Raw genomic sequence first — 56,581 nt, 5'->3', positions numbered from 1 at the left:
TATCACCTTCTGAGTAACGCAGCGCATTTTCAATCATATTGGTTATTACACGCTTAATTGCCACTGCACTAATAGGTATATTGCCAATACTAGGATTACCTTTAAAGGTAATTACTCGCTGGTGTTTAAGCTCAGTGTGCACTACCTCTGCCACTAACGCGTTAATGTCCTCACAGCTTAGCTCTTCACGTTTGTGATGGCGTAAATATTCAATGAACTGGTCGATAATGCCGTTCATGTCTTCAATATCGTAAATAATGCCTTCACGCAAATAGTCATCTTCATCTGCCATCATTTCGGTGGCTAAACGAATGCGGGTTAGTGGAGTGCGTAAATCATGAGACACCCCTGCCATTAACAGCCGACGATCGTTTTCAAGCGCAGCAATACCCCGCGACATTTGATTAAATGCCCGTGTTACAGCAATAACTTCACTCGATCCTTGTTCGGCTAACTTAGTACTAAAATCGCCTTTACCTACCTTAACCGCCGCTTGTTGCAATGCTTTTAGCGGCCTATTTAAGTGCCTAGCAAATAACCAACCACCTAATACACTTAAAAAACCAATACTTGATAAGTAAAAGGTTAAAAACTCGAGGTTATTTTCTTTAAACCCACTAAGCGGCACTTTTACCCAATAACCTAATGCTTGCGGGGCTTCTACCCAGTATATGAGTGGATCGGTTTGGCTAATACGCACCCGCGCAGAACCATTTAGCTGCTCAGACATACTACGCGATAATACCGAATATTCGCGACTTTGCCCCAAACCACTGCGCATTGCTTCATGCTGAGTCATGACTTCAATACCGGTAATTTCAAAAAACTTATCCGATACTTCATTGGTTACTTCAACACCATCTTCCCAGTCAATAAATACGGTTTTAATTTGCTTAGCCAGCATTAAATTAACTTGCTCAATGGTAGGTTTTACTACGTATAAGCTCACCGTTACGTAAGATACTATTTGATTTATTAACAGCAAAGCCGCCACTAAAAAAACGGTTTGCCCAAATGCACTACGCGGAAATAGTCCCATATAAATTACTTTTCACCATCGGGAACAAATACATATCCTAAGCCCCAAACAGTTTGAATATAACGTGGGCTGGCGACATCTAACTCAATCATGCGGCGAAGTCGCGACACTTGCACATCAATACTGCGCTCCAGTGCGCTGTAATCTCGCCCGCGCGCTAGGTTCATCAATTTATCACGGCTCAGCGGCTCACGTGGATGCAAGACCAGCGCTTTAAGCACTGCAAATTCGCCACTGGTTAAGGAAATTGTTTTATCGCCTTCGCTCATTTCGCGAGTGGCTAAATTAAGCGAAAATCGCCCAAATTCAATCAAGTTTTCTTCTGCAGCAGGTGCGCCCGGCACTTCTTTGGCACGGCGTCGTAAAATAGCTTTTATTCGCGCTAACAGCTCTCGTGGATTAAATGGTTTTGGAATGTAGTCGTCTGCTCCCAATTCAAGGCCAATAATACGGTCAACCTCATCACCTTTAGCGGTAAGCATAACAATTGGAATGTCGTTTTCTTTTTGGCGTAAACGACGACAAATAGACAAACCATCTTCACCCGGCAGCATTAAATCGAGCACCATTAAATGAAAGTTTTCACGTTCGATAAGCCGATCCATTTGCTCTGAATTACCCGCTGTTCTTACAATAAAGCCTTGCTCTACTAAATAGCGCTCCAGTAAGCTGCGTAAACGCATGTCATCATCTACAACCAATACTTTTGTCGTTTCGTGTCCCATTGTGTTTCTTATTTTTATAATCTATTACCCATTAATATAAATGAAAAAACCTGTAAGCAACAATTTATTAGCCGCTTAGATTGTTACTGAACATTTCAAACTCATTTGTGCGCGTGTTTTATTAATAATACTCTCGACAAGTTTGGGTTATTTTAATACCTTGCTCTGTATGAGTATTAAAAAAGAACATGGCGTGAAAACAAACTTAATTACCCGCGAAGGCTACTTACAATTACAACAAGAACATACCCATTTATGGAATGTAAAACGCCCTGAAATCACCAAAATAGTAAGCTGGGCGGCCAGCCTAGGAGATAGATCTGAAAATGCAGATTGTGGATTATAACCCCACAAATAATACTATTTTTACTTTTAATAAATAAAAATTATTGATTATTCGCCTGTGCAAGATGGCAAAGTGTTTTTTGGTGCTTGGGTTGAAATTGAAAATGAGCAAGGCGAGACTAAAAAGTTTAAAATTGTCGGTCCCGATGAAATTTACGAGCGTAAAGACTATATTTCGATTGATTCACCAATGGCGCGAGCGTTGTTAAAAAAACAAGTAGATGACGAGTTTGACGTTATCACCCCTCAAGGCAAAAAACAGTGGTAAGTAAATAGCATTAGCTATCAAAAAAATAGTTAAGCTGCTTTGATTCAGATCATATTAACTTTTTATTGTGTAACTTAATGCAATGAGCTATAACTGATTTAACTCAAGTTACACAATTTTAATTTGAGACTCGTTAATTAAGGTCGTATTTATGTCAAACATAGTATCGCGCATATTAAGTAATGCCGTATTGTTTGCACTCTTCATGAGTGTAAGTTTGACCTTGCATGCTAGCCCTAAAAACACCCAACTAGACTCAAGTATAGTTACTCCCCACTTTATTGCTTGTGACACTCCTGATCAAACAAATCCCGACATAGACTTTGATTCTCATGCCTATGTTATTAGCCTTAGGGTACTGCAACCACTCCCTAAAGCACCCTACTCTTATTACCAGAGTACTATTTTAGACAAACCTTTTAGCTGCGCGCATCAGCGAGGCCCACCTAGCTATTTAATTTAATAACTTACTTTTCAAACTATTAAATTTTATAACTAAATAAGGTGACTAATATGTCTAACTTTAAAGAACTTCGTATTCAAGATATTTCTCATGGCGTTATTGCTAACACGTTTGCTGTTGAACAACCGCTTATTGATTTAACCTCTCCTGCTATTAAAATGATTAATAACTTTACGAATAAAATACCAGTGCGTGCATCATTCGATACAACCATTGAGCAAGCGCTAAAACAACTTAGTGTGCAACCTTCAAACTTTATTTTAGTCACCGACGAGCAGCATAAGCTAATAGGCATTGTTTCGAGTGCAGACTTACAAAGCTCAAAAACAATGATAATAGCCCAGCGTATAGGCTTGCCGCGCAGCGAAGTTAACTTACACCACTTAATGACCCCGTTAACTAATTTACTCGGTGTAAGCATGCAAAGCTTAAGCTACGCATGTATTGGCGATGCACTACAAACAATGGAGCACCGTGGCGCTATGTTTTTATTAGTGACTACTGCTAATAATGAAATATGTGGCTTAATTTCAGCTCGCGAAATTGCCAAAACACTGCAAATACCTGTGCACATAACCCCTATTGCTAACTCATTTAGTGAAGTACTAGAGAGCGTAGATCACCCCCATTAAAGCGCTTTACAACAATTAAAGTTATCGCTTTGATTGTTACATCTTAAAGCAAGCAAAATAGCTTGCTTTAAGACCTTTTTATTACCCCCCCCTGTGATATTATTCAAGCAATTGACCCGCCAGTTAAGTTAATTTAACTGGTCTTATTTTTGTTTTATAAGGTTTTTGCATGAGCGATATCTCTGCACGTTTAGCCAGTGAGTTAAACGCACAACAGCAACAAGTTGTTGCAGCAACAAAGTTACTTGATGAAGGCGCAACGGTTCCTTTTATTGCCCGTTACAGAAAAGAAGTAACCGGCGGACTAGACGACACGCAACTGCGGTTGTTAGAGCAAAGGTTGTCGTATTTACGAGAGCTTGAAGAGCGCCGTAGCTTTATTTTATCAACTATAGAGTCACAAAAAAAACTAACTGCAGCGCTAAGCGCCGATATTAATGCTGCACAAAGTAAAACTGAGCTTGAAGATTTATACCTGCCTTATAAAGCAAAGCGTCGTACCAAAGGGCAAATAGCAATAGAGGCGGGATTAGAGCCGCTTGCCAATGCACTATTTAATGATGCCAACCTAGATCCAGAGCAGCAAGCTGAGCAGTTTGTAAGTGCCGATAAAGGCATAGCAGATACAAAATCAGCCCTTGAAGGTGCTAAGTTTATTTTAATGGAGCGTTTTGCCGAAGACGCCAAGTTACTCGCGAAGTTCAGAAGCTACATTAGTCAAAATGGGGTTATTGAAAGCAGCTTAATTAAAGGCCAAGAACAAGCTGGCGCTAAATATCGTGACTACTTTGAGCATCAAGAGGCTCTTAAAAAAGTACCTTCGCACCGTGCGCTTGCTATGCTTAGAGCCCGTAATGAAGGCATTTTACAACTTAATATTAATCCTGAACCAAGCTCAGAAAATTCAGCGCAACTTTGTGCTCAAATGATAGCTGATCATTATCGCTTAGATATTAAAAACCAAGCAGCTAGCAGCTGGCTATTAACTGTGGTGCAGTGGGCGTGGAAAATTAAACTAGGCTTACACTTAGAAAATGAATTTTTAGCGGCTATGCGCGAAAAAGCCGAAACCGGTGCAATTGATGTATTTGCTAAAAACTTAAAAGACCTACTCATGGCCGCACCAGCTGGCCCGCGTACTACTCTAGGGCTCGATCCTGGTCTACGTACCGGTTGTAAAATTGCGATTGTAGATAGCACTGGCAAACTTTTAACCACACAAACTATTTTCCCACATGCGCCACAAAATCACTGGGAAAAATCTGTACGCACCTTAGAGCTACTTTGTCGTCAACATAAGGTTGAGCTTATTGCGATTGGTAATGGCACCGCGTCTCGCGAGTCTGATAAGTTAATTGCTGAACTAATGAAAGCTAATGCCGAGCTTAAACTTAATAAAATTATGGTTAGCGAAGCGGGTGCATCGGTCTATTCTGCCTCAGAACTTGCTGCTAATGAATTTCCTAATTTAGACGTTTCTCTAAGAGGCGCGGTTTCTATTGCCCGTCGTTTACAAGACCCTCTAGCTGAGCTGGTTAAAATTGAGCCTAAAGCCATAGGTGTAGGTCAATACCAGCACGATGTATCGCAAAGCCAATTAGGGCAAAGCCTGATCTCAGTAGTAGAAGACTGTGTAAACTCTGTAGGCGTAGATTTAAATATGGCCTCGGTGCCATTACTAACCCGCGTTTCTGGTTTAAACAAAACCTTAGCGCAAAATATTGTTAACTACCGCGATGCTAATGGTTCGTTTGCAAAACGCAGTGAGCTTAAAAAAGTAGAGCGTTTAGGGCCAAAAGCGTTTGAACAAGCCGCAGGGTTTTTACGTATTAACAACGGCAGCGATCCGCTAGATAACTCATCTGTTCACCCTGAGGCTTACCCTGTTGTTAAGCGTATTTGTGAGCACAATAGCATTGATGTAAATAGCTTAATGGGTCACAGCGACTTTTTAAATAAGTTAGCCGCTAACGACTACATTGACGATAAATTTGGTTTACCTACCGTTACCGATATTATTAGCGAGCTTGATAAGCCTGGGCGCGATCCTCGCCCTGAGTTTAAAACTGCTGAATTTAAAGCCGGCGTAGAAAAAATAAGCGATCTAAAACCAGGAATGATTTTAGAAGGTGTTGTATCTAACGTTGCTAATTTTGGTGCTTTTGTTGATGTAGGTGTACATCAAGATGGTTTAGTACATATTTCATCAATTACTAATAAGTTTATCTCTGATCCGCGTGAAGTTGTTAAAGCCGGTGATATTGTAAAAGTTAAAGTAGTTGAAGTTGATGCCGCACGTAAACGCATTAGCTTTACCATGCGCCTAGATGACGACATTGATACCAGTAATAAGCCAGCAGCTCCTGCTGCGCAAAAGCCACGCACTAACAACAACTCACAGCCAAGAGCTGCTAAGCCAAAGCGTGATAATGGTAATGCGCTAATGGGCAATGCGTTTGCTGATGCATTTGCTAACGCTAAACTGAAAAAGTAATACTTATATAGCTAAAAATAAAAAACCGCGTTAGCGGTTTTTTTATTTGGGTATTTTGATAAGAGCTTTAAGCTCAGTATTGCTTAAGCTACATAACTAACCTGATCTCCGGATAATAAACCTATCTCAAGCAGTTATTTTCAGCGCTAACTGCGTTGAATTTACTTGCAATAGCCCAGCTATTGACGCGTAAACTCGCCTTATTTTCACTGAAAATCTCTGGCTAGAGAAAATAAAGTTAAATATAATTATAATTCAATACGTTAGTAAATCTCTTAACCAGAGTTCAGGTTAACTATATTTGCGCTGAAAAACCGCTGTTGCTTGCGGGCGATGTCGCCATTTGATAAAAATTAGCAATGCGCCCAGCGCGTGCTTCAACTTGTGTATCGCGAGTTTGCTCTGCACTTTTTGCTGTTTTTTCTTCACTGCTATCATTACTTGAAAGTGAAGCGGCTGCTTTACTTGTTGTTTTTTCGTCTTCATTACTTTTTGGGCTTGCAAGTTCAGCCTGTGCGGTGGCTATTTTTTGCGTGGCATCGGCAGCAATTGCTCTATCTGCACCCGATGGTTGAGCTGGGGCAAGTGCTGCTGCACGTACTGTTTGCATTTTTTCTATGGTTGCTTGTGGATCGCCACTTATAGCCCCCACATCTATTTGCACTTCGCCACCCACAGCGTAATTAGTGCCATCTGGGCCACGCTGATACTCATAACTAGGCGAGCCCGCATGTTGCCCACCCACTGCTGCATGCGCTTGTTCGTGCACACGCACTTCGGTATCACACGCTTTAAGCTCTTTAATTTGTAGTTCTTGTTGCGCTAACTGCTGCTCTTCTTTTGCTGCTTCTTGTTCTGTTGTTTGGTTTTTTTCTTGCTCGTTTTCTTGCTCAGCATTATCTGAATTGCCTGAACTTTCGTCACGTGCCTCAACAGACTTTTCACCGGCCAGTTTTCCTTTCGCGTCGTAAGTAGCTGGGTCACTGTTACCCGGTAATTTAGCTTTTTCGGCATCACTTTGGGCTTTATTTTCGGTGCTACTAGCCGTACTTGATGCTGGCGGGGGAATAACTTCTCGCAACTGATTATCACGCCGTGCAGTTTCGGTATAAACATTTGCGGTGTTTATATTAATAGACGGGAATGGCGTGACAATATTCATAATATTTAAACGTTTATATCAATTAATGTGCCGAGCACATCATCGGCAGTTTGAATCGATTGCGTATTCGCTTTAGCGTTAAACTCTTCAACTTTTAAGTTTACCAAAGCTTCATCAATACGGGCAGGTTTTGCTACTGGCGCAGTAACCGCTTCTTCTGAGCGAGCAGCCGTAAGTTGGCGCTGCTGTGCTAGTTGCGCATCGTCTTGTTGTTCAATACTGGCACGGTTAATTTCTGCGCTGGCTCTTTCAATTCCTTGGCTAGCTCGGTTAAACCCTTCTAGGCCACTATTAAATGCAGATCCTATTGGCATATTAAATCTCCATTAAAATAAATATTGTTTAATTATCGCTCAACTAATGCGCAAAATAAAGCTTTAACCAGCGCTATTCGTCGCTCTATTTTAAAGCATTGATTTAACGGCAGATATAAATTCATTTTTATGAGAAATAAAAGGAGCATGTGACGCTTTATCTAATACTTCATACTCAAACTCAGTATTAAGTGCTGCCATTTGGGCAATTGCTCTATAAGGAACAAGTGCATCTAAACGACCAAATATAGCGCTTATAGGCACAGGGCAATGAGTAAATAGCGCTCGTAAATCTTCATTTTGTAAAATATCTAAACCCGCAGTCAAAGCCTCATTTTCAGGGGCTTTATATTGATTTAGCAATTGTTTAAGTTGTTTTACGTCATCACGAGCCGATTCGCTGCCCATTGCCTGAATAGCTAAAAATCGCTCTATGGTTTTTTCACCATGATTAACAAGCTGCTCTTTAAATTGCGTTAAAACCTGTGCTTTTATACCCGGCCACGGCGCTTGCTCTGCAAAAAAGGGGCTAGCAGCAACAAGTATCACTTTAGCTACTTTTTCGGGCCAATGTTTAGCAATATATAGTGCAAATAACCCACCTAAAGACCAACCCATTAAAATAGAGTGTGGTTTTAACTGCTCACTTAAAAGTGCTGCAGCGCTGTGTAAGGTATAAGGGTTTGGGCATGTTTTACTACTACCGTAGCCAGGTAAATCAATACTGCGTACGTTGTTATTATGAATAAATGCTAGCTCTGGCTGCACTAATTGCCATACACCTTTGTTCATACCCCAACCATGTAGTAACACTAATTCATTTTGCATATTTGCCAAACCTTAACCAAACTGAAGTTTATAATAGCGTTTAACTAGGCGATTGTAATGAGTATATTTATCCGATGAAGCACGCATTTATAAATTGGCTGTTTGAGTCGCATTGCGTACTTTGCCAAGGCCCAGTCCCAGCCGCGCTGGGCTTGTGTGAGTATTGCTTAGAAGATTTACCATTATTTGATTTAAGCGAGCAAAAAAACTTGCTATATCGCCCTGATATTATTGAAATGTTTCCTAACTGCGAATTTGATAAGTTATTTTCCTGTGCGTTTTACCAGCCCCCTTTTGAGCAATGGCTGAAGCAACTTAAGTTTAATAATCAAATACATTATAAAAATGCATTACAACAAGTTATTACTAAACAATTGAGTACTTTTTTTACTCCTGATTACCCGCTGCCCGATACCTTTATTATATTACCACTGCATAAAAGTCGATTTTTTCAGCGCGGTTTTAATCAAGTAACACAAGTATGGCAACCGTGTTTATCATCTTTTAATTTACTTAGTGATTCGCTGTTACGTAATAAAAAAACGCACGCACAATCTAAGCTAACTAAAGCTAAGCGGGTTAAAAATTTAAAAGACGCATTTATATGTACTGCAGATATGAGTGGTAAAACGGTGGCAATTGTTGATGATATTATGACCACAGGCGCTACACTTAATGCAGCCACCCAGGCTTTAAAACAGGCAGGCGCTAAACAAGTGTGGGCTTTTACCACTTGCTTAACGCCTATTTAAAATTTTAATAGTTAGTCGCCACTTACCCGAAACGTGTGGCCAAAAAACAATGCGTTACTAAGTAACCTACTCGTACCGTACCAATAACCTCTAAACACCGGATCGTCGGTCATACCAATTACTGCTCCACGCCCGTAAGAGTGCGCAATTAAGCCTGCTGCGCCGGCAACTTGAGTAATATTTACAGCATCGGTAAAGCCCGCAAGTAATGGCTGCTCAGTATAGGTAAGCACATTAACAAACGGTGCCTCTGAGGTCTCCAGCAACCAAGTGCTATTTTTAAATACAGGTAGCGTATTACGTGGTAATGAAAAGGTAAGTGGGTGAGTTAAATCTACATGGGTATTAAAAATAGCGCCTGCAATACGCTGACGCCCAGCTAAATGCTCTTTATCAGCATAGTTTAAACCGTCGGTTTTAAACGCACTGGCTACTTCTTTGCGAGACAAGTAGCTGGCTTTTAATAGCTGCTGATCCGCTAAAAATTTAGCACCGCCTTTGTGACCCCAAATAACACCGCCTTTTCTAACCCAACCTTTTATGGCCACTTTATCAGCGTCAGATAAACCACTGTAGTTACCATGAGCCAGCACAATATGGCTGTAATTACTTAGCTCAATTGAGCCCAAACGCTCTAGCTCAATAATGGTTGGAGCAACACCCACAAAACGGTCTAGGTAGTACCACACTTCTCCAGCTTCATATTGGCTTACCCCTTTACCGCCTAACAGCAGCACTTTGGGAGCGCTAAGCACCGCCATTGAGCGTGACCCTAAATCGGCACCTTTACTGGTTAATCCTGACGTTATTGGCTTAATAGCAATGCCAAACTCATTTTGCGCCTGATTAAGCTGTGCTATCCAATCACTATTTGTTTGTAACCCTGCAGGAATAATAATACTCCCCGCTGCAAAATTTACTTCTTCGCTGTTTACTGACTTAGCCGTTAATGAATTTAATGCAACACGGGCTTTTACCCCTTGCTGCAGTAAACTATTGAGCATTTTTGGCGCCAAGGTATCATCCCACGAAAAGCCAAATGCATACCCTTCATTAAGTTGTGCAAAGCGCGGTGTAGCGGCTTGTTGCCATGCGTTATCAGCAACTTTTAATCCCCAACTACTGGTTACTTTAGCAAAGGGTAAATTAAATGCATGCGCTAGTGTCCAGCCAGATACATCGTAAAAAGTGTTATCGGCAAAGTTTTTTTGTTCGCTAAAAATAGCTTTAACTAAACGGTATTGTGGCTGTGCTAAAGGCACAAAATAGCTATTGCTAGAATAAGTTTCACCACCTGCTTTTAGCTCTTTTGTTAAAGGGTAAGCGTTAATTTGGTGCTGTTGCAGTAAGCTTAAAAAGTCGTTAACTCGGGTGTTATCGGCTGCACCTGCAACTACATAACCTTGAAAGCTTTCATCGGCTGCTAAATCTATCGCCTGGTTATAAAACTTAGCTTGGTAATCGAGTAAGGCTTGGCGGTTGTCTATCGCAGCTTTAAATGTTGATAAACTAGTAAGCAGCTGGTTTTTAATAGTAAAAGCAAAGCTGAGAGGCCCATTTACGGTTTCTTGAATATGCCCGCGCGAACTGGCTTGTTCAAATAAAATACCTACGCCACCATTTACGTCTGGGTAAGTTGAGCCTTTACCGTAATAAAAGTCATCAAAGCTTTCTTCGGTGAAGTATAGCGCATTATTTTCGTCTAATGTTTTAGCATGATAATTTGCAATTGCTTTAGTTAAGCTGACATTTTCATCAGGCGTAATCGGGTGTTTGCGCGATGGAATACCGGGCTGAAAAAAGTAACTGCTGTTTGGCCCCATTTCATGAAAGTCGGTTAAAATATTTGGTTTCCACTGATGAAACTTTGCAATACGCGCACGCGATTCTGGGTGTTGTAGTAATAACCAGTCGCGGTTTAAGTCAAACCAGTAATGATTAGTACGGCTACTTGGCCAGCTTTCCACGTGTTCCCGGGTAACGGGGTCTGACGATAAGTTCATACCACGATTACTATTAGCCCAATTAGCAAAACGAGCTAAACCATCGGGATTAAGTGAAGGGTCGAGTAAAATAACGGTATTATTTAATAACTCATTTATTTCATTACCTTGCGCTGCGGCTAAGTAATACGCCACCAGCAATGCAGAATTACTGCCCGACGACTCATTGCCATGTACGCTGTACCCCATCCATACAACACCAGGCTGCTCTGATGATTGCGTGTTGCTAGGCGTTAAACGCGCTAAATGGGCTTGGCGAATTTGCTCTATATTTTTTAATTTATTGGCGGCGGTAATAGTCAGCATCACTAATGGTCGCTGTTCGTGCGTGCGCCCTATTACTTCAAAATTAATTCGATCACTTTTTTGTGCTAGTATTTCCATATAACGCACCAACTGATCGTGCCTTACATGCCACTCACCTACTTGATAACCAAGCACTTGCTCTGGAGTGGGTATACTTGGATCAAACTCAACATCCTCTGCAAAGTAGTAAGACAATGGTTTAGCTTGAGTTGAAAAACTCAGTATTGCCACCATTATCATTAATGTTATTTTTATTATTATACGCATATAATTTACTCATAAAATGTTTGTTGTTTGCACGCTAGCATTGCTTAAAATAGATGCCAACTTTTTACGCTCAACACTAGCCGCAACACGATGAGCGGGGTATGATATGCAGTATCCGAGTAATTTAGTCAAGTATAGACGGTCTTATGATTTCAATTTCCGAAACAGCACAAGCGCATTTTGCTAAACTATTAGCAGATCAAGCACAACAAACCAACATTCGTGTTTTTGTTGTAAACCCTGGTACATCACAAGCGGAATGTGGTGTTTCTTATTGTCCAGAAGACGCTGTAGAAGACAGCGATATTCGCCTAAACTTTAATGGTTTTGACGGCGTTGTAGATGCAGAAAGTGCACCCTTTTTAGAAGACGCTGAAATTGATTTTGTTACCGACAAAATGGGTACTCAGTTAACACTAAAAGCACCTAATGCTAAAGCGCGTAAAATTAGCGGTGATGCATCGTTAAACGAACGCGTACAACACATGCTAGAAACCGAAGTAAATCCACAACTTGCTAACCACGGTGGCCAAGTAAGCTTAGTGGAAATTACCGCTGCAGGTATTGCTGTATTACAGTTTGGCGGTGGTTGTAATGGTTGTTCTATGATCGATGTCACATTAAAAGAAGGCATTGAAAAAGAGATGATCGAAAAGTTTGAAGAGATCACTGGTGTTGCCGATATTACTGAGCACCAAGCGGGCGATCATTCTTACTATTAATAAGCATTTTTAATGCTAAAGTCGCTTATATATAGCTTAGGGAGCAACCCTAAGCTTAGCTTAAAGCGTTTTTTTCGCGGCGTAGCACTGTTTGTGCTAGCCGTGATATTTATTTTTTTAGGCTATTACAGTCACTACAGCTTGCAAATTATTGGCGTTGTTATTTTAGTGCCAGCTTTGTTTTTTGCTGCTTGGGGCTACAGCGGTATTTTTGCTAATCGCTTTTCACAAGTACTTAAAAATATTGAGCCTAAAAACCACGACCCCGACCTATGGAAATAAGCCACCAAATTACCTTAATCTAATAACTGATTATTTGCCTTTAACTTTTGGTATTTCACTATTAATGTTACTCCTCGCATTAGCATAAAGCAGCTCATTGCTAACCATAAACCATTATTCTCCCACTGATGAAACACTGCAAATACACCAAAAAAACCAACACTTGCTGAGAGCAACATACTATTTCGCATTGCCTTTGCCCGGGTAAGTCCAACAAATACACCATCAAATAAAAAGCAACTCATTGCCAATAATGGCAAGGCTATAATCCAAGGCAAGTACAGCGTAGCCGTGGTGATCACTTCCGGCACATTAGTTAATAGCGTAATAATATAGCGGCCAAATATAGCAAAAAACAAACTGTATGCTAAGGCAAATAGCGCGCCCCAAAACACACTTATTTTTACCCAAAGCTCAATATTTTTTACACTTTGTTGACCTTTAGCATGCCCTACTTTTGCCTCACTGGCATAAGCAATGCCGTCGAGTGCAAAGCTTACCAACATTAAAAAGTTAAGTAATACTGCATTTGCTGCTAGCGTGGTTTCGCCAATTCGTGCGCCGTAAAAGGTCATAAAGCTAAAGCAGAGCTGTAAAATAAATGAGCGAATAAAAATATCACGGTTTAAGCTTAGTAGGTTTGCCATTTTTGTAATGCTAAACCAACCTGGTACGCTTAGTTTTATGCCGCGTTTTTTAGCTAATTTAATAACTAACACCACGGCAAAAACTAACGCGGTGTAATCGGCAATAAGTGACGCCCATGCAGCGCCTGCTACCGCCCAATCTAGGTATACAACAAAATATATGTCGAGCACTATATTGGTAATATTAGTCACTAATAATAAATAAAACGGCCCACGGCCATAATGCATACCTAGCATCCAACCTAATAGTACTAAATTACATAAGGCCGCAGGCGCACTAAAAATACGAATACTAAAATACTGATACGCTTGCGTAAGCACGTCGCTATTGGCCGCCGATAAAAATGCAATGGCGTGTTTTATTAAAGGCGATAAGGCGATAAGCAATACGGCAACAAAGCAAGAAAGCACTAAGCTGCGTTTTAATAACGCCGCCAATTGGGTTAAATCGTTTTGCCCATAAGCTTGTGCCACTAACCCTGTGGTGCTCATTCTTAAAAAGCCTGCGAGCCAAAATAATATTGATATAACCGCAGATCCCAGCGCAATACCGGCTAAATAATGAGCGCTCCCTAAGTGGCCAATTACTGCAGTATCAACAATTCCTAACAGTGGGACGGTAATATTTGATAATATCATCGGACCCGCTAACAACAACAAGCTTTTATGGTGTGCTTTATTATGTATAAGAAATTGTTTCATTTAGTATTATTTATCCTTATTAGTATTTCACTGCGCGCTCAAGCAGCCGTTATTTTACAGTATCATCACGTTAGTGAAACCCTTCCGGCGGTAACCAGTGTTAGCGCGAGCACTTTTACTGAGCACTTAAGTTATTTAAAAGAGCATAACTTTAATGTTATTCCTTTAGATGAGCTGATAACTGCGTTGCAGCAAAAACACACTTTACCAGATAAAACCGTCGCTATTACTTTCGATGATGGTTACAACAATAATTACGAGCAAGCAGCGCCAATTTTAGAAAAGTTTGGCTATCCGTACACAATTTTTGTCAATCCTAAGCTAATAGACGAAGGTAAAGGCTATGTAATGGGCTGGGATAAACTCCAAGAGCTAGCAAAAAAAGGCGCACTTATTGCCAATCATAGTGGCCAACACGATTACTTACACCATATGCTTGCAAACGAAAGCGATGCACAATGGCAAGCCCGCATTAAACAAGACATCCTACATTCACAGCAGCGTATAAAAACAGAAATTGGCCATGATTATAAATATTTAGCTTATCCGTATGGCGAGTTTAACAATAAGTTACAAGCCCTAGTAACCGAGCTTGGTTTTATTGGTATAGGTCAGCATTCTGGCGCTGTAAATAAAGATTCTAACTTTAGTCGCTTACCGCGTTTTCCGGCTTCGGGCTTTTATAGTAAATTAGATACGCTAATCACTAAATTGAATTCTCGCGCATTTAATATAACCGCGCTCACTTATGAAGACAGTGTAACGGCGCAAAACCCACCCAAACTCACTATTGAGTTTACTATGGGGGATTTTCATAAGAGTCAGTTTGCTTGTTATGTATCGAGTGTTGGCCAGGCTAATTTAACCTGGATAAATAAAAACACAGTAGAAGTCACCTCACCTAAAGCGCTCAATAAAGGTCGTTCGCGCTTTAATTGTACCGCCCCTGCAATTAACAATGCTGGTAGCTATTTTTGGTTTTCGCAGCCTTGGGTTATTGAATAGTTTTAATTACAGCAGTAAAAAAGGAGCCTAGGGCTCCTTTTTAATTTACTGTTTAAATAACTAGTTTTTATAATAATCAGCTATTTTTTTAAATTCTTGAGTTAACTCTTTGGAATTTATTAACGGCACGCTACCTTGTTTAAATTCAGGTTTAAATATAGCTCTTACCGCCCCATTGCCATCGACCATAGCCACTGAAGCACTATGATCAACTGCATACTCTGACTCACTACTATCACTTATAGCGTAAATTAAGCCTAACCCTCTCACCATAGGAAAAAGCTGTTTGTGCTCCCCCGAAACCGCTAAAAAATCGGGATTAAAGTAATCAATATAGTCTTTGCGTTTTGCTGGGGTATCTCGTTTGGGATCTACCGATACAAACCAAATTTGCACTGGGTAATCACTACGTAAATTTTTATACACCGCATTTAGTTTAGCCAGTGTTAACGGGCAAATATCGGGGCAGCTGGTGTAACCTAAAAACACTAAATTCCATTGCCCTAAAAATTGCTGCTTAGTAACCAATTCGCCATGTTGATCATCTAAACTAAAGTCGGCTAAAGGTTTAGCATTCTCGTACACTAAAGCATTAACGTCTGGCGGTGCATTATCATCTGAGCACGCCGATAAAAACAGTGTTAAAACAATAGCTAACCCTAGCCATAATTGCTTCATAATAGTAGCCATTTATCTATAAATAATATGATAAAGAGTACCATTAAATGAATAATTGAAAAGCGAAATAAATCCATAGCAGTGTCGTCGTTAGCGGCTAGTTTTAATTTAATCGCTTTATAAATAAAGACCGCATTTAATCCAGATGCGCCGATTAAATAAATTAACCCCGACATTCCTATCAAATAAGGAAATATACACACAATTGCCAGTAACACAGAGTAAGCAACCACACAGGTTTTAGAAAAATCGATACCATGCGTAACCGGTAACATAGGAATTTTAGCCCGTGCGTAATCGCTCTTACGAGCTATAGCTAAGGCCCAAAAGTGCGGAGGGGTCCACGTAAAAATAATCATTACTAATAGCCAAGGTGCAGCTGCCATTTGCCCTGTTTCAGACACCCAACCCAATAAGGGTGGCATAGCGCCAGCAAGGCCACCAATAACAATATTTTGTGGTGTAGCGCGCTTTAAAAAAGAGGTGTATACAAAGGCATAACCCACCAGCGCAAATAAGGTTAATATGGCGGTAAGTGTATTTGCCCATAGCATTAGCATAATAAAACCTGCCACACCTATTATTGCTGCAAAACTCAGTGCATGTGCCTTACTTAAGCGGCCTTTAGCTACTGGGCGATGACGAGTACGCGCCATTTTGCTGTCTATTTCGCTATCAACAACATGGTTAATTACCGCTGCTGCTGCTGAAAGCAATCCTATGCCAAGTAAGCTTATAAACTGTACACCCATGCCTCTGCCTACATCGGGTGCTAGCGCCAAACCAACCCACGCGGTCAGTACCAACATAGCGACTACTTTAAATTTACTAATGGCTAAATAATCTTGTAGTAAATTATAACTACGTGTAATTAGCGGTAGTGTATTTATAGGTTGTATTGCTTTTTTATCTATTGTAAGTGCCATAACAACGCTCCTTTCTATTTGTAATTTTAGGTTCGTGCTTTTAAGTTCGTGCTTTGAGGTAATAGCATAATCTAATTAAAGTTAATAACAGTATGGCAGCCATTAAGTTATGTGCCAGTGCCATACTTAACGGAATATGCCAATGCACCACTGCGAGGCCTAAAGCAATTTGGCAAAATAAGACAACTAACACGCTAACGGCGCAGCTTTTTATTTTTTGCGAGTAGGCACGGCTGTATATTCGCCACATAATTAATGCCAATACTATGCAAGTAACTAATGCCCAAATACGGTGTAATAAATGAATCGACATACGTGCTTGCTGCGACAGGACGCCAAACTCGTAGTTACCATGCTCAAGCGGGAGCTGAAACACACTACTAAGCGAAAATGGCTGGGCATTACTACATAAAGGCAAGCCATTACAATGCGGAGCAGCGTAATTTGCAGCCAACCAACCTCCTAACGCTATTTGTATAATTAGTACGCTAAGCGCCACTAGGCTTAAACCAAAGTAGCGTCTTGCACCTGCATCTCCCCCCATTATTGGCTTGGCGTTTAATCGTAAATATAATAAAGTGAGCAGCGCTAAAATACTAAAGCCACCAAGTAAGTGGCCCATCACTATTAACGGCTGTAAATTCATCGTAACCGTCCACATACCTAATGCAGCCTGAAATATCACTAACAATAACAGTAGTAATGGTAATTTAACTGGCGTTGTTGGCGATTGACGTTTTAAAAAAGCATATACAAATAAGGCTAATATGAGCAAGCCTAGCGTACCGGCAAAGTAGCGATGAATCATTTCTTTCCATGCTTTAGCGGTTTCAAACATCATATCGGGATAACTTTGTGCTGCTTGCGCTATATCGGCTTCATGTTTGGGTACAGTTAAAAAGCCATAACATCCTGGCCAATCTGGGCAACCCAACCCGGCATCACTTAAGCGAGTATAAGCACCCAACGCCACTACTATCAAAGCCAATAAGCCCGTTATTAATACCCAGTTTTTATAATTTTTATACATGGCATCTTCCTACTTAGCTCGAACGAGAATAACTCAGTAATTTTTTTAGATCTTTTAATAGTCCTTTTTGTACTAATCTATTTTCCTGTGGCTGTGTTTTAAATGGATACTCAAGCACTACAAGCCCCATATGGTCGATTAAATACAAACTAGCCGGTTGTAAGTTTGGTTGCGCATCTATACTTTTCCACGGGGAGTTGGCAGCTTTTACTTCGCCTATCACGGCGACATCTACTTTATTCTGGTTTTTGCCTAGCGCTATGTATAAATTATTTAGTGCGGCTAATTGCTCACTACAAGGCGTAGTACATCCATTGGAGTAATTTAGGGCAATAGTCCATTGCTTATGATTGTTTTGCGGCCAATTTTCATATTTAACCTGTTGCTGTAAAAACTCACCATTGTTAGTAATGGCGGTAGGTAACCAATCTAATTTAAGCGCGCTGTACGCTAAAATTAGCGGAATAGCGCAGCAAATGACAAACAGTAAAAGGGGGTTATTTTTCATTATGTGTCCTTTTTTTACTTGCAAAAATAGCCACTAAAACGCACGCCAGCGCAATTAAAAACCATTGCACCGCATAAGCGTGGTGTTTTTGTGGGCTCATAACAACCGCGGTATAGTGAGGTATACCTATTGCATCGCCGCTACCTTGGCGATACGCCATAAAATTAACTAATAATTGCTGGCTTTGTTCGCTCAACTTATTTAATTCAATTGTTTGCACTCGCTTTGGTAAATCAATGTTATTGGTTTTACTCTCGAGGCTAAAAGCAGTGAGGTTATTTTCTTTTATTTGAGCAGTAAGCGTAAAAGCGTGTTTAGGTAGGGTTACTTTGGGTAATGCATTGCGCGATAGGGGAGCTTTTATCCAGCCTAAATTAACCAAAATGGCATGTGTTTCGTTATTTGGCTTTAACAGTGCCAGTAAGTCATAACCCACCTGCCCGTTATAAACTTGGTTGTCTAAAAGCCAATATTCATCGTTAATAAAATGCCCTGTTAACTCAACTAACAATCCTGTTTTATTCCAGTTACTAGGTAGTTTAAGCATTTGCTGCCAGCTCATTACACCGTGCGTTTGCAGCGTTGCAATAGAAGCTAACTGCTGTTGTTTGTGTGTCGCACGTTCTAACTGCCAAAAACCTAAACGCACACACACCAAAACTACAATCACTACCATACAAATGGTGATTATTGAGCTAAACTTTTGTTCACGCCATCTAATTAACTGCATAAAGGGTCAACCTAGTGATGATTAAAATTTTTATTGTATTGTTGTTATTATTTATACTTTTTAACTTGTTTCGCGCTTTATTTATTATGGTCTCTGGAAAAACCCAAGGACGACCTATGTCTCACTTTTTAGGTCGTCGCGTATTATTTTCTGTGGTGGTATTAATAGTTGTTATTGCCGCACTAAAACTTGGCTTTATTAGCGGCAATAACGCCCCTTTAATAACTACAGCACATACACAAATATAAATAAGCATAACCAAACTACATCAACAAAATGCCAGTACCAAGCCGCCGCTTGAAAAGCAAAGTGCTTATCTTTAGTAAAGTGTCCTTTTAAAATTCGTAAAAATACTACCAATAAAATAATAGTTCCTAAGGTCACATGCATGCCATGAAAACCCGTAAGTAAAAAGAACGTGCTGCCATAAATACCGGCATCTAATGTTAAGTTTAAATCGTTATACGCATGAATATATTCTTCTACTTGTAGGCCTAAAAAAACTGCACCCAATAAAATAGTCAGTCCTAAAAACACTTTTAACTGGCCGCGTTTATCACTTTCTATTGCCACATGGGCAAAATGCAAAGTAACTGATGAGGTCAATAAAATTAAGGTGTTAATCAGCGGTAGACCTTGCCATCCCATAGCTTGGGTAGTGTCGCCCCCTGGCGTGGTAATTAATGGCCACACAGCTTCAAATGTAGGCCAAAGCACTTCGTTAGTCATGGCATTGTTATCGGCACCACCAAGCCAAGGCACAGAAAGCATACGGGCGTAAAAAAGTGCGCCAAAAAATGCCATAAAAAACATTACTTCAGAAAAAATAAACCAACTCATTCCTTGTCGAAAAGAGCGATCCATTTGCGCCGAATATAAGCCTTTCCCGGCCTCATCAATCACGTTTTTAAACCAGCTAAACAACATATACAGCAGTACTGCTATACCTGCGTACAAAATATAAATGCCACTGCCACCTTCTTTACCGGCACTCATTACGGTTAGAGCTGCACCTACTGCAATAAAAAATAATGCTACTGCGCCAACAATCGGCCATGGGCTTTGATCTGGTACATAATAATGCTCATATTCTTGCTTCATTTTATTTGCTCCTGGTTGTCACTAGTTAGGCTAGTTGTTATTGGCTGCTAGCCGCTCACTAATATCAAATACCGTATAAGATAAAGTTAACTCTTCAATGTCACTTGGTAGTGCGGTATCAACATAAAAAAGCAACGTAAACTCTAGTTCTTCACCTGCTTTTAATGGCTGTTGATCAAAACAAAAACACGCTATTTTATGTAAGTATTTTGCTGCTCTACCGGGTGATACCGAAGGCACTGCCTGCATTACTTTATCTTGGTCACTATTATTTTTGGCGCTAAACATTACCTCACGCATAGCACCGGGCTTTACCGCAACACTGTACTCTTTAGACTTCACAGCAAAGGGTGCACCGCTTTGTGCATGCGTGGTAAAGCTCACACTTATTTCGCGATTTTGTATTACTTGCGTGCTTTGCTTTGCTTGCTCTAATGATGGCTTACCGTTAATGCCGGTAATATCACAAAACACGTCATACAAAGGCACTAACGCAAATGCAAATGCGAACATGGCTAAGCAAATAACAACTAAGCGCTTAAGTAGCGGTGCGTGTATCATTATTTAATTTCCGGTGGTGTTGAAAATGTATGGTACGGAGCAGGTGAATCTACCTCCCACTCCAGTCCTTCTGCGCCTTCCCACACTTTTGCAGGAACCTTGTCGCCGCCGCGTGCGCATTTAATCACTACAGCTACAAACAACAACTGCGATAATCCAAAGGCAAAGCCGCCAATACTAATAATGGCGTTAAAGTCAGCAAACTGTAGCGCATAGTCGGGTATACGGCGTGGCATGCCTGCAAGCCCTACAAAGTGCATAGGAAAAAACAATACATTTACGCTTACCAGCGATAACCAAAAATGCCATTTAGCCAGCGCTATGTTATACATATTGCCAGTCCATTTAGGCAGCCAATAATACGCGCCTGCCATAATAGAAAACACCGCTCCCGTTACCAGTACATAATGAAAATGTGCCACTACAAAGTAGGTATCATGGTACTGAAAATCAGCCGGTGTAATGGCCAGCATCAATCCCGAAAAACCACCTAAGGTAAACAACACAATAAAAGCAATACTAAACAGCATGGGGACTTCAAACGTAATTGAACCGCGCCACATAGTGGCTACCCAATTAAATATTTTTACTCCAGTGGGCACCGATATCAGCATAGTCGCGTACATAAAAAACAGCTCGCCAGCCACCGGCATACCGGTAGTAAACATATGATGCGCCCACACTGTAAAACTCAACAACGCAATTGACGCCGTGGCATATACCATGGAGGAATAACCAAAAAGTTTTTTACGCGAAAAGGTAGGAACTATAGTAGAAATAATGCCAAAAGCCGGCAAAATCATTATGTATACTTCGGGGTGGCCAAAAAACCAAAATATGTGCTGAAACATCACCGGATCACCGCCACCAGCTGCATCAAAAAAGCTGGTTGCAAAGTATTTATCGGTGAGCACCATGGTCACTGCACCTGCGAGTACCGGCATAACCGCAATTAATAAAAATGCCGTTATCAGCCAAGTCCATACAAACATAGGGACCTTCATCCAAGTCATGCCTGGGGCACGCAAGTTAACTATGGTTACAATTACATTAATTGCCCCCATAATGGAGCTAATACCCATAATATGCACAGCAAATACAAACATGGCGGTATTGTCATTACTGTAGGTTGTGGACAGCGGCGCATAAAAAGTCCAACCAAACGCAGGACCGCCACCGGGCATTAATAGCGATGATAATAAAATTAAAAACGCGAATGGTAAAATCCAAAAACTCCAGTTATTCATTCGGGGTAAGGCCATATCAGGCGCGCCAATCATTAATGGCACCATCCAGTTAGCTAAGCCAGTAAAGGCCGGCATAACGGCACCAAATACCATAATCAATCCATGAACCGTGGTCATTTGATTAAAAAAGTGAGGATCGACTAATTGCAATCCTGGCTGAAATAACTCAGCGCGGATCACCATAGCCATAGCACCACCAATAAAAAACATAGTTAGCGAAAAAATTAAGTACAAGCTACCTATATCTTTATGATTAGTGGTATATAACCAACGCTTAAAGCCTTTAGCAGGATGATGAGCGTGGTGAGCTTCATTAATGTCAGGTTGTTCTACTATGCTACTCATTAGTTCGCCTCCCCATCGGCATCAAGTGCTGCCTGTATTTCACTTGGTTGAATTACATCACCGGTATCATTACCCCATGCATTACGCTTATAAGTAATTACCGCTGCTAATTGCTTTATAGAGAGCTGTTTAGCAAAGGCTTGCATGGCTGTGCCGGGGCTTCCGTGAATAACAATATCAATGTGGTCTTTTATATCGCCAAGCACTATCGGGCTGCCTTTAAGTGCAGGAAAAACGCCTGGCAAACCTAACCCTGTGGGCTGATGACATGCAGCACAATTGGCCATATACACTTGCTCACCCAAAGTCATTAATTCTTCTTTAGGGAGTGTTTGGTCAAGTAATGCAGCATCTGCTGCTGCTGCTTTTTGCTTTGCTTGTTTAGCATCTGCTAGCCAAACTTTAAAATCGGCCTCTGACTTAGCCTCTACTACCACTGGCATAAAGCCATGATCTTTACCGCATAGCTCAGCACACTGACCGCGATAAATACCGACTTCGTTTATGTTGGTCCACGTTTCGTTAATAAACCCCGGGTTTGCATCTTTTTTAATAGCAAAATCGGGCACCCACCAAGAATGAATAACATCGTCGGAGGTCATTAAAAAGCGTACTTTTTTATTGATCGGTAATACCAGAGGCTTATCTACCTCAAGTAAATAGTTGGGGTTTTTATCGGCTAGGTTAGCAATTTCATTTTGCGGTGTGGCAAGTATTGAGTAAAACTCAACATCTTCCCCCATATATTCGTAATGCCATTTCCATTGTGAACCAGTTACTTTAATAGTGATATCCGCTTTACTGGCATCTTCCATCGCTATTAATGTTTTAGTTGCGGGGACTGCCATTGCTATTAAAATAACAAATGGAATTGCTGTCCAGAGTATTTCTACTTTGGTACTTTCGTGAAATTGAGCAGCAACTGCTCCTTTAGATTTACGATGATGAATAAGTGCCCAAAACATAACGGCAAATACAATCACGCCTATTACACAGCATATTAAAAATATGGTCATGTGTAGTTGATAAACATTATTACTTATATCGGTTACGCCTTTGCGCATATTATATTGGCTATTTGCCAATGCTAACTGCGGAAAAACAAACAATATAAGCCACAAGGTAGAGCTCAATTTACCCATGTGACAGCTCCTTTAATACTGTTGCGAGTGCAAAACAAAAAGACATAAGCTTTAAATGCCAATTTGTTATTTTTTATTTTTGTATTGCTGCCGGATATATAAATATATTTTCTCAAAACTAAAGCTGTGAGTTATTGTTAGTCCAGCCCATTAACAATTAGTTAATAATTGAACAACTAGCAAGTTTTAGTTTGAAAAATAATCAAATAATATTAGGGGATTAGCGTAAATATGGGATTTATTTAATTTTGTTCTAAGCAGGAAGTGAGCAACAGCAAGGGTTACAAATAAAAAGACAGCGATAACGAGTATTAAATACTTAAATGATAAAAAACATAAACTTAATATAATTTTTTCATTGCAGCGGAATTTTCACAAAAAAAAGGCAAAAAAAAGCGCACTAAAAAGTGCGCATTAATTATCTGAGCTATTAAATTATGCCGATATTTTACATAGCTATAACAGCTTAATTGTCACATCCAGTCAGCATTACGAATAACCCCAACAGCTAAGCCTTCAATATTAAAAGATTCGTTTTCAAGATCCACTTCTATCGACGAAAATTCTTTATTTTCAGCATGCAATAATACTTTTTTGCCTGCTTTTTCTAAGCGTTTTACAGTTACATCGTCATCAACGCGGGCAACAATAACTTGGCCATTTTCGGCAACTTGAGTGCGATGAACAGCCAGTAAATCACCATCCATAATACCAATATCTCGCATGCTCATACCATTTACACGCAATAAAAAATCGGCAGCGGGTTTAAACATTAACGGGTCAATTTTACAATGGCTCTCAACATGTTGTTGCGCCAAAATAGGTTCGCCGGCAGCTACACGGCCTATTAACGGTAAACCAAGTTGTTCTGGTTCATCTTCTTCAATAAGTTGAATACCACGGCTAGCGCCTGGTTTCATTTTAATAGCGCCTTTTTTAGCCAGCGCTTTTAAATGCTCTTCTGCTGCATTAGCACTTTTAAAGCCTAATGTTTGTGCAATTTCTGCGCGTGTAGGAGGCATACCAGTGTCTTTAATAAACACTTTAATAAGTTCGAGTATTTGCGCTTGGCGGTTAGTTAATGGTCGCATACAACTGGTTTTCCATACAGTACATTTAACTGTGAGTATATACAGTTATCTGAAAATCGCAAATTTAAATTACTCCTCGCCTTTGCTGCCAAAGGTGGCATTGGTCTAAGCTTAAAATTACCAAGTAAATTACAGATAAAATTACGCAGATCACGATAGTGTTAGTTTTACGTTACATTAATTACATAACTACTAAGTTGTTACTGTTATTAAAAATTAGTTAGCTATCGTTTTTGTAATGGGCCTTAACTTCATCAATGTGAATTAACGGAGAGTGTTATGAATATCACTGTAGCGGTAATAATTAACGGTCCTAAACGTAAAGTATGGGCGGCAATAACTGACATCGAAAACAGTGCCAATATGCTGTCTGGCATTATTGATGTAAAAATAATCGAGAAGCCACCACAAGGGCTAGTGGGCCTAAAATGGTTAGAAACACGAAAAATTTTTGGCAAAGCAGCCTCAGAAACCATGTGGATCACCGAAGCTGTTACTAATGAATACTATTGCACTCGCGCAGAAAATGGCGGGGCAGTTTATACCACTAAGCTGTCACTTACCGCCGCCGAACCTAGCACCTGTTTAACCATGACTTTTTCTGATAGCTCTGAGTCTATTTGGGTAAAAATGATCTCTGCAGTGATAGGGTTTTTTCTTAAAAGTTCGATGCGTAAAATGCTAAAAAAAGATCTCGATGAAATTAAGCACTATGTAGAAAGCAAAAAGTAGCACTGTATTACCATGCAGTAGCTGCACTAATTTGGCTATCATATCGCCATGAAAAATCGTATTATCGGTTATCGTTTTCAACCTTTAAAGGAGTAACAATGAGTATTTGGCATCAACCTATTACTTTAGCGTTTTGTAAGCAGTTAGACCAAGGCATAAATGGCCAAGGTACACTGATGAAAACCATGGGGATTGAAATAACTGAAATTGGTGATGATTACTTAGTTGCCACTATGCCAGCAATTCCTGCGCACCATAACCCTATAGGCATGGTGCATGGCGGAGCAAACGTGGTTTTAGCCGAAAGTGTTGCCAGCTACGCGGCTAATTTTGTGGTCGACTTCACTAAATTTTATTGTGTAGGGCAAGAGATCAGTGCCAGCCATTTAAAAGCCTCGCGTAATGGCACCTTAACCGCCACCGCAAAAGCGTTTCATATTGGCAAGCGTAGCTCAGTATGGGAAATAAAAATAACGAATAGTCGCGGCGAGCTTTGCTGCGTATCAAAAATGACCGCAGCTGTTGTAGAGCGCAAAGGCTAAGGCTATTTTTCTAGCGGGTAAATAGTAATTTCCATGCCTGCACCAATTGCCGATATACGTAATAATGTATCGGCGTGCAGCGCTTGGTTAAAACACTTTGGCGAAGTGCCCGATTCAAAACCAATATCAAAGGTACGGCGCGAACAACTCAACCATTGCTTAAGTGCAGCCCGCGAGCATGACTCTACTAACTCACATAAGTGGTTAATTGCTTTATCCGGTGAAGATATTTCGCCTGTTACTTCTATACGCGCTAACTGACGGTATTCGTCTTTATCATAATGTAAAATAGTGGCGATTTTTTTTAGGTCAGCTACAAGCACGCTAATATCTTGCTTTGACTCAAGCTCTAGGTCTACATTTAAAAATTGAATTTCCGACATTGTCTGCTGTTTATCCTCTAATTAGTTCGCTGTAAACTTTAACGCAGTTTTACGCTTATACCAAATCAACTCTGCAATATTCACCTTTTTTATCTGAATAGTCGGCTATTTTTACGCATTTATTGACGCTTTACTTACTCTTATTTCACGAATAAAAAATATTTAAGCACCAAAAGCTCACTATTATAAAAGTGCTGAGCTAGCTCCATAAAAATAGCTAGCTACTCGCATTTAAAATTTAACCACTATTTTTTATTCTAAATGTTTAAATCGACTTAAGTGCTGCTTTAACATTTGGTTTTCAGCAATCAACTCATCCCGTTCATCCAATAATTGTAAAACCAAAGCAATAGCAGACCAATCTAACGATAAGTCATGCTGAATACGCGCAGCCTTTTTAACTAAGATCACTGTTGATACCGTAAATTGCCATTCTGTAACGCGCTCGCCCTCAATAGGAATAGCAATGCTGTGCTCAACCAATTCATATAATATGGCTTCGCTAATATCACTACTCACACACAATTCTTGGCTAGTGAGTAAATTGCCTTGTGGTGCCTCGATAATTTTCATTATGACTTGCTCCAATTGCTACGGGGGTCAAAATGGGCTTTTTCGGCCAGCTCTTGCCAAAGCTTTTTGCTAACATCATCACTCAATGCTGGATTAACAATTTTAATCACAGCAAATAAGTCACCTTTGGCTTTTTTACTAATTAACCCTTTACCTTTAATGCGTAAACGTTGACCCGATTGACTATTAGCTGGAATAGTTAGTTGGATTTTTCCGGCTAATGTAGGTAAATTTATTTTAGTGCCCAAAGCAGCTTCCCATGGTGCAAGAGGTACCACTATATTTAGGTCATGCCCCTCAACGTCAAATAATGGATGAGGCACTAAGCGAATTTGCAAATACAAATCGCCATTAGGGCCATTTGCCGAACCTAATCCACCTTGGCCTTTTAAGCGAATGCGTTCGCCATTAACCGAGCCGGCAGGAATTTTAACTTTAAGCGATTTTTTAACTTCAGATACACGGCCACTACTGTCTCGCTGCGGCAGCATAAACTCAATTGGTTTAACGGTATCGACTAACGTTTCTTCAAGAAATACCGGGAATTCAATTTCCACATCTTGTCCTTTTTGCGCACGAGCGCCACCAGTTCTGCCCTGCCCGCCATGGTTAAACCCACCTGCGCCGCCAAACATTGAATTTACAAAATCAGAAAACTCCTGATCGGCTTGGGGATCACCTTGCTGATAATGGTTTTGTGACGAGCCATAGCTACCGCCATAATTTGCTTGCTGCTGAGCACGGTTTTGTTGATTACGACGTAACACATCGTATTTAGCGCGCTCTTCTTTGTTGTGAATAACTTCGTAAGCTTCACCTATCTCTTTAAACTTTTCCTCGGCTTGAGGTTCTTTACTTACATCTGGATGATATTTTCTAGCTAGCTTTTTATAAGCTACTTTAACCGCTTTATCGTCTGCATCGGGCGATACTCCAAGCACGGCATAATAATCTATAAATTTCATTCGCAATCCAAATCACAAACTTATGAGCTTTCATCATACTCTTTAAGTAACAACTTTTGTTTATTTAAACAACAATTTAAAGTAGATAACCTGAGCTCCGGATAATAAAACTAAATATAACTATGATTCAATACGTTAGTAAATCTCTTAACCAGAGCTAAGGTTAAATACTAAAGAACGGTAAATATGGCTTAAGTAAACTTTATCTTTTAGCTTCAAGTCATTAAACTAGCCGCTCCTGTAGTTCACGTATGTGATGGATATGACTCGATTTATTTTAGCCTTGTTGGCTTTTTTTGTATGCTTTTCGCTATCGGCTGAAGAATTCACTCGGTTTTCAACCGCTAAAAGACACCTAATTAAAACCCTCCCTAGTAATGCTAAAAGTATTTACTGTGGCTGCGATATAAAAAAACAGGGTAAAAAACTAGTTCCCGACCCCACTAACTGTGGCTATGTGCCACGCAATACACATACCCGCTCAGGTAACGTAAATGCACGCGCTTTACGCATAGAATGGGAGCATATTGTGCCTGCCTGGGAGTTTGGCCACCAATTACAATGCTGGCAAGATGGCGGGCGTAAAAACTGCCGTAAAGTAAGTGCTAAGTTTAGGAAGATGGAAGCCGATATAAACAACTTAGCTCCTGCTATTGGTGAAATTAACGCAGATCGTTCTAATTATCGATTTGGAATGCTTAGTGAAAGCGCCACCCAATACGGTCGCTGTGAAGTTAAAGTTAACTTTAAACAACGAGTAATAGAGCCTCCTTTTTATGCCCGTAAACAAATAGCCGACGCCTATGCCTATATGCAAAAAACTTACGGCTTAAAAATATCAAATAAACAACAGCAGTTATTTAATGCTTGGCAACAACAAGCGTATGCCGCGCAAACCAATACCAAAAAGCTTTAATTTAAAGGTATTAGGAGCCAGTTTAATATTTAACCTGAACTCTGGTTAAGAGATTTACTAACGTATTGAATCATAGTTATATTTAGCTTTATTTTCTCTAGCCAGAGATTTCCAGTGAAAACAAGGCGAATTTACGCGTCAATAGCTGGCCTATTGCAAGTGAATTCAACGCAGTTAGCGCTGAAAATAGCTGCTTGAGATAGGTTTATTATCCGGAGTTCAGGTTATTTAACGGCACAAAAAAGCGCGCTATTGAAGTAATGCCCAATAGCGCGCTTTTTTAATTGAGTTTTATTCTATAAATATTATAGATCTTGATGCGGGCCAAAAATTTCGTAATGAATGTGTCCGTTATTAACGCCTAATTCTAGCAGTTGTTTTTTCACAAAGGCCATAAAATTAGCGGGTCCACACAAGTAAAAGTCGCCGTTGCTCAGTGGCAATTGCGCTTGTACTGCGTGTAAATCCATAAAACCGGTAAAATCAGCTCCTGCATCGCCTTGATTAAACCAAGTCATGGTTTGTAAGCGCGGGTAAACAGTGCTTAGTTCATTTAAATAATTAGCAAATGAGTGCTGCTGAGTATTTTCGCAAGCATGCAAATACATAATATTTTGATTAGCAGTATCGCTTAATAGCGTCTCTAACATTGCTACCATTGGCGTTTGCCCAACACCCGCTGAAATAAGCACAGCAGGGCTGGTGTTATTTCGTAAAAAGAAATCCCCTGCAGGCGGATATAGCTCTACTATTGCGCCTTGCTCTAGTGAGTGTAAATGGTTAGACACCATGCCAGGGGTTGGTAATAACTCTTTTTTAACGCTAATACGGTAGTTTTTACCATTACTTTTTTGCGAAATAGAATACTGGCGGATCTCTTCATATTCACTAGCCTCTGGCTTAACTTTAATACCTAAATATTGACCCGGTTTATGGGCAATTACTGCCTCGCCATCAACTGGCGTAAGCGTAAAGCTAGTTACCAGCTCTGACTCAGCCTGCTTATTAGTTATTGCAAACTGACGTGTGCCTGCCCAACCGCCTAAGTTATTTTTGCTGTGCTCGTATAAAGCAGCTTCCTCAGTTATACAAATATCAGCAAGTACGCCATACGCTTCACGCCAAGCATATTCAACATCTGGCGTGAACTGCTCAGGAATAAGCTCTTTCAGCGTGCCAATTAAATGTGCACCAACAATTGGGTAGTGCTCCGGCAAAATATTTAAACTAGTATGTTTATGGTTAATACGCCCAAGTGCCGCTTTTAACACCTCTAAATTATCAATGTTTTGTGCATAAGCAGCCAATGCGTTAAATAATGCAAATTGTTGACGGCCGGTATCTTGGTTGCTCATATTAAAAATATTTTTAAGCTCAGGATTATGACTAAATAAACGCTTGTAAAAATGATCAGTAACAACCGTACCTGCCTCTGCTAATAAAGGAACAGTACTTTTAACAATTTCAATAGTTTTATCAGATAACATCTAGGTTTTCCTACGTGTGAATAATACCCAATTAATAAAATAGGTATAGGTTAACCACGACGCCCATCAACACGACGCTGTGTTAAAATAGGTGTGCAGTGAATTAAAAATAATAAAAAGGCAATTAGCCACAGCCCAGCACTTAGCTGCCAAGCTAGGTGTGGCCCAATAACAAAAGGCAGTAAAGAACGAGTAATCCCAGCCACTAACACTAAAGCAAAAGCAACCGCCATATAATGTGGAATAGTCAAAGAGCGCCCGGTATGCCCATGAGATACGCGTGTCATCATGGCTAAAATCATCATCCCTATGGTACTTATGGTAATGAGGTGTAATGCATCTTTAAATAAAATAACACTGCTGTAAAAACTCACGGCTACCAGCATTAAACCTACACCTAGTGCCAAGTACGAAAAATGCAAAGACCATAACAAAGGAACTTTAAGTACGTTTTTATCCCACCAATAAAAACTACGGATTAAATGCAGCACAGCAACAACAGCAAGTGCCCAGCCTGGGTTTAGCTGATTAAAAAATAACTGACTAAGAAAAAACACCGCAATACTAAAAACGCTCATATACAGTAATACTGAGTCAACGTTAGCTGTACGTACCTGCGCTGTTAAACCAAGGCCTTTACTGGTAAAAAATGGCAATACACGCCCTGCTACTATGCCAATTAATAAGGTCATCAGTAATACTGCTGTATCAACAATGGCGAGCGCAAACTGCATGTTTTGTTCAATCAGCAGGGCCAAGTAAACAATATTTAACGTACACAGCGCCGCTAATAGCACTAAAAATTGATAGTTATTTTTGCTTTTAGCGGTTAATAACATATTAGCTAATGCTGCAATAACACCTAGCCACCATGCGAGCTGTAACACTAACACCGCATATAAATTAAATTGTGCAAAAGCAGGCAAAGACACAAAAAATGCGCCTCGCGCCCCAAGCCATAGCAGCGTTAATAGCATTAACTTTTTGCCACTAATGCTAGGTACTCCAGTCCAAGTTTGCGCGGCGGTAAGTAAAAAACCCACTGCAACAACACCTGCAAAACCAAATAACATTTCATGGGCATGCCATAATGTAGCGGGGATTGTTAACTGCCAAGTTGCACTACCCGTTAAAATTAATAACCAGTAGCCTATTGAACTAAAAGCCAACAAGCCTGCGGCTAAAAAATAGGGTCTAAATGGCAGCATCCATACTGGCCACTGCGTTATTTGGTAAAAGCGAATATTAGCCGGTACCGGCTGAGATAAATTAATAGGTCGCATTAACGAACTTCCTTCCCCATGCCATGCAGTGCGATACAACGCAGCACATAGCTAATTTTTAAAATAGCAGCAATAACAATAGTGCTAATATGTGCCGAAATTTGCACCGGTATAGAAAAGTAATCGGCAAAAGGGTAGCTAATTAAAATACTGGTTATTAGTAATGCACAACTAGCTGCTAATAATGAGTTTGCCACTAGCAGTAGTTTTTTCAGTAAACAAGCTGTCTCAATTTTGTAGCTTGGATTATGTATAACCAAGGTGTTCATAACGGCCTCAACAACTAATGCACTTAACTACCTATTACACTTATCGTGCCAATAAAATAAACATATATATTTCAATGAACTAACTTATCCACCTTTGCTTTTTATGTCTTTATGACCTACCATAAATCAAACCAAAAAACACATAAGAGTCATTTTGACATGAGCAGCGCAATTAACTTCACTGCCGTAGCGGTAAAGCTGGCTCAAAGCACATTAGATAAAAACTGTTTTGAGCAATTACTTACTGTCCTTGAAACAGTGATTGCCAGTGATGCCAGCGCACTGCTTGAGCTACAAGGTGAGCAGCTCAAGCCACTTGCAATTAAAGGCTTAATGCCAGATAGCCTGGGGCGGCGTTTTAAGCTTAGTGAGCATCCGCGCTTAGAAGCTATTTGTAATACTCAGCAACCACTGCAATTTGCCCATGACTGTCCATTGCCCGATCCGTACGACGGCTTACTACTAGCAAAAACTGGCGACATTCCGGTACATGCTTGCTTAGGTTTACCCCTATTTTATCAACAACAGTTATTAGGTGTGATTACGTTTGACAGCCTAAATGCCAATGCCTTTAACGCTATTAGTGCGCAAACGCTTAGCACCTTACAAACGCTATGCAGCGCACATTTTAAAACGGCATTACAGCTGGCTCATTACAAATTACATGCACAGCATTCTAGCGCCTTAGTGCAAGAGCTTAACCGCGAAGCACTCACCCGTGATGGCGGCGAAATTATTGGTCAAAGCTCAGCAATACAAGCACTTAAAAATGATATAAAACTTGTCGCCGCCTCTAATTTTAGTGTGTTAATTTTAGGCGAAACCGGCGTAGGCAAAGAGCTGGTTGCACGTAATATTCATTTACACTCGAAACGCAGTGAGCAGCCACTTATTCATTTAAACTGTGCTTCGCTTGCTGAAAATCTCGCCGAAAGTGAGTTTTTTGGCCATGCTAAAGGCGCTTTTACTGGGGCGGATCATGCGCGCCAAGGTAAGTTTCAGCTAGCGCACGGTGGTACTTTATTTTTAGACGAAATAGGCGAGCTACCACTGGTACTACAAAGTAAATTGCTACGGGTATTACAAAGTGGCGAAATACAAACAGTAGGCGAAGACGAAGTGAAATATGTTGATGTGCGGGTTATTGCTGCTACTAATCGTAATTTAAAAAAAGAAGTAGCCGAAGGACGCTTTAGAGCCGATTTATACCATAGATTAAGTGTCTACCCGCTAACGGTAGCGCCGTTACGCCAGCGTGAAAACGATGTGGTTTTATTAGCTGGTTTTTTTGTTGAGCAAACCGCACGAAAATTAGCAATAAAACAACTTAAGTTAAGTGTCGATGCACAATTATTGTTAACCCAATATCAGTGGCCGGGTAACGTACGGGAGCTAGAGCATGTAATTAGCCGCGCAGCACTAAAGGCCAAACAAAGCCAATGGCAACAAGCCATTATTACCATAAAGCCCGAGCACTGTGAGCTAAACCTTAGTGCGAGTAATACAACACAGTTATCATTACCTGCTAGTACCACAAACACCACCACTGGCAGTAGCACTAACATAGCAGAGCAAAATTTATCACTTAAGCAAGCAACCGATACCTTTACCCATCATTTAATTAGTCAGCAGCTTGAGCAACATAATTATAACTGGGCAAGTGCAGCACGCACCTTAAAAGTAGACCGTGCAAACTTAGTTCGCTTGGCTAAACGCTTAGGTATTTCAGTCAAAAAGTCGCTATAAAATAGCTATAAAACCGTCAGTTCATCTAAGTTAGGGGCTTTACAGCAAGTAGCCCCCAGCAGAGCAGCAAGCGATTGATAGTGTGGCGAAAAATACAGTAACACTTCACAATGCAGTCCACTTTTTGCGTAATATTTAACGTAAAGTGGTGCGTTGGTAGCCTTTGCTAGCTGTTTTATTTTAGCCAGCTCTGCATCTGCAAACATAGCATCACCTAAGTTTTTATAATGCCACATTAGCTTGCTTTATTGGTTTGAAAATAGGTTTTTAACAATTGGCTAAACGCCTGTACCTTTGCGGTACGATGCACCAAATGATGCGTTACTAGCCATATATCAGTACACCAGATTAATTCATTAGATAAAATGGGTACTAAATTAGCGTATTGAGCCGCAACATTGTGCTGTAACCCACCAATTCCTAAGCCTTTAATTACAGCACGCGTAGCTTCTGAGGTTTCTGACACACGCAGTTTTATTTGCGGCGCTGCAATATGCTGATCTACCCATTCAAAATACGGCACCCGCGCATTAAAGCCCGCCACGCCAGAAATAAAGTTATGTTGCTGTAAATCACTCAGCGATTTAGGCATACCATATTTATTAATATATCGCTGATTAGCATATAAACCCGAGTTAAGCTGAGCCAAATGCTGTGCAATATAGTCGCCTTCATCGGGCCTTGGCCCTGCACGTACGGCAATGTGCGCCTGACCGTGATCGAGCCGTAAACGCTTTTGCTCTAAAATCATCTCAAGCTGCACTTGTGGATGTAGCGCCTGAAATTGCTCGCACACATCGCCAAGCACATCCATAAAGCCACTAACCGTGGTTAACAGTAAACTGCCGCGCAGTGTGCTATCAGCCGCAGCAATATCATTATGTAACTGCTCAAGAGAGCTGTCGATCACTTGTGCGGTACTAAACAGCTTAGCGCCTGTTTCTGTTGCTTTATAGCCACGAGCATGGCGATGAAACAAACGTGTGTTTAAGTTTTTTTCAAGATTATTAATTCGCCTAAGCACTGTACTATGGTGCACATTAAGCGCCTCTGCCGCCGCAGTTAAGGTACCTAAACGTGCAACCTCAAAAGCCACTTTAACATCTTGCCAATCTTCAAACTTAACCGCCATACTGTGCCACCTTAAACTTATGTGCATATACGCACATAAGTGTTGCGTTTATTCGGGTTTTCTTCAAGTCATTTTTTGGTAAAGTAGCCCCATATTATCTACATTAACCTGAACTCTGGTTAAGAGATTTACTAACATATTGAATCATCGTTATATTTAATTTTATTTTCTCTAGCCAGAGGTTTTCAGTGAAAACAAGGCGAATTTACGCGTCAATAGCTGGCCTATTGCAAGTAAATTCAACGCAGTTAGCGCTGAAGACAGCTGCTTGAGATAAATTTATTATCCGGAGCTCAGGTTACATTAGCCCGAACTTTGGTTAAGTGATTTACTAACACATTAGCAGGATAAACCATGACAGCACCAAAAATTATTGCTTTAGCAGGTAGTTTACGTAAAGACAGCTTTAATCAACAACTGATCAATGAAGCAGCACGCTTTGCATTAGAAAGTGGTGCAGAAGTAGAAATAATTAAACTTGCCGATTTAAATATCCCACTTTTTAATCAAGATATTGAAGCGCAAGGTACTCCTGCCGATGTGCAGCTGTTAAAAGAGAAGTTACGTGCTGCAGATGGTATTTTATTAGCCAGCCCTGAATACAATGGCTCTATTACTGCAGCGCTTAAAAATGCAATCGACTGGGCTTCTCGCACAGAGCAAGGTGCAGTACCTGCTTTTCGCAATAAAGTAGTGGCGTTATTTGCAGCATCACCCGGTGGATTAGGTGGTCTACGTGGCTTAAACCACGTGCGTGATATTTTAAGTGGTGTTGGCTCATTAGTACTTGCCGATCAGCTAGCAGTACCGGCTGTGCATACTGTACTCGATGAAAATGGCCAAATTAATAACCCAAATACAGCAGAAAAAGTGTCTGCATTAGCACAACAATTAGTAACTGTTGCCAGCAAGCTTAGCTAACCTGCTAAAGCTCTATTTTGTCGCCGCAATTTTAGCGGCGATAAAATCTACATGAGTTACATATAACAAGCCTGCCACTTTACGTATTACGTACTCTTCTTGCGGATCAATCTCACCATCGGCATAGGCTAAGCGCCATAATAACTCTATTATTTCAATGCGCTGCGCAGCACTACAATGTTGGTTAATTTGTTTTGAAAACTGAAAATAATCTGTCGCGCTATCCACGCTACTGTTTGCATTATTTAGCAGCTCGTTTACGTCTGCATCGTTTAATGCAAAATAGCGTTTTAAGGTAGTCGTTAAAGTATGTTGTTCATCATCATCTAACTTAGCATCGGCGCGCATTACCTCAATTAATAATGCAGCAACCGCTGTTTTTAAATCATGCTCTTGCATACTTGGCTGTTGCTCATCGAATACAGAAAAAAGTTGTTTTATTTGTTTGAACATCACACTTTCCCTTATTGGGTGTTAAACTTAATATAAATAAATAGCGCTTAATACTGATAGTATTAATGGGTATAAAGTTCGCAAATTAAAGGAATTATTTATGCAAGGATTAAACATTAGCTTAGTTATTGGCAGTACTTTGCTAGCTTGTTCAAGCGTAGGCACAGCTTTTGCCGAACAAGCAAAAACAGAAAAACTCTACGACTTTGATAATAAAGTACATTATTACCAAACAAAACTCGACGATGATAACTATAAAATAGAGATCCAGTCAGACGATTACAAACACTTTGCAAATCAGAGTGTATTTTTACTACGCCATGCTAATCGCTTGTGCCTTAATAAAACATTTATGCTTAAAGTGCTGGATGGCGTGCAAGAATACGAAAGTATGCCTACTAACCCTAGAGCTTACCAACCAGCATTAAGTGTTTTACTACAGTGCGAAGATGAATAATTTTAGTCTGTGTATCCCCAAGGGGCTGCTGGCGGAGTGATGGGTTTAGTTAAATCAAAATCCACTTTAAATTCGCGGCCTTGACGAATTAAACGATAAGTAAATACCTCAGGATAAATATACATTTGCCAAGTATTACCTACCGACTGTGCTATCCCTTGTGCAACAAATAATTCTTTTGAATATTGATCGGCAGGAAACGACTGCATTTGTGCAAAGCCAGCATCATTTGTATGCCCGCCATACATAGTTGAGATGTCGTTAGAACCATTTTGATGGCGATGGTCGTGCTTTAAGCTTAAGCCACTGCCCGTTTTAGTAATAATCCAAGTGCGCGATGCATCATCACCCACATGAAATGGCACTTGCAGCTCACTGTCGGTACATTTACGTACATGCATTACTAATTTTTTGCCCGCAAACGAGCTTGGTCCCGCGGCGTTATCAACACTTACCTTGCCTTCATAAGCTTTACCGCAATGTGCAGCAATATTACTAAAAAACGCATCGTGGCTAGCAATAGACACCAAAGGCGCAGGGCTTGCTACAACAGTTGATGAAGCCAATAATAAAGTGGCTGCAGTTAATAATTTCATCACATATTCCTTATAATAGTTTTTAGTACCATAGCCCTTTAACTCACTTAAAGGAAGTAATCACGATGAACCACCAAAGTGCAGGAGTAACCAACAAATGATACTTGCAACTCGCTGATAATTTTAAAATATAAATTGTTGCAAAAAAAATATAATAATTAAATACTGTCAACTATAAAATTAATAACTAGCATGGAGCGCAGAACCAAATGACAAATTATATAGGCTTAATAATAGTCATGTTATTATTGATTTTACAAAATCGTTATTACCTTTCCCTATGTAAATACCTTGTTCAGCAACACCCAAATGAATGGCAAAAGCTTACCCAAAACTCTTTAGATGGAACAGCACATGCCAACCTTGCTGAATCATTTAAAAATGGCTTTTTTGCGACCATAGATGACTCGAAAGTAACCCGTTTTCAAACCTTTAAAAGGATAAATTTATTAATAATAGCAGCCATTTCCGCCGCTAGTTTAGCTACTGCATTTTTATTTTGAACAAATTGATAAAACAATTAATGTGTTGCCGCTAAAATAAAAAAGCGCAGCTTATGCTGCGCTAAATACGTCTTTTTATTTATTTTAACAACTTACTGCCAAGGACGCTCTGCAGCAAGTTGCTGCTCAAACGCGTCTATTTGTGGGTTAAGCGTTTCGGTTACGCCAATAAAGTCTAGGCCGCTTAATAGACGCTCTTTTACGTCTTTGCGAATATCAAAACTAATGGGGGCAAATTTAGTGCTAGTCAGTGTTTGATTTTCAAGATCGATGTCGATATGAATATCGTCATGTTGCTCACTTAACACAAATAATTGCTCTAGCGTATCGCCAGGCAGTGCAATGGCTAACATTTGATTATTGCCACAGTTATTGAAGAAAATATCGGCAAAGCTTTCAGCCAAAATCACTTCAAAACCATATTGCTTTAGTGCCCATGGCGCGTGTTCGCGTGATGACCCACAACCAAAGTTGTCGCGCGTTAGTAATATTTGCGCGCCTTGGTAGCAAGGACGATTTAAAATAAAATCAGGGTTTGGCTCGTCATTTTCTAAATAGCGCCAATCATAAAATAATGCGGCATCAAAGCCTTCGCGGCTGGTTGAGGTTAAAAACTGCTTTGGAATAATTTGATCCGTGTCCACGTTGTTTTTATCCAATGGGGCCATTAAGCCACTAAAATAAATGCTCATTAGGCTTCTCCTCTAATATCAACAAAGTGACCATGTATAGCTGCCGCAGCGGCCATTGCAGGGCTAACCAAATGGGTGCGCCCGCCACGGCCTTGACGTCCTTCAAAGTTACGATTTGAGGTGGATGCACAGCGTTTACCTGCACCTAAGCGGTCGTCGTTCATTGCTAAACACATTGAACAACCCGGTTCACGCCACTCAAAGCCAGCTGCTTTAAAAATATCTGCTAAGCCTTCGTCTTCGGCTTGTTTTTTAACTAAACCAGAACCCGGTACAATTAACGCTTCAATACCGGCAACTACTTTTTTGCCTTCGACTATTTTTGCTGCTGCACGTAAATCTTCAATACGACTATTGGTGCACGAGCCAATAAACACGGTATCTACTTGTGCACTTGATAACTTTTCGCCCGCTTTTAGGCCCATGTACTTTAATGCACTGCGGATCGCGTCAGCTTTAATTAGATCAGGTTCTTTATCAGGATCAGGAATACACTCGTCTACGCCAATCACTTGCTCTGGGCTAGTGCCCCAAGTAATTTGTGGCTGAATGCAGCTGGCCTCTAGCTCAACAACATGATCAAACTGCGCACCATCATCTGTTTTTAATGTTTCCCAATACTTAACAGCTGCGTCAAAATCAGCGCCTTTAGGAGCAAATGGGCGACCTTTTAGGTAATCATAAGTGATTTGGTCAGAAGCAATTAAACCTGCTTTGGCACCCATTTCTATACTCATATTACACAACGTCATACGTGCTTCCATCGACAACGCTTCAATTCCTTCACCGCAAAATTCTGCAACGTAGCCCGTGCCACCCGCTGTACCTAACTTACCAATAACCGCCATAATTAAGTCTTTTGCAGTAACGGTGGGACGCAAACGGCCATTTATTTGAATTTTTAACGACTTAGCCTTTTTTTGTTGCAATGTTTGCGTTGCTAATACGTGTTCAACCTCTGAGGTGCCAATACCGTGAGCAAGCGCACCAAATGCACCATGAGTCGACGTATGGCTGTCACCACATACTATGGTAGTGCCAGGCAAAGTTATACCCTGCTCTGGCCCCATAACATGCACTATGCCTTGGTTAATTGAGTTTAAATCGTAAAGCACAATGCCAAACTCTTTACAGTTTGCATCTAGCGCCATTAATTGATTTTTCGACACTTCGCTAGCAGCATCCAATGAGCGACTTTTGGTCGATACATTATGATCCATAGTAGCGAAGGTTTTTTCTGGGCAGCGTACAGTGCGGTTTTTTTCACGCAAACCAGCAAAGGCTTGTGGTGACGTAACTTCGTGTACTAAATGACGGTCAATATAAAGTAAATCGGTTTGCTCGTTGATGCTGGCAATTGTATGTGCTTGCCAAATTTTGTCGTATAACGTTTGGGCCACTTGCTAATCCCCTAATCTGTTTTGAGCCGCAGCCTAACGGAGCTGCGGCATTAAAATGTGTTTTTAGTTAAATGCGCGCAACAATCGCTGCAGCAACATCATTGGTGGTATAGCCAGCGTTTGGAAATATATCTGGCGTACCTACGCCCGCTGCAACGGCTTCAGCTACTGCTTTTTCAATGGTGCGTGCAGCTTCGTCTTGGCCCAATGAGTAACGCAGCATTAGTGCGGCACTTAAAATTTGTGCAATCGGATTTGCCACGCCTTTACCTGCAATATCGGGGGCTGAGCCACCGGCTGGCTCGTATAAACCAAAGCCCGACTGGTTCAAACTAGCCGATGGTAATAACCCCATAGAGCCGGTGATCATCGCGCACTCATCAGACAAAATATCGCCAAATAAGTTATCGCACAGTAATACATCAAACTGGCTTGGTTGTTTTACAAGCTGCATTGCTGCGTTATCTACGTAAATATAATCAAGTTTTACTTCTGGGTAGTCTTTACTTACTTCGGTAACAACTTCGCGCCATAGTACGCTTGATGCTAAAACGTTGGCTTTATCAACCGAAGTAACATGGCTACTACGCAGTTTTGCGGCTTCAAAGGCAAAACGTGCAATACGTTCTATTTCTTTACGTGAGTATCTTTGCGTATCGAATGCTGATTCATTTTCGCCTTCGCCGCTGCGCCCTTTTTCACCAAAATAAATGCCACCGGTTAGCTCACGTACACACAAAATGTCAAAGCCTTGCTCGCTAATATCAGCACGTAGTGGCGATGCGGTGCTTAGTGCTGGCAATAATTGCGCTGGGCGTAAATTACAAAACAAGCCAAAGTGTTTACGCAGCGGTAACAGTGATCCACGCTCAGGTTGCTCATCGGGCGGTAAATGTTCCCACTTTGGACCACCAACAGCACCAAATAAAATAGCATCGGCATTTTCACAAGCTGTAACTGTACTTTGTGGTAAGGCTTTCCCATGCTTATTGATGGCTGCCCCACCAATTGCATGGTGTTCGCGGTTTAGAGTAAAACCAAACTTATTGCTCACTGCATCCAGTACTTGCTCTGCTGCTGCCATTATTTCTGGGCCAATACCATCACCCGCTAATACGGCTACACTGTAGTTTGTTTTACTCATCCTGCTTTCCTTTGTTGTTTTAAATCAGACACTTTTTGTGCGCGATAAATTAAATTATAAACACGAACCATAGCGCGTACCGACGCTTCTACCACATCTGCTGCTATGCCCGCACCGTGATAAGGGCGGCCGTTAAATTTAGCAATAATGTTTACCTGCCCAAGTGAACTTGCACCTTGGCCTGTGGCTTCTAAGTTATACTCAATCATTTCTACGCTCATTCCGGTTAAGCGCTCAATAGCAGCAAAAGAGGCTTCAACTGGACCATTCCCCGTTGCTGCTTCTTGTTTAGCTTCGCCATCTATCAACATGCCAATAGTAGAGCTGGCTACCGATTGTGAGTTAGATACCGAGTTAACAAATTCTAATTGGTACTTTTCGTCTTTGTCGTTAATTTGATTAAAGTAAATCATCGCTTCAAGGTCGTAATCGTATACAGTACCTTTTTGATCAGCCAAGGCTATAAAACTTTCGTATAGACTATCCATATCATAATCAGACTTTTGATAGCCTAATTCTTCTAAGCGATGTTCAATAACATGGCGTCCAGAGCGTGAAGTCATATTTAATTGGTTGCTCGGTACTCCTACACTTTCTGGCGACATGATTTCGTAGGTGTTTTGCGCTTTTAATACGCCGTCTTGATGTATACCTGAGCTGTGTGCAAAGGCGTTCTCGCCCACAATGGCTTTATTAGGCTGTACTGGCATATTACAAATTTTAGCCACTTGGCGAGATGCGCGATAAATTTCTTCACTTTTAATATCGGTATACACGTTTAAGTGGTCTTTGCGCATTTTCATGATCATTGCCACTTCTTCAAGTGAGCAGTTACCCGCACGTTCACCAATGCCGTTAATAGTACACTCAATTTGGCGAGCACCCGCTTGCACAGCAGCAATAGAGTTGGCAACAGCTAAGCCTAAATCGTTATGGCAATGCACACTTAAGCGTGCTTTATCAATATTTGGCACATTGTTCATTAAATGGCGGATCATGCCTGCGTATTCGTCCGGCGTTACAAAGCCAACTGTATCGGGTAAATTAATAGTAGAAGCACCGGCTTTAATGGCCTGCTCTACAATGCGGCATAAATCCCAATGCGGTGTACGTCCGGCGTCCTCACACGAAAACTCCACATCATCGGTATAGTTACGTGCTAATTTAATTGATTTAACTGCCATAGCAGTGGCATCGTCCAAGCTCATGCGTAACTTGTGCTCAAGGTGCAAAGGACTGGTAGCAATAAAAGTATGAATTCGACTTTGCTGCGCGTTACGAAGTGCTTCGCCACATGCTTCAATGTCTTTAGCAACTGAGCGCGCTAGGCCACAAATAATTGGCCCTTTAACCTCAGTAGCAATACGCTGCACGGAGCGAAAATCTGCTGGGCTCGATACCGGAAAACCCACTTCCATTACATCTACATTTAAGCGACTAATGGTGTGCGCTAGCTGAATTTTATCATCTTCGGTAAGGCTTGCTTTAAGCGCCTGCTCACCATCACGTAATGTGGTATCAAAAATCCATACTTTATCTTGATCTTGCATAACAGCCTCTCATTCCAATGCTATTTATTGTTAACTTATCCTACCGCGAGATAAAAAAAACCCCGCAAGTGCGGGGTTTTTTATGTTTAGCTCAATGCAAACACACTAATCCCCGCTCACTTGCCATAGCAGTAAGAGGTTCAGTTTTAGTGTAATTAAACGAATAATATGCATCTTGCTTTCTTATTTGTGTCGAGTGAGGCTTATTTTTAACATTACCATGCACAAGGTGCAAGCATAAAAATTCTAATATTTGTATTTAACATCGCTTTAAACAGAAATAATTATGCGCTAAAGCAAGGTTTGGTGAGGTTTTTTAACAATAAAGCACCGAAAAGTGCTTAAATTACTAAACACTGTAAAGCACAGTGCTTAGATTAACTTTTTACTCTGTTTAAATCTCTTTATTTGTTTCTCGCACATAATGCGTTGCACCACGAGTAATGTAGCGCAATTGCCAAATAACACGTTCAACTAACTCATCGCGTTGTAAGCCCTCTAAATCAAGCGCTTCTGCTCCCGCATTAAATACCAGTGTTACCATGGCTTCAGATTGAATATACGCATGGGTGGCATCGCATTTTGTTTCGCTTTCTAGGTAGTGCGCCAACTCTAAAATAAAGTGTTTAACTTCGCGCGCTACCGCCGCTCTAAACGCTTTTGAAGTACCAGATCGTTCGCGCAGTAATAACCTAAATTGATTACTCGAGTTGTCAATAAACTCCATAAAGGTCACCACCGAGGTATTTATTACGCTACCACCGCTGGCAATGCGTCGGCGCGCTTGGCGCATAAGTTGACGCAGGGTTAAACCCGCTTCATCAACCATGGTTAAACCCAGTTCGTTCATATCTTTAAAATGTCGATAGAAAGAAGTTGGTGCAATACCGGCTTCACGCGCAACTTCGCGTAAACTTAAGTTTGAAAAGCTATGATCGGCACTCAACTGATTAAATGCCGCCTCAATTAACGCTTGTCGTGTTTTTTGTTTCTGTTGCGCTCTAACACCCGACATCAACAGCTCCCTGAATGAATTTATAGCAAATTTTGATTAAAATAGTTTAATTACTCAGTCTAATACTTGACGCCAAGAGTTTGAAATATTATTTTAGCTTACAGTTGTACGCTGAGATAGAGAATTATGAACAAACCACCACTTATTTGGACCAACGTCCTATTTTTTAGCCTTACTTTTTTGGCCGCGATAACGCTTGTGCCTTGGTATGGTATTAACTACGGATTTTCTAGTGCCCACTGGATTGCCTTTGTCGGCTGTATGTTTTATGCAGGCTTATCAATTACTGCCGGTTACCACAGATTGTGGGCACATAAAACCTATAACGCCCATCCGGCGGTTGAGTTTGTGTTTGCCTTAGGCGGTGCATTTGCACTGCAAAACAGTGCACTACATTGGAGCAGCGACCACCGTGTGCATCACGGCCAAGTTGACGACCCAATAAAAGACCCTTATGCCGCAACCAATGGTTTTTGGTATAGCCATATTGGCTGGATGTTACGTGACTATCAAGCTGATAGCTACGGCGATTACAGTAACTGTCGCGATTTACAACGCAATAAAATTGTAATGTGGCAACACAAACATTATTTAAAGTTAGCTCTTTTAATGAATGTAGGCCTACCTCTTACGCTAGGATTACTAGTTGGCGATGTATGGGGCATGTTATTACTTGCCGGTTTACTGCGCTTAGTACTTAGTCAGCACTTTACCTTTTTTATTAATTCGGTAGCCCATATTTGGGGCTCTCGTCCGTACACCGAAAAAAATACCGCCCGCGACAACGGCTTTTTAGCCCTATTTACATATGGCGAGGGGTATCATAACTTTCATCATATTTTTGCCAGTGATTACCGTAACGGCATTAGGTGGTTTCATTATGACCCCACTAAATGGGTTATTCGCTCGTTAGCTGCCCTTGGTTTAGCCAGTAAACTAAAGCGCACACCGGTTGAACGCATTGAAAAAGCCAAGGCCGAAACTTTAATGAGCAAAACACAAGTTCGCCTTGCAAAATTGCCTTTAGCACAAGATAAGCTTACATTATTACAACAAGAATATGATTTACTGCTGAAAAAACTGCAAAATTATTGTTCACTACAAAAACAAGTGTTAGAAGTTAAAAAAAATAACATGGCAAAGCAGTGTGAACGTTCAGCATTAATGGCACAATACCATGAGCTGGAAGCCGCCTGGGAAAACCAAAAGCAGGCATGGCTAGCACTTAATGCGAGGTTATTAAAAGCCTCTTTTAGTTAATATAGGAGTGGCTGTGGCCAAACAACCAGAAAAGAAAAAAACACCCGTGACATACCAATATGATGCAGTAATTATTGGCACGGGTCCTGGCGGTGAAGGTACCGCTATGAACCTTTCAAAAAATAACAAAAAAGTGGCTGTTATTGAACGCCACGAAGCCGTAGGTGGGGGCTGTGTACATTGGGGAACCATTCCCTCTAAAGCCCTACGTCACTCGGTTAGCCGTTATATAGAATATAAAACAAACCCTTTATTTAATACCGGTGATCGACTTGCTCGACTCACTTTTCCTGACATTTTACGCCATGCCAGCTCAGTTATTTCTAAGCAGTCTAATTTACGTAGCAGTTTTTACGACCGTAACCGTATTCAAATGTTTCAAGGTGACGCGCGTTTTATTGATAAACATACAGTTGAAGTAACTCGCCAAGATGGTTCAACTGAGCGTTTAACGGCCAAGACTATTGTTATTGCTACAGGTTCGCGCCCATACCGTCCGCCAGAAGTAGACTTTACCCATTCTCGTATTTACGACAGCGATACTATTTTAGGGTTAACCCACGATCCACATCGCGTACTTATTTATGGTGCGGGTGTAATTGGTTGTGAGTATGCCTCTATTTTTAAAGGCTTAGGTGCCAAAGTTGATTTAGTTAACACTCGCGACCGCCTACTTGCCTTTATGGACACAGAAATATCTGACGCGCTGAGTTATCACTTTTGGAATAGCGGTATTGTAATTCGTCATAACGAAGAGTTTGATCATATTGAAACCCGTGATGACTGTGTAATTATGCATTTAAAATCGGGTAAACGCGTAAAAGCTGACTGTATTTTGTTTGCTAATGGCCGCACCGGTAATACCGACAAGCTTAACCTTGAAGCAATTGGCTTAAAACCTGATAGCCGTGGTCAGTTAAAAGTAAACGAAACCTATCAAACCGAAATTGACAACGTATACGCTGTAGGCGATGTGATTGGTTACCCAAGCCTAGCGAGTGCCGCATTTGACCAAGGCCGTATTGCAGCTGATGCAATTTCCTGTGGCAACTGTGATGAAAAACTGATTATTGATATTCCAGCGGGTATTTATACTATTCCTGAAATGAGCTCAGTAGGTAAAACCGAGCAGCAACTTACTGCTGCTAAAGTTCCGTATGAAGTAGGTCGTGCGCAATTTAAACACCTTGCGCGTGCGCAAATTGCGGGTACTGAAGTGGGTACTTTAAAAATATTATTTCATACAGAAACCAAAGAAGTACTGGGTGTACATTGCTTTGGTGAGCGCGCCTCAGAAATTGTCCACATTGGCCAAGCCATAATGGAGCAAAAAAATGGCGGCAATAATATTGAATACTTTGTAAATACCACTTTTAACTACCCAACTATGGCTGAAGCCTACCGAGTTGCAGCGTTAAATGGATTAAATCGCTTATTTAAATAAAGCTTTTAAGCTAGGAATAACCTATGTAATGCGGTTATTTGATAAATAGGCAATAACGACGCATAAGTGCCAAACACGCCTTATTAAAAAGCCCGCTTACTAAAAATAGTAAGCGGGCTTTTTGTTGTTTAGCATGCAGTAAAGTAACACACTAAACACTCAGTACTTTATTTGGTATTAATTACTTATGGTATTTAGCACTGAACTCATGCACGGCATTAATAAACACACCCGCATTTTCAGGGTCTACATCTGGTGTAATACCATGGCCAAGGTTAAATACGTGGCCATTACCTGTGCCAAAGTCTTCTAAAATAGTCGCTACTTCTTGACGAATACGCTCTGGCGTACCGTGCAGCATTGACGGGTCCATATTACCTTGTAATGCTACTTTGTCGCCTACACGGCGCTTAGCATCGCTAATATTAATGGTCCAATCAAGGCCGATAGCATCACAACCAGTTGCTGCAATTGCTTCAATCCATTGGCCACCATTTTTAGTAAACAAAGTAACTGGTACTCTACGGCCATCGTATTCACGAATTAAACCATCAACAATTTTGTGCATGTACTGCAATGAAAACTCATTGTAGTCGCGCGGGCTTAATACACCGCCCCATGAGTCAAACACCATTAACGATTGTGCACCAGCTTTAATTTGCGCATTTAAGTAATCGATAACCGAATCAGCTAGTTTATCGAGTAATAAATGTAGCGTTTGCGGCTCTGCAAATGCCATTTTTTTAATTTTGCCAAATACTTTGCTGCTGCCGCCTTCAACCATATAAGTCGCTAACGTCCACGGTGAACCCGAAAAACCAATTAATGGTACTTCGCCTTTTAGTTCACGACGAATAGTACTAACCGCATTCATTACATAACCAAGATCGTCGTTTGGATCTAGCTTAGGAATTTTTTTAACATCGGCAAGCGATGAAATTGGACGCTCGAACTTTGGACCTTCACCCGTTTCAAAGTACAGACCTAAGCCCATAGCATCTGGAATGGTTAAAATATCACTAAATAAAATAGCGGCATCTAACGGGTAGCGGCGTAATGGTTGTAGTGTTACTTCGCAAGCAAGCTCAGCATTTCTACACAGGCTCATAAAATCGCCCGCTTGTGCACGTGTAGCACGGTATTCTGGTAAATAGCGTCCTGCTTGGCGCATCATCCATACTGGAGTTACATCAACAGGTTGTTTTGCAAGTGCACGTAAATAACGGTCGTTTTTTAATTCGCTCATAGCGTAAAATAATCCTAATGCTTATAGAAATTGAGCAAGATTGTACCACCATATTCATTACCTCTCTATCGCTAAGCGATTAAATTGACAGCAACAGGAGGTAGATCAAGATGTTTTTAGTTTTTAGCTGCTTTTGACTATTAAACAAGCAAACAGCAGCAACATTTAAAACTTTTAATTAATATGTTTGCAACATACTTAAATCTTTGGTATTGTTTATCCCGCGTTAACAAAAACAATAATAAAAATCTTAAAACAATAAAAATAAAAGTTTTAAAATAACAATAACAAAAATCTTCTCATAAAAATAAGAAAGCTTGTTACAACAAGCCATAGAAAAAAATTAAGCCACCGTAACAGGTGGTTTTTTCTTGCCTGCAATAAATTATCAATTCCCTACAAATAAAATAAACTGCTTCTAGATCATCTATTTTACTAGTTGATATACACATCAATTAACTATATCTTGAGGTATAAACAATTTTTACTTTTAACTAAAAAACCAACCCAGCTTAGGAGAACGATTATGCTGACGCGTGTAGAAAATGCTCAACAAAAGTGGGGGGGTAGCCATACTGTAATTGATAAATGGCTAAACGAGCGACAACGCCTCATTGTGCTTTATTGTAAGCTAGCTGGGTTTTCACCTTCTGATAAAAAAGATCATGCCCTGCCTGAACCACAACAAATTGAAACGTTTTGCCAAATTTTAATGGATTACTTATCTGCCGGTCACTTTGAAATATACGATGACATTGCTAAGGCTTGTGAAAGTAAAGGCCCAGAAAGCCAATTGCTAGCAAATGCTATTTACCCAAAAATAACAGATACCACCGACATTGCGCTAGATTTTAACGATAAATACGCTGAAGTTGATAAAGAAGATTTACTAGTAGGCTTTGACAATGACTTATCTGTTCTTGGTGAAGCACTTGAAGCGCGCTTTGCGCTAGAAGATGAGCTTATTGATAACTTATTTGCTAATCATACGGATTAACAAGCGCACCGTTATTTATACGCATTAAAAAAGGGACTTAAAGTCCCTTTTTGTATATGTAGGCTAAATTATTTTTAGCTTATATCTTATTTACTCTGCTGCTGCATCTGCATCGCTTTGAATTTCTAATAATTCCACTTCAAATACAAGTGTTGAATTAGCAGGAATTTTACCTAAATCACGGTCGCCATAAGCTAGCTCAGAAGGAATTGTAAATTTATATTTAGAACCAACAGGCATAAGTTGTAAACCTTCAGTCCAACCAGTAATTACACGGTTAAGAGGGAAAGTTGTTGGCTCGTTACGTGAATATGAGCTATCAAATTCAGTACCATCTAAAAGTGTGCCTTTATAATGTACTTTAACTACATCAGTTGCAGCTGGTTTTTCGCCATCACCTTGAGTAATCACTTCGTACTGTAAGCCAGACTCAGTAACAGTAACGCCTTCTTTTTTAGCGTTATCAGCTAGGTATTTTACACCCGCTTCTTTGCTTTTTTCAGACTCTACTTTTGCTTGTGCTTCTTGCTTAGTACGCACTGATGTATCTAACTCAGTTAACACTTCGCGAATTTTTTCTTCGTCAATTTTTGCATTACCAGCAAGTGCATCTTCAAAACCACGAATTAACAGCGCTTGGTCTAGTTCAATACCAATTTCTTTTTTATCGGCTAAGTCTTTATTTAAAAAGTTACCTACCGATGCGCCAATACCGTATGCTTGTTGCTGCGCTACAGTGTCTAGTTTAACTTCAGCTTGCTCTTTTTTTGCTTCTTGATTACATGCTGTAAGCGCTAAAACTGACGCTGCAATCAATGACAATTTAATCGTCTTTTTCATTTTAAATCTCCGACACACTTTGCAGTTGCCATTTATTGTATTATTACTAGTTAAAGATTAACGACCTACATGATAGGCTGCTTGTTTAATAACTAAAATTTACGTTGTTAGCTAAACTAAAAACATATCCAGTGATTAGACAAACAACCTAGGCCTTCAACGAGACCTAGTCTAACCTCTCAATCACTAAGAGTTAAGAGGAAATGCTTGTAATATGCCGTTATTTCGTACTTTTTTTATCGTGTTTTGCTGTTTATCGGCCATCGCCTGTAGTGATGAAAAACAACAAGCTGTTGCCAGTTATGAACATGCTGCACAAGGCGCGTTTTCATCGGCGCTATCGCATGATGGTAAATACAGCTTAGTCTCCTCCATTAACCATGGGGTCGCGCTGTGGGATAATCAACAGCAAGCACTTAAATACCAATGGTTTCAGCAACAAGCCCAAGATAGCTTGGTTTATGCCGTTGCGATCGCTTTTGACAACAGTGTGGCTGTTACCGCCGAAAAAACCACCTTTGCGGTATGGGATATTGCCACCGGCGAAAATAAAGGTTACTACAAAATACAAAAATCCAGTATTCGCGATATTGCTATAAGCAACCAAGGCCGTAGCGTACTATACGGGCGCAGCGATGGCGTAGTGGTGTTTATTAACCTTGAAACTGGCCGCCGTATTGAGTTTTTAGGCCACCAAGAAAAAGTAAACACGGTCGATCTTGCCCCTAACGGGCGCTATGCTTTAAGTGGTTCAAACGATTACGTTGCTTACTTTTGGGATACGCGTACAGGGCAAGTGATTCATCGCTTTAACCACCCTACTCGTGTTACTCAAGTTACGCTTGACCCACAAGGTCGCTATGCATTTACGGCCGACAGTATGGCACAAGCAAATGTATGGAAGCTGACTACAGGTGATCTTGTAAGTAAACTGAAGTATATTGCGCGTCAGAAAATTTTTACGGCGGTACGCTTTAACGATCAAGGTGATTTGCTAGCAACTGGGTCGCCTAATAAACGCATTGATTTATGGCAAATATCGAGCGGTGAAAAAATTCAAACTTGGCAAGTGACACCACGCGAAGGCAGTAAGCCTAAATCGGCCGTGGTGCTCGATGTAACATTTACAGATAACGGCAGGTCGTTATTAACCGAAAGCTCCAGCGGTATCGCAGAGCGATTTATTATACGAGAGAATAATGAACACAATTGAACATCGCTTAATGGAACTTGAGGCCAAAGTGGCTTTTCAAGACGAAACAATTGATATTTTAAATGACGAAATAAAAGTTCACCAGCAGCTGTTGGCAAAAATGAAACGCCAAACAGAGCTACTGGCTGAAAAAATTAAAGAATCGCAGTCATCATCATCGATGATGTCAAACGAACCTGAGCCACCGCCGCCGCATTATTAATATGCAGCTATGCAGCAAAGGATTTAATCTCCTGGTTTAAACACGCCTATAACTTGTTCAAACTGGCGTGTTGACGCCTGCACAGCCTGTTCTGGCTGTGCCATTTTATGGCCGCACTCTACACATTCTACTTTTTCTACATCATGCTCTTTGTAAAGCATTAACCTATCCATGGCTTTACATTCAGGACATGTTGCCCCAGCTATAAATCGCTTTTTTTGTTTCACGAGATTTTTCCCACAGTTTGACCTAATGTTATTTTATCGTATTACGTGATGCGTTGATACGGTTGATATGCCCAATACGATCCGTGTTATCATATTGGCAATTCAATTAGGGCACAGTAAAGTAACGCATTTATGATCCAAATCTCAGAAATAGAACTTCTTCGTGGCGGTAAAGCTTTATTAAAAAATGCATCTGCTACGTTATTTCCAGAGCATAAAGTAGGCCTAGTAGGCGCTAATGGTTGTGGTAAATCAACCCTATTTAGCCTCCTCAAAGCAGAGCTACAGCTCGATGGCGGTAACTTTACTATACCTAAAGACTGGTCTATAGCGTCAGTAAAACAAGAAACTCCCGCACTGGAAATAAGCGCAATAGACTATGTACTACAAGGTCATCCGCAGTATTACGCCATGCGTATCGCACTGCGTGAAGCCGAGCAAGCTAACGATGGCGATGCACAAGCTAAAATACATATTCAGCTTGAAAACATTAAAGGCTACAGCATTGAATCAACCGCTGGTGAGCTATTACATGGTTTAGGCTTTGCTAATAACTTAATAGAAAACCCGGTAAGTTCATTTTCGGGTGGCTGGCGTATGCGCTTAAATTTAGCCCAAGCGCTTATTCGCGATGCCGACCTGTTATTACTTGATGAGCCCACTAACCACCTTGATTTAGACGCAGTATATTGGCTTGAACGTTTTTTACGTGCTTATACTGGAACTTTAGTACTGATATCGCATGACCGTGAGTTTTTAGATGCCGTAGTTGATCAAATTTGGCATATAGATAAACAACTTATCAACGTGTACAAAGGCAACTACTCGCAGTTTGAGCGTCAAAAGGCCGAGCGCATGCTACAGCAGCAAGCCATGTTTGATAAGCAACAAGAGCAAATTGCTCATCTAGAACAGTTTATAACTCGCTTTAAAGCAAAAGCCAGTAAAGCTAAGCAAGCACAAAGCCGCGTGAAAGCACTTGAGCGTATGGAAAAATTAGCTCCAGCACATGCCGACTCGCCATTTAACTTTGAGTTTGCCGAGCCAAAAGCATTACCAAACCCACTAATGACAATAGATAAAGCCAAAGCGGGATATGGTGATGTCACCATTTTAAATAATATAGAATTAAACTTAGTACCAGGCAGCCGCATTGCTTTACTTGGCCGAAATGGCGCGGGTAAATCAACGCTAATTAAACTGCTTTCGGGTGATTTAGAGCCTCAAGCTGGCGAAGTTATTCAGCACCATGGGCTAAATATTGGTTATTTTGCGCAGCATCAACTTGAATCTCTTGATTTAAAAGCCAATGCAATAACACATATACAACGACTTAACCCAAAGGCTACTGAGCAATCACTGCGTGATTTTTTAGGCGGATTTGCCTTTATTGGTGATAAAGCGCTTGAGCCAGTAGCACCCTTTTCGGGGGGCGAGAAAGCACGTTTAGTACTTGCCATGCTGGTATATCAAAAGCCAAATTTATTACTACTCGATGAGCCAACCAACCACCTTGATTTAGAAATGCGCCATGCACTTGTTATGGCACTGCAAGGCTTTGAAGGCGCTATGGTTACCGTATCGCATGACCGCCATATGCTTAAAAACACCGCCGATGAATTTTACTTAGTAGATGACGGCAAAGTAACTCAATTTGGTTACGACTTAGATGCGTATTACCAATGGCTGCTTAACGCCAATAAAGAAGCGACTAAAACAGAGCAAAGTGACGAAGTAAAAGCTAATTCAGGTATTAACCGTAAAGAGCAAAAACGCCTTGAGGCCGAATTTAGAAAAGCCACGCAACCGCTTAAAAAACAAATTGAAAAGCTCGAAAAGCAACTCGACAAATACGCTGCAGAGCTCAATGAGGTTGAAGTAGCATTAGGTGATAACGAGCTATATTCTGATGACAATAAAGCCAAGCTAAAAGAGTTACTAGCCAAACAAGCCACACTTACACCTAAGCTTAACGACATTGAAGAAGCGCTCCTTATGGCGCTAGACGAAATGGAACAAAAAGAGCAGGCGTTCGCCGATGAACTTGCTCAATAGCGACCATTTTTGGCAATTTGCCTGCACTTTGTACGCAAAGCCAGTGCAACAACAAACCTTGCTGGAGTTACAAAACCAGCAAGGTAAAAACGTTAATTTGTGTTTATTACTCTTGTATTTAGATTCACTAAACTTAGTTGTAAATAGTCAGCAGCTTGGAGTATTAACACAAGTTGTTAATGAGCTCGATAATAACGTGATGCAGCAACTACGCGCAGCACGCAGTTATTTAAAAGTACACCAACAAGCTATTACTGACTATGCAAACATACGCAAAGAGCTGCTTAGCGCTGAGCTCAAGCTTGAAAAGCAGCAACAGCAAATGCTAATAAATGCAGTAAATGAATGTGAATTGGTAGAGTGTACCGAGCCAAATAATATTGAATTATATTTAAAGGCCAGCTTTTAGGTACAAAGCGCCAGAAAAAACAGCTCGCGCATATTTCAATACTTATGAGTCCTACCCTCTTTTACTGCTCATTCTTTTCTCTTTGTGCAAAAGATCTTTAAGTGACTTCTTCACAAACAGGTTAAAAGGCGCTGCGCTTTTATAGGGAAAAATTAAAACCTCTTTAATCCTTATATTCTCAGTGGTCAAAGCTGTTTTCACCTGCTCCCTTTACCCATCAGTTAAACCTAATACCTTCTTCTCAAAACATGATCCAAATCAACTTCATATCGCTCATTATTTCACTTAGGTAAATAACTTGATCTTGATCATAACTGTATTCCTAAACCCAGCTTATGATTAACCCATAGACATTAGGAGGCAAGTTATGGACGTATTCTTCAGAGATTTTTTTACCGACCCAGTACTGTTCTTATCGTTTGGTTTTCTGGGGATCGTTATTAGCTTGTGCCTTTTCTTTGTATACTACTTTATTAAGAAAGTACAAGAAGCAGAAATTCCTGACCAAAATTAAGCACGACGCACAAAGCGCCTATCAGTTTACTGATTAGGCGCTTTTTATTTTCCTAGCCGAAAAATTTGCTACACTAGCGCCTCGTTTATTGCAAAGTGTGTAGTACAAACATGATCCATAAGTTCAAACCCGCATGGTGGATGACCAATCGTCACGTTCAGACCATAATGCCGCGTTTTTTCCGCCCATTTCATCATACTCGCTACCAATTGGAGCAACTTGATACTCCCGATGGTGACTTTATCGAGCTTGCTTGGTCGCTACCGCATAACGAAACGGCTCCTCTTGCTGTGGTACTACATGGACTTGAAGGCAATATAAATAGCTTTTATGCCAAAGGCATGATGAAAGCCTTAAAAAAGCAAGGTTTTGCAGTGGTGCTTATGCATTTTAGAAACTGCTCCACCGAAGTAAATCGCTTACCACGTGCTTATCACAGTGGTGATACAGCCGACTTAAGCTTTTTTATAAACCACTTAAAGCAGCTATATCCAAACCGACCTTTACTTGCGGTAGGCTTTTCGCTAGGTGGTAATGTATTAGCTAAGTATTTAGGCGAGCAACAGCAACAATGCCCGCTAAGTGCAGCAGCACTGGTATCTGCACCTTATGATTTATCGGCATCATCGGATGTTATTCGCAAAAGTTTAGGTAAAATTTATCAAAAATATTTACTCGATCGCATGAAAAAATCAATGCAGCGTAAATTGCCACAAATTAAGCAGCAAATATCGATAACTACCGATCAATTAATGGAAATTGACGACTTGTTAGAGTTTGATAATCAACTTACCGCGCCTTTACACGGCTTTGAAAATGCACATGATTATTACCGCCAAGCCAGTGCTATGCCATATTTAAAACATATAGCGGTGCCAACATTAATTATTCATGCCAAAGACGATCCTATGCTCTCTATAAAGGCCGTACCAAGTAGGCAAGATGTGAGTGAGCATGTTACGCTGCGCATCTCTGAAAAAGGCGGGCATGTGGGCTTTATTAGCGGTAAAAATCCATTTAAGCCGGTATTTTGGTTAGAGCAAGCGGTGCCAAGTTATTTTGGCCAATATGTATTAAATAAAACCAACAAAGAGTCAGTATGATCATTCCTTACGAGCAACTTGATAAAGACACCTTATACAACCTAATAGAAAGCTATGTACTGCGCGAAGGCACTGATTATGGCGAAGTAGAAGCCAGTATTGAGTCGAAAGTAAACCAAGTAAAGCTGCAGCTTAAAAGTGGTGAAGCTATGGTATTTTTCTCAGAACTACATGAGTCGGTAACTATCATTTCCAAAGGCGAATTTAAAGCGCTGCAAAGTGAAGAGCATCAGGCACAATCGTTTGATTAGATACAGTTAACTTTGTAGCACTTGTAACTTTTGTATTGAAAGTACACAATGGCTTTTTACCCAAAGAGCCATAAAATGATAAAACTCAGCACTCTAGTGGTAGCCATATCACTAGCATTAAGTAGCCAAGCTAATGCAACAACAATAACCGCATCAGATAAAGCAATTAAGCTGGCAAAAGACACAATTTTAATTGATACCCATATTGATGTACCTTACCGTCTACACGACAAATGGGCCGACGTTACCAAAGCCACCGACGATGGTGACTTTGACTACCCTCGCGCTATACAAGGCGGTTTAAATGCCCCATTTATGTCGATTTACATTCCTGCTCACTTAGAATTTGAAGGCAAAGGTAAAAGCTATCAACTTGCTAATTTACTTATTGATAGTATGGAAGCAATCGCACAACGTGCACCCGACAAATTTGCAATTGCCAGCTCAACTGCCGATATAGAAGAGCAGTTTAAGCAAGGTAAGCTTTCGATTGCTATGGGCATGGAAAATGGCTCACCTATTGAAGGTGATATGAAAAATCTACAACACTTTTTCGACCGTGGTGTGCGTTATATTACCCTTGCTCATTCGCAAAGCAATCATATTTCTGACTCGTCATACGACATTCGCCGTAAATGGAAAGGCTTAAGCCCTTTTGGTAAAAAGCTAGTTACTGAAATGAACAACATTGGCATGTTAATCGACGTTTCGCACATTTCTGATGATGCGTTTTATCAGGTAATAGAACTCTCTAAAACACCCGTTATAGCTTCGCATTCATCGCTACGCAAATACACACCCGGTTTTGAGCGTAATATGAATGACGACATGCTACTGGCGCTGAAAAAAAATGGCGGGGTTATTCAAATTAACTTTGGCTCAAGCTTTGTTACCGCTAAAGCAGGTAGTTGGGGCAAGCAGCTAAAAAGTACAAAAGAGTCTGCAAAAAAAGAAGGCACCAAATTAAGTAATGATTTTGATGCTGCATACCGCGCTAAAAACCCCTACCCATTTGCCAGCCTCGAGCAGGTACTTGATCATATTGATCACGTAGTTGCGCTAATTGGTATTGATTATGTAGGTATTGGTTCTGATTATGATGGTGTTGGCGATTCGCTGCCAATTGGCTTAAAAGACGTATCTAGCTATCCTAACCTAGTACAAGGTTTAATGGACAGGGGCTACAGTGATACCGACATTAAAAAGATTTTAAGCGGCAATACACTACGCGTTTGGAAACAAGCCGAAGCGTATGCGAAAAAGCATTAGGCTCTAGGTATCAGGTATCAGGTTAGAAAAGCATAGCGAACACTAACTTTAATATATAACGCGGCCAATGGCCGCGTGTTTCTATCCTCAACTTGCATAAATCTAAGCCAACAACGCCACCCTCATGCTTTATCCTCGAGGTTCGTAAGCCTCAACCCACGCTACGACGATAAAGTTAACACCGCTCTGCTCTACCTTAAACCTGAAACCTCGTACCTGAAACCTGTACTTTATTACAGGCATTAAAAAAGGCCACCTAAGTGACCTTTTTCTAACAATTAACTTAAACGTTAATTATTACGCTACGATGTTTGCAACAACGCCAGCGCCTACAGTACGACCACCTTCACGGATAGCGAAACGAAGACCTTCATCCATCGCGATTGGCGCGATTAGAGTTACTGTCATCTTAACGTTATCACCAGGCATTACCATTTCTACGCCTTCTGGTAACTGTACGTCACCAGTTACGTCAGT

At 40.6% G+C, this 56,581-nt stretch carries 61 protein-coding genes and 1 pseudogene (1 of these 62 cut by a window edge); 26 read left to right on the top strand and 36 right to left on the bottom strand.

What is annotated here, in order from left to right:
* Window positions 1–1,039: the 5' portion of a two-component system sensor histidine kinase EnvZ gene (gene envZ, locus AAEZ22_RS08420; protein ID WP_086998926.1), read on the bottom strand. The gene continues 263 nt to the left of window position 1, outside the view; 1,039 of the gene's 1,302 nt are visible here — the first part of the coding sequence; its start codon is at window positions 1,037–1,039; its stop codon lies off the left edge, out of view.
* A gap of 5 nt (window positions 1,040–1,044) precedes the next feature.
* Complete coding sequence (gene ompR / locus AAEZ22_RS08415; RefSeq protein WP_352296820.1) at window positions 1,045–1,764, bottom strand: osmolarity response regulator transcription factor OmpR; 720 nt, start codon at window positions 1,762–1,764, stop codon at window positions 1,045–1,047.
* A 193-nt stretch (window positions 1,765–1,957) separates the two neighbouring features.
* Between ompR and AAEZ22_RS08410 the strand changes: the two are divergent.
* The 4 genes and pseudogenes from AAEZ22_RS08410 to AAEZ22_RS08395 all read left to right on the top strand — a co-directional run bounded on the left by AAEZ22_RS08410 (window position 1,958) and on the right by AAEZ22_RS08395 (window position 5,966).
* Window positions 1,958–2,377, top strand: a pseudogene (locus AAEZ22_RS08410) (GreA/GreB family elongation factor).
* Between the two features lie 151 nt (window positions 2,378–2,528).
* Window positions 2,529–2,840, top strand: coding sequence for a hypothetical protein (locus AAEZ22_RS08405; protein ID WP_011329480.1), 312 nt, complete (start codon window positions 2,529–2,531; stop codon window positions 2,838–2,840).
* Window positions 2,841–2,890: 50 nt separating this feature from the next.
* Window positions 2,891–3,472 (top strand): CBS domain-containing protein, encoded by a 582-nt coding sequence (locus tag AAEZ22_RS08400; protein ID WP_086998923.1) that lies wholly within the window; start codon window positions 2,891–2,893, stop codon window positions 3,470–3,472.
* A gap of 169 nt (window positions 3,473–3,641) precedes the next feature.
* On the top strand, window positions 3,642–5,966 hold the full coding sequence (locus tag AAEZ22_RS08395; protein WP_352296817.1) for a Tex family protein: 2,325 nt from the start codon (window positions 3,642–3,644) through the stop codon (window positions 5,964–5,966).
* A 295-nt stretch (window positions 5,967–6,261) separates the two neighbouring features.
* On the opposite strand, the gene AAEZ22_RS08390 is transcribed toward AAEZ22_RS08395, so the two are convergent.
* The 3 genes from AAEZ22_RS08390 to bioH all read right to left on the bottom strand — a co-directional run bounded on the left by AAEZ22_RS08390 (window position 6,262) and on the right by bioH (window position 8,270).
* Complete coding sequence (locus tag AAEZ22_RS08390; protein ID WP_352296814.1) at window positions 6,262–7,128, bottom strand: putative metalloprotease CJM1_0395 family protein; 867 nt, start codon at window positions 7,126–7,128, stop codon at window positions 6,262–6,264.
* Window positions 7,129–7,133: 5 nt separating this feature from the next.
* Window positions 7,134–7,442 carry a hypothetical protein gene (locus AAEZ22_RS08385; RefSeq protein ID WP_011329484.1) on the bottom strand — a complete coding sequence of 103 codons (309 nt, stop codon included), beginning with the start codon at window positions 7,440–7,442 and terminating at the stop codon, window positions 7,134–7,136.
* Between the two features lie 90 nt (window positions 7,443–7,532).
* Window positions 7,533–8,270, bottom strand: coding sequence for a pimeloyl-ACP methyl ester esterase BioH (gene bioH / locus AAEZ22_RS08380; RefSeq protein WP_011329485.1), 738 nt, complete (start codon window positions 8,268–8,270; stop codon window positions 7,533–7,535).
* Window positions 8,271–8,344: 74 nt separating this feature from the next.
* On the opposite strand from bioH, the gene AAEZ22_RS08375 reads away from it, so the two are divergent.
* The gene (locus AAEZ22_RS08375; protein WP_011329486.1) at window positions 8,345–9,022 is read left to right on the top strand and encodes a ComF family protein; all 678 of its coding nucleotides are present in this window, start codon (window positions 8,345–8,347) and stop codon (window positions 9,020–9,022) included.
* 11 nt (window positions 9,023–9,033) lie between these two features.
* Here the strand turns inward: AAEZ22_RS08375 and AAEZ22_RS08370 are convergent, their stop codons facing one another.
* Complete coding sequence (locus AAEZ22_RS08370) at window positions 9,034–11,565, bottom strand: M14 metallopeptidase family protein (protein ID WP_352296846.1); 2,532 nt, start codon at window positions 11,563–11,565, stop codon at window positions 9,034–9,036.
* Between the two features lie 179 nt (window positions 11,566–11,744).
* Between AAEZ22_RS08370 and nfuA the strand changes: the two genes are divergently transcribed.
* Window positions 11,745–12,320 (top strand): Fe-S biogenesis protein NfuA, encoded by a 576-nt coding sequence (gene nfuA, locus AAEZ22_RS08365; RefSeq protein WP_011329488.1) that lies wholly within the window; start codon window positions 11,745–11,747, stop codon window positions 12,318–12,320.
* A gap of 12 nt (window positions 12,321–12,332) precedes the next feature.
* Window positions 12,333–12,602, top strand: coding sequence for a hypothetical protein (locus tag AAEZ22_RS08360; RefSeq protein ID WP_011329489.1), 270 nt, complete (start codon window positions 12,333–12,335; stop codon window positions 12,600–12,602).
* Window positions 12,603–12,616: 14 nt separating this feature from the next.
* Here the strand turns inward: AAEZ22_RS08360 and AAEZ22_RS08355 are convergent, their stop codons facing one another.
* Window positions 12,617–13,888: an MATE family efflux transporter gene (locus AAEZ22_RS08355; RefSeq protein ID WP_011329490.1), complete on the bottom strand. Its 1,272-nt coding sequence runs from the start codon at window positions 13,886–13,888 to the stop codon at window positions 12,617–12,619.
* 42 nt (window positions 13,889–13,930) lie between these two features.
* Between AAEZ22_RS08355 and AAEZ22_RS08350 the strand changes: the two genes are divergently transcribed.
* Complete coding sequence (locus AAEZ22_RS08350) at window positions 13,931–14,956, top strand: polysaccharide deacetylase family protein (RefSeq protein ID WP_011329491.1); 1,026 nt, start codon at window positions 13,931–13,933, stop codon at window positions 14,954–14,956.
* Between the two features lie 60 nt (window positions 14,957–15,016).
* Here the strand turns inward: AAEZ22_RS08350 and AAEZ22_RS08345 are convergent, their stop codons facing one another.
* From AAEZ22_RS08345 to AAEZ22_RS08325, 5 genes are read right to left on the bottom strand one after another with little or no spacing between them, the layout of a single operon-like run.
* Window positions 15,017–15,634 (bottom strand): SCO family protein, encoded by a 618-nt coding sequence (locus AAEZ22_RS08345; protein ID WP_086997191.1) that lies wholly within the window; start codon window positions 15,632–15,634, stop codon window positions 15,017–15,019.
* On the bottom strand, window positions 15,631–16,560 hold the full coding sequence (gene cyoE / locus AAEZ22_RS08340) for a heme o synthase (RefSeq protein WP_011329493.1): 930 nt from the start codon (window positions 16,558–16,560) through the stop codon (window positions 15,631–15,633). Before cyoE ends, AAEZ22_RS08345 begins: the two co-directional genes overlap by 4 nt.
* Window positions 16,561–16,600: 40 nt before the next feature.
* Entirely contained in the window at window positions 16,601–17,590 is a 990-nt protein-coding gene (locus AAEZ22_RS08335; RefSeq protein ID WP_089368859.1) for a COX15/CtaA family protein, read from the bottom strand.
* A gap of 13 nt (window positions 17,591–17,603) precedes the next feature.
* Window positions 17,604–18,098, bottom strand: coding sequence for a transmembrane cytochrome oxidase associated protein (locus AAEZ22_RS08330; RefSeq protein ID WP_086997112.1), 495 nt, complete (start codon window positions 18,096–18,098; stop codon window positions 17,604–17,606).
* A complete protein-coding gene (locus AAEZ22_RS08325; RefSeq protein ID WP_208834852.1) occupies window positions 18,088–18,828 on the bottom strand; it encodes an SURF1 family protein in 741 nt (246 codons plus the stop codon). The genes AAEZ22_RS08330 and AAEZ22_RS08325 overlap by 11 nt, the downstream gene beginning before the upstream one ends.
* 17 nt (window positions 18,829–18,845) lie before the next feature.
* Here AAEZ22_RS08325 and AAEZ22_RS08320 point away from each other — a divergent pair, with 17 nt between their 5' ends.
* Window positions 18,846–19,076: a DUF2909 family protein gene (locus AAEZ22_RS08320; protein WP_050754475.1), complete on the top strand. Its 231-nt coding sequence runs from the start codon at window positions 18,846–18,848 to the stop codon at window positions 19,074–19,076.
* On the opposite strand, the gene AAEZ22_RS08315 is transcribed toward AAEZ22_RS08320, so the two are convergent.
* From AAEZ22_RS08315 to lexA, 5 genes are all read right to left on the bottom strand, one after another.
* On the bottom strand, window positions 19,054–19,929 hold the full coding sequence (locus AAEZ22_RS08315; RefSeq protein WP_086997118.1) for a cytochrome c oxidase subunit 3: 876 nt from the start codon (window positions 19,927–19,929) through the stop codon (window positions 19,054–19,056). The genes AAEZ22_RS08320 and AAEZ22_RS08315 overlap by 23 nt on opposite strands.
* 30 nt (window positions 19,930–19,959) lie before the next feature.
* On the bottom strand, window positions 19,960–20,490 hold the full coding sequence (locus AAEZ22_RS08310; protein ID WP_086997121.1) for a cytochrome c oxidase assembly protein: 531 nt from the start codon (window positions 20,488–20,490) through the stop codon (window positions 19,960–19,962).
* On the bottom strand, window positions 20,490–22,082 hold the full coding sequence (gene ctaD / locus AAEZ22_RS08305) for a cytochrome c oxidase subunit I (RefSeq protein ID WP_011329499.1): 1,593 nt from the start codon (window positions 22,080–22,082) through the stop codon (window positions 20,490–20,492). Before ctaD ends, AAEZ22_RS08310 begins: the two co-directional genes overlap by 1 nt.
* Window positions 22,082–23,224, bottom strand: a complete 1,143-nt coding sequence (coxB, locus tag AAEZ22_RS08300; protein ID WP_011329500.1) for a cytochrome c oxidase subunit II — start codon at window positions 23,222–23,224, stop codon at window positions 22,082–22,084. The genes ctaD and coxB overlap by 1 nt, the downstream gene beginning before the upstream one ends.
* A 473-nt stretch (window positions 23,225–23,697) precedes the next feature.
* Window positions 23,698–24,315, bottom strand: coding sequence for a transcriptional repressor LexA (gene lexA / locus AAEZ22_RS08295; protein WP_041454613.1), 618 nt, complete (start codon window positions 24,313–24,315; stop codon window positions 23,698–23,700).
* A 279-nt stretch (window positions 24,316–24,594) separates the two neighbouring features.
* Between lexA and AAEZ22_RS08290 the strand changes: the two genes are divergently transcribed.
* Both AAEZ22_RS08290 and AAEZ22_RS08285 read left to right on the top strand, forming a co-directional pair.
* A complete protein-coding gene (locus AAEZ22_RS08290) occupies window positions 24,595–25,047 on the top strand; it encodes an SRPBCC family protein (protein WP_011329502.1) in 453 nt (150 codons plus the stop codon).
* A 98-nt stretch (window positions 25,048–25,145) separates the two neighbouring features.
* Window positions 25,146–25,589 (top strand): PaaI family thioesterase, encoded by a 444-nt coding sequence (locus AAEZ22_RS08285; RefSeq protein ID WP_011329503.1) that lies wholly within the window; start codon window positions 25,146–25,148, stop codon window positions 25,587–25,589.
* A gap of 2 nt (window positions 25,590–25,591) precedes the next feature.
* Here AAEZ22_RS08285 and AAEZ22_RS08280 read toward each other — a convergent pair whose 3' ends face one another.
* The 3 genes from AAEZ22_RS08280 to AAEZ22_RS08270 form a co-directional block, all read right to left on the bottom strand.
* Window positions 25,592–25,972, bottom strand: coding sequence for a hypothetical protein (locus tag AAEZ22_RS08280; protein ID WP_011329504.1), 381 nt, complete (start codon window positions 25,970–25,972; stop codon window positions 25,592–25,594).
* Window positions 25,973–26,224: 252 nt separating this feature from the next.
* Complete coding sequence (locus AAEZ22_RS08275) at window positions 26,225–26,545, bottom strand: chaperone modulator CbpM (RefSeq protein WP_011329505.1); 321 nt, start codon at window positions 26,543–26,545, stop codon at window positions 26,225–26,227.
* A complete protein-coding gene (locus tag AAEZ22_RS08270; protein ID WP_089368862.1) occupies window positions 26,545–27,510 on the bottom strand; it encodes a DnaJ C-terminal domain-containing protein in 966 nt (321 codons plus the stop codon). Before AAEZ22_RS08270 ends, AAEZ22_RS08275 begins: the two co-directional genes overlap by 1 nt.
* 262 nt (window positions 27,511–27,772) lie before the next feature.
* Here AAEZ22_RS08270 and AAEZ22_RS08265 point away from each other — a divergent pair, with 262 nt between their 5' ends.
* On the top strand, window positions 27,773–28,426 hold the full coding sequence (locus AAEZ22_RS08265; RefSeq protein ID WP_011329507.1) for an endonuclease: 654 nt from the start codon (window positions 27,773–27,775) through the stop codon (window positions 28,424–28,426).
* Between the two features lie 305 nt (window positions 28,427–28,731).
* Here the strand turns inward: AAEZ22_RS08265 and hmpA are convergent, their stop codons facing one another.
* Genes hmpA through AAEZ22_RS08250 form a run of 3 tightly spaced genes read right to left on the bottom strand, consistent with a single transcriptional unit; the run spans window position 28,732 to window position 31,465 of the window.
* The gene (hmpA, locus tag AAEZ22_RS08260) at window positions 28,732–29,913 is read right to left on the bottom strand and encodes an NO-inducible flavohemoprotein (RefSeq protein WP_197182268.1); all 1,182 of its coding nucleotides are present in this window, start codon (window positions 29,911–29,913) and stop codon (window positions 28,732–28,734) included.
* Between the two features lie 50 nt (window positions 29,914–29,963).
* Window positions 29,964–31,196, bottom strand: coding sequence for an NnrS family protein (locus AAEZ22_RS08255; protein ID WP_086997149.1), 1,233 nt, complete (start codon window positions 31,194–31,196; stop codon window positions 29,964–29,966).
* Window positions 31,196–31,465 (bottom strand): hypothetical protein, encoded by a 270-nt coding sequence (locus AAEZ22_RS08250; RefSeq protein WP_011329510.1) that lies wholly within the window; start codon window positions 31,463–31,465, stop codon window positions 31,196–31,198. Before AAEZ22_RS08250 ends, AAEZ22_RS08255 begins: the two co-directional genes overlap by 1 nt.
* Window positions 31,466–31,624: 159 nt before the next feature.
* Between AAEZ22_RS08250 and norR the strand changes: the two genes are divergently transcribed.
* Entirely contained in the window at window positions 31,625–33,211 is a 1,587-nt protein-coding gene (norR, locus tag AAEZ22_RS08245; protein WP_089368866.1) for a nitric oxide reductase transcriptional regulator NorR, read from the top strand.
* A 5-nt stretch (window positions 33,212–33,216) separates the two neighbouring features.
* On the opposite strand, the gene AAEZ22_RS08240 is transcribed toward norR, so the two are convergent.
* Together AAEZ22_RS08240 and AAEZ22_RS08235 are read right to left on the bottom strand one after the other, a co-directional pair.
* On the bottom strand, window positions 33,217–33,447 hold the full coding sequence (locus AAEZ22_RS08240) for a hypothetical protein (protein WP_089368867.1): 231 nt from the start codon (window positions 33,445–33,447) through the stop codon (window positions 33,217–33,219).
* The gene (locus tag AAEZ22_RS08235; protein WP_011329513.1) at window positions 33,447–34,343 is read right to left on the bottom strand and encodes a LysR family transcriptional regulator; all 897 of its coding nucleotides are present in this window, start codon (window positions 34,341–34,343) and stop codon (window positions 33,447–33,449) included. Before AAEZ22_RS08235 ends, AAEZ22_RS08240 begins: the two co-directional genes overlap by 1 nt.
* Window positions 34,344–34,697: 354 nt before the next feature.
* Between AAEZ22_RS08235 and AAEZ22_RS08230 the strand changes: the two genes are divergently transcribed.
* Window positions 34,698–35,264 carry an NADPH-dependent FMN reductase gene (locus tag AAEZ22_RS08230; protein ID WP_011329514.1) on the top strand — a complete coding sequence of 189 codons (567 nt, stop codon included), beginning with the start codon at window positions 34,698–34,700 and terminating at the stop codon, window positions 35,262–35,264.
* 12 nt (window positions 35,265–35,276) lie between these two features.
* On the opposite strand, the gene AAEZ22_RS08225 is transcribed toward AAEZ22_RS08230, so the two are convergent.
* A complete protein-coding gene (locus tag AAEZ22_RS08225) occupies window positions 35,277–35,717 on the bottom strand; it encodes a tellurite resistance TerB family protein (RefSeq protein WP_011329515.1) in 441 nt (146 codons plus the stop codon).
* Between the two features lie 100 nt (window positions 35,718–35,817).
* On the opposite strand from AAEZ22_RS08225, the gene AAEZ22_RS08220 reads away from it, so the two are divergent.
* Window positions 35,818–36,174, top strand: coding sequence for a hypothetical protein (locus tag AAEZ22_RS08220; protein WP_182677780.1), 357 nt, complete (start codon window positions 35,818–35,820; stop codon window positions 36,172–36,174).
* A 2-nt stretch (window positions 36,175–36,176) separates the two neighbouring features.
* Here the strand turns inward: AAEZ22_RS08220 and AAEZ22_RS08215 are convergent, their stop codons facing one another.
* A complete protein-coding gene (locus AAEZ22_RS08215; RefSeq protein ID WP_197108883.1) occupies window positions 36,177–36,770 on the bottom strand; it encodes a hypothetical protein in 594 nt (197 codons plus the stop codon).
* A gap of 209 nt (window positions 36,771–36,979) precedes the next feature.
* Between AAEZ22_RS08215 and AAEZ22_RS08210 the strand changes: the two genes are divergently transcribed.
* Window positions 36,980–37,273: a hypothetical protein gene (locus AAEZ22_RS08210; RefSeq protein ID WP_352296806.1), complete on the top strand. Its 294-nt coding sequence runs from the start codon at window positions 36,980–36,982 to the stop codon at window positions 37,271–37,273.
* Between the two features lie 92 nt (window positions 37,274–37,365).
* Here AAEZ22_RS08210 and leuD read toward each other — a convergent pair whose 3' ends face one another.
* The 5 genes from leuD to fabR form a co-directional block, all read right to left on the bottom strand.
* A complete protein-coding gene (gene leuD, locus AAEZ22_RS08205; protein WP_011329519.1) occupies window positions 37,366–37,965 on the bottom strand; it encodes a 3-isopropylmalate dehydratase small subunit in 600 nt (199 codons plus the stop codon).
* A complete protein-coding gene (gene leuC, locus AAEZ22_RS08200) occupies window positions 37,965–39,365 on the bottom strand; it encodes a 3-isopropylmalate dehydratase large subunit (protein WP_352296803.1) in 1,401 nt (466 codons plus the stop codon). Before leuC ends, leuD begins: the two co-directional genes overlap by 1 nt.
* A 67-nt stretch (window positions 39,366–39,432) precedes the next feature.
* On the bottom strand, window positions 39,433–40,509 hold the full coding sequence (gene leuB, locus AAEZ22_RS08195) for a 3-isopropylmalate dehydrogenase (RefSeq protein ID WP_182677776.1): 1,077 nt from the start codon (window positions 40,507–40,509) through the stop codon (window positions 39,433–39,435).
* Window positions 40,506–42,059, bottom strand: coding sequence for a 2-isopropylmalate synthase (leuA, locus tag AAEZ22_RS08190; protein ID WP_011329522.1), 1,554 nt, complete (start codon window positions 42,057–42,059; stop codon window positions 40,506–40,508). The genes leuB and leuA overlap by 4 nt, the downstream gene beginning before the upstream one ends.
* A 394-nt stretch (window positions 42,060–42,453) precedes the next feature.
* Complete coding sequence (fabR, locus tag AAEZ22_RS08185) at window positions 42,454–43,074, bottom strand: HTH-type transcriptional repressor FabR (protein ID WP_011329523.1); 621 nt, start codon at window positions 43,072–43,074, stop codon at window positions 42,454–42,456.
* Window positions 43,075–43,200: 126 nt separating this feature from the next.
* On the opposite strand from fabR, the gene AAEZ22_RS08180 reads away from it, so the two are divergent.
* Window positions 43,201–44,334 carry an acyl-CoA desaturase gene (locus tag AAEZ22_RS08180; RefSeq protein ID WP_011329524.1) on the top strand — a complete coding sequence of 378 codons (1,134 nt, stop codon included), beginning with the start codon at window positions 43,201–43,203 and terminating at the stop codon, window positions 44,332–44,334.
* 13 nt (window positions 44,335–44,347) lie between these two features.
* Window positions 44,348–45,778 carry a Si-specific NAD(P)(+) transhydrogenase gene (sthA, locus tag AAEZ22_RS08175; protein WP_172459241.1) on the top strand — a complete coding sequence of 477 codons (1,431 nt, stop codon included), beginning with the start codon at window positions 44,348–44,350 and terminating at the stop codon, window positions 45,776–45,778.
* A gap of 181 nt (window positions 45,779–45,959) precedes the next feature.
* Here sthA and hemE read toward each other — a convergent pair whose 3' ends face one another.
* Window positions 45,960–47,024 carry a uroporphyrinogen decarboxylase gene (gene hemE, locus AAEZ22_RS08170; protein WP_058374381.1) on the bottom strand — a complete coding sequence of 355 codons (1,065 nt, stop codon included), beginning with the start codon at window positions 47,022–47,024 and terminating at the stop codon, window positions 45,960–45,962.
* Window positions 47,025–47,550: 526 nt separating this feature from the next.
* On the opposite strand from hemE, the gene AAEZ22_RS08165 reads away from it, so the two are divergent.
* Entirely contained in the window at window positions 47,551–48,021 is a 471-nt protein-coding gene (locus AAEZ22_RS08165) for an Rsd/AlgQ family anti-sigma factor (protein ID WP_011329527.1), read from the top strand.
* 90 nt (window positions 48,022–48,111) lie between these two features.
* Here AAEZ22_RS08165 and fkpA read toward each other — a convergent pair whose 3' ends face one another.
* A complete protein-coding gene (gene fkpA, locus AAEZ22_RS08160; protein WP_182677775.1) occupies window positions 48,112–48,861 on the bottom strand; it encodes an FKBP-type peptidyl-prolyl cis-trans isomerase in 750 nt (249 codons plus the stop codon).
* A gap of 214 nt (window positions 48,862–49,075) precedes the next feature.
* Here fkpA and AAEZ22_RS08155 point away from each other — a divergent pair, with 214 nt between their 5' ends.
* Together AAEZ22_RS08155 and AAEZ22_RS08150 are read left to right on the top strand one after the other, a co-directional pair.
* The gene (locus AAEZ22_RS08155; protein ID WP_011329529.1) at window positions 49,076–50,074 is read left to right on the top strand and encodes a WD40 repeat domain-containing protein; all 999 of its coding nucleotides are present in this window, start codon (window positions 49,076–49,078) and stop codon (window positions 50,072–50,074) included.
* Entirely contained in the window at window positions 50,061–50,276 is a 216-nt protein-coding gene (locus AAEZ22_RS08150) for a SlyX family protein (RefSeq protein WP_011329530.1), read from the top strand. The genes AAEZ22_RS08155 and AAEZ22_RS08150 overlap by 14 nt, the downstream gene beginning before the upstream one ends.
* A gap of 23 nt (window positions 50,277–50,299) precedes the next feature.
* Here the strand turns inward: AAEZ22_RS08150 and AAEZ22_RS08145 are convergent, their stop codons facing one another.
* Window positions 50,300–50,503 carry a YheV family putative zinc ribbon protein gene (locus AAEZ22_RS08145; protein ID WP_041454614.1) on the bottom strand — a complete coding sequence of 68 codons (204 nt, stop codon included), beginning with the start codon at window positions 50,501–50,503 and terminating at the stop codon, window positions 50,300–50,302.
* Between the two features lie 132 nt (window positions 50,504–50,635).
* Here AAEZ22_RS08145 and AAEZ22_RS08140 point away from each other — a divergent pair, with 132 nt between their 5' ends.
* From AAEZ22_RS08140 to AAEZ22_RS08120, 5 genes are all read left to right on the top strand, one after another.
* Window positions 50,636–52,558 (top strand): ATP-binding cassette domain-containing protein, encoded by a 1,923-nt coding sequence (locus tag AAEZ22_RS08140; protein ID WP_089368872.1) that lies wholly within the window; start codon window positions 50,636–50,638, stop codon window positions 52,556–52,558.
* Complete coding sequence (locus AAEZ22_RS08135; protein ID WP_208835237.1) at window positions 52,542–52,967, top strand: TIGR02444 family protein; 426 nt, start codon at window positions 52,542–52,544, stop codon at window positions 52,965–52,967. The genes AAEZ22_RS08140 and AAEZ22_RS08135 overlap by 17 nt, the downstream gene beginning before the upstream one ends.
* Window positions 52,968–53,591: 624 nt before the next feature.
* The gene (locus AAEZ22_RS08130) at window positions 53,592–54,584 is read left to right on the top strand and encodes a hydrolase (protein WP_352296798.1); all 993 of its coding nucleotides are present in this window, start codon (window positions 53,592–53,594) and stop codon (window positions 54,582–54,584) included.
* Entirely contained in the window at window positions 54,581–54,835 is a 255-nt protein-coding gene (locus AAEZ22_RS08125; protein ID WP_011329536.1) for a YheU family protein, read from the top strand. The genes AAEZ22_RS08130 and AAEZ22_RS08125 overlap by 4 nt, the downstream gene beginning before the upstream one ends.
* A gap of 75 nt (window positions 54,836–54,910) precedes the next feature.
* Window positions 54,911–56,104: a dipeptidase gene (locus tag AAEZ22_RS08120; protein WP_011329537.1), complete on the top strand. Its 1,194-nt coding sequence runs from the start codon at window positions 54,911–54,913 to the stop codon at window positions 56,102–56,104.
* Between the two features lie 297 nt (window positions 56,105–56,401).
* On the opposite strand, the gene AAEZ22_RS08115 is transcribed toward AAEZ22_RS08120, so the two are convergent.
* Window positions 56,402–56,581: EF-Tu C-terminal domain-related protein (locus tag AAEZ22_RS08115; protein WP_502935261.1), on the bottom strand; the 180-nt coding region annotated here is incomplete at its 5' end.

The organism is Pseudoalteromonas sp. 20-MNA-CIBAN-0454 (genome assembly GCF_040308685.1).
Classification (GTDB): domain Bacteria; phylum Pseudomonadota; class Gammaproteobacteria; order Enterobacterales; family Alteromonadaceae; genus Pseudoalteromonas; species Pseudoalteromonas nigrifaciens.
Note: the sequence above shows the minus strand (reverse complement) of the source record. Positions and strands in the feature narration are given on the sequence as shown.

Coding starts and splice junctions, on each gene's coding strand:
- AAEZ22_RS08315 (WP_086997118.1), bottom strand. CDS start 19,929: ATGAAGCAAGAATATGAGCATTATTATGTACCAGATCAAAGCCCATGG.
- ctaD (WP_011329499.1), bottom strand. CDS start 22,082: ATGAGTAGCATAGTAGAACAACCTGACATTAATGAAGCTCACCACGCT.
- AAEZ22_RS08400 (WP_086998923.1), top strand. CDS start 2,891: ATGTCTAACTTTAAAGAACTTCGTATTCAAGATATTTCTCATGGCGTT.
- AAEZ22_RS08125 (WP_011329536.1), top strand. CDS start 54,581: ATGATCATTCCTTACGAGCAACTTGATAAAGACACCTTATACAACCTA.
- nfuA (WP_011329488.1), top strand. CDS start 11,745: ATGATTTCAATTTCCGAAACAGCACAAGCGCATTTTGCTAAACTATTA.
- hemE (WP_058374381.1), bottom strand. CDS start 47,024: ATGAGCGAATTAAAAAACGACCGTTATTTACGTGCACTTGCAAAACAA.
- AAEZ22_RS08220 (WP_182677780.1), top strand. CDS start 35,818: ATGCAAGGATTAAACATTAGCTTAGTTATTGGCAGTACTTTGCTAGCT.
- AAEZ22_RS08150 (WP_011329530.1), top strand. CDS start 50,061: ATGAACACAATTGAACATCGCTTAATGGAACTTGAGGCCAAAGTGGCT.
- AAEZ22_RS08290 (WP_011329502.1), top strand. CDS start 24,595: ATGAATATCACTGTAGCGGTAATAATTAACGGTCCTAAACGTAAAGTA.
- AAEZ22_RS08165 (WP_011329527.1), top strand. CDS start 47,551: ATGCTGACGCGTGTAGAAAATGCTCAACAAAAGTGGGGGGGTAGCCAT.
- fabR (WP_011329523.1), bottom strand. CDS start 43,074: ATGTCGGGTGTTAGAGCGCAACAGAAACAAAAAACACGACAAGCGTTA.
- ompR (WP_352296820.1), bottom strand. CDS start 1,764: ATGGGACACGAAACGACAAAAGTATTGGTTGTAGATGATGACATGCGT.
- leuB (WP_182677776.1), bottom strand. CDS start 40,509: ATGAGTAAAACAAACTACAGTGTAGCCGTATTAGCGGGTGATGGTATT.
- leuD (WP_011329519.1), bottom strand. CDS start 37,965: ATGAGCATTTATTTTAGTGGCTTAATGGCCCCATTGGATAAAAACAAC.
- norR (WP_089368866.1), top strand. CDS start 31,625: ATGAGCAGCGCAATTAACTTCACTGCCGTAGCGGTAAAGCTGGCTCAA.
- bioH (WP_011329485.1), bottom strand. CDS start 8,270: ATGCAAAATGAATTAGTGTTACTACATGGTTGGGGTATGAACAAAGGT.
- AAEZ22_RS08395 (WP_352296817.1), top strand. CDS start 3,642: ATGAGCGATATCTCTGCACGTTTAGCCAGTGAGTTAAACGCACAACAG.
- AAEZ22_RS08350 (WP_011329491.1), top strand. CDS start 13,931: ATGTATAAGAAATTGTTTCATTTAGTATTATTTATCCTTATTAGTATT.
- AAEZ22_RS08345 (WP_086997191.1), bottom strand. CDS start 15,634: ATGAAGCAATTATGGCTAGGGTTAGCTATTGTTTTAACACTGTTTTTA.
- AAEZ22_RS08215 (WP_197108883.1), bottom strand. CDS start 36,770: ATGAAATTATTAACTGCAGCCACTTTATTATTGGCTTCATCAACTGTT.
- AAEZ22_RS08180 (WP_011329524.1), top strand. CDS start 43,201: ATGAACAAACCACCACTTATTTGGACCAACGTCCTATTTTTTAGCCTT.
- AAEZ22_RS08405 (WP_011329480.1), top strand. CDS start 2,529: ATGTCAAACATAGTATCGCGCATATTAAGTAATGCCGTATTGTTTGCA.
- AAEZ22_RS08135 (WP_208835237.1), top strand. CDS start 52,542: ATGAACTTGCTCAATAGCGACCATTTTTGGCAATTTGCCTGCACTTTG.
- AAEZ22_RS08130 (WP_352296798.1), top strand. CDS start 53,592: ATGATCCATAAGTTCAAACCCGCATGGTGGATGACCAATCGTCACGTT.
- AAEZ22_RS08375 (WP_011329486.1), top strand. CDS start 8,345: ATGAAGCACGCATTTATAAATTGGCTGTTTGAGTCGCATTGCGTACTT.
- AAEZ22_RS08250 (WP_011329510.1), bottom strand. CDS start 31,465: ATGAACACCTTGGTTATACATAATCCAAGCTACAAAATTGAGACAGCT.
- AAEZ22_RS08275 (WP_011329505.1), bottom strand. CDS start 26,545: ATGAAAATTATCGAGGCACCACAAGGCAATTTACTCACTAGCCAAGAA.
- lexA (WP_041454613.1), bottom strand. CDS start 24,315: ATGCGACCATTAACTAACCGCCAAGCGCAAATACTCGAACTTATTAAA.
- AAEZ22_RS08325 (WP_208834852.1), bottom strand. CDS start 18,828: ATGCAGTTAATTAGATGGCGTGAACAAAAGTTTAGCTCAATAATCACC.
- AAEZ22_RS08225 (WP_011329515.1), bottom strand. CDS start 35,717: ATGTTCAAACAAATAAAACAACTTTTTTCTGTATTCGATGAGCAACAG.
- AAEZ22_RS08335 (WP_089368859.1), bottom strand. CDS start 17,590: ATGTATAAAAATTATAAAAACTGGGTATTAATAACGGGCTTATTGGCT.
- AAEZ22_RS08285 (WP_011329503.1), top strand. CDS start 25,146: ATGAGTATTTGGCATCAACCTATTACTTTAGCGTTTTGTAAGCAGTTA.
- AAEZ22_RS08140 (WP_089368872.1), top strand. CDS start 50,636: ATGATCCAAATCTCAGAAATAGAACTTCTTCGTGGCGGTAAAGCTTTA.
- AAEZ22_RS08280 (WP_011329504.1), bottom strand. CDS start 25,972: ATGTCGGAAATTCAATTTTTAAATGTAGACCTAGAGCTTGAGTCAAAG.
- coxB (WP_011329500.1), bottom strand. CDS start 23,224: ATGGGTAAATTGAGCTCTACCTTGTGGCTTATATTGTTTGTTTTTCCG.
- AAEZ22_RS08265 (WP_011329507.1), top strand. CDS start 27,773: ATGACTCGATTTATTTTAGCCTTGTTGGCTTTTTTTGTATGCTTTTCG.
- fkpA (WP_182677775.1), bottom strand. CDS start 48,861: ATGAAAAAGACGATTAAATTGTCATTGATTGCAGCGTCAGTTTTAGCG.
- AAEZ22_RS08310 (WP_086997121.1), bottom strand. CDS start 20,490: ATGATACACGCACCGCTACTTAAGCGCTTAGTTGTTATTTGCTTAGCC.
- AAEZ22_RS08390 (WP_352296814.1), bottom strand. CDS start 7,128: ATGAATATTGTCACGCCATTCCCGTCTATTAATATAAACACCGCAAAT.
- AAEZ22_RS08155 (WP_011329529.1), top strand. CDS start 49,076: ATGCCGTTATTTCGTACTTTTTTTATCGTGTTTTGCTGTTTATCGGCC.
- AAEZ22_RS08120 (WP_011329537.1), top strand. CDS start 54,911: ATGATAAAACTCAGCACTCTAGTGGTAGCCATATCACTAGCATTAAGT.
- AAEZ22_RS08210 (WP_352296806.1), top strand. CDS start 36,980: ATGACAAATTATATAGGCTTAATAATAGTCATGTTATTATTGATTTTA.
- AAEZ22_RS08240 (WP_089368867.1), bottom strand. CDS start 33,447: ATGTGGCATTATAAAAACTTAGGTGATGCTATGTTTGCAGATGCAGAG.
- AAEZ22_RS08355 (WP_011329490.1), bottom strand. CDS start 13,888: ATGATATTATCAAATATTACCGTCCCACTGTTAGGAATTGTTGATACT.
- AAEZ22_RS08230 (WP_011329514.1), top strand. CDS start 34,698: ATGACAGCACCAAAAATTATTGCTTTAGCAGGTAGTTTACGTAAAGAC.
- AAEZ22_RS08330 (WP_086997112.1), bottom strand. CDS start 18,098: ATGAAAAATAACCCCCTTTTACTGTTTGTCATTTGCTGCGCTATTCCG.
- AAEZ22_RS08370 (WP_352296846.1), bottom strand. CDS start 11,565: ATGGTGGCAATACTGAGTTTTTCAACTCAAGCTAAACCATTGTCTTAC.
- cyoE (WP_011329493.1), bottom strand. CDS start 16,560: ATGGCACTTACAATAGATAAAAAAGCAATACAACCTATAAATACACTA.
- leuA (WP_011329522.1), bottom strand. CDS start 42,059: ATGCAAGATCAAGATAAAGTATGGATTTTTGATACCACATTACGTGAT.
- AAEZ22_RS08385 (WP_011329484.1), bottom strand. CDS start 7,442: ATGCCAATAGGATCTGCATTTAATAGTGGCCTAGAAGGGTTTAACCGA.
- AAEZ22_RS08320 (WP_050754475.1), top strand. CDS start 18,846: ATGATTAAAATTTTTATTGTATTGTTGTTATTATTTATACTTTTTAAC.
- AAEZ22_RS08235 (WP_011329513.1), bottom strand. CDS start 34,343: ATGGCGGTTAAGTTTGAAGATTGGCAAGATGTTAAAGTGGCTTTTGAG.
- AAEZ22_RS08270 (WP_089368862.1), bottom strand. CDS start 27,510: ATGAAATTTATAGATTATTATGCCGTGCTTGGAGTATCGCCCGATGCA.
- hmpA (WP_197182268.1), bottom strand. CDS start 29,913: ATGTTATCTGATAAAACTATTGAAATTGTTAAAAGTACTGTTCCTTTA.
- AAEZ22_RS08255 (WP_086997149.1), bottom strand. CDS start 31,196: ATGCGACCTATTAATTTATCTCAGCCGGTACCGGCTAATATTCGCTTT.
- AAEZ22_RS08360 (WP_011329489.1), top strand. CDS start 12,333: ATGCTAAAGTCGCTTATATATAGCTTAGGGAGCAACCCTAAGCTTAGC.